Below are 43004 nucleotides of genomic sequence, written 5' to 3'. Positions count from 1 at the left end.
GCGTCCAGGTGGTCTCCGGAGACGGCGATTTCCAGGCCGTCGTAGCCCCAGCCCGAGGCAAGGCGCGCGACTTCCTCGAAGGGGAGGTCGGCCCACTGGCCGGTGAACAGGGTGTACGGACGGGACATGGTCAGACTCCTTCAATAGTGAGTGATGTGTGCTCGACGTTGGTAATGACGCTTTTGTTCTTGGCGGACGCTTCCACGGCGGCCAAGACGCGTTGGACCTGCAGCCCGTCTTCGAACGACGGCGACGGGGCCTCACCGGCCGCGATGGCGGTGAGGAAGTCGCGGATCTGGTGCGTGAAGGTGCGTTCCCAGCCGATGATGTGGCCCTGCGGCCACCAGGCTTCGAGGTAGGGGTGTTCGGGTTCATTGACCAGGATCCGCCGGAAGCCCTGCTCGCGGACCGGCACGGTAGCGTCCAGGAAGTTCAGTTCGTTCAGATTCTCCAGGTCGAAGGTCAGAGCACCTGCGGTGCCGTATATTTCGAGTTTGAGGGAGTTCTTCTGGCCGGTCGCGACGCGGGATGCTTCGACCGAGGCGCCCATGTCACCGGTAAGCCAGAACGTTGCCCATACCGCGTCGTCCACAGTGACGTTTTCTAGACCGCCCGGACCGGGCCGCTGAGACACGAACGTTTTCAGCACCCCCGATGCCTCGAGGATGGTCTGTCCGGTCAGGTACTGGATTTGGTCGATGGCGTGGGAAGCGATGTCGCCCAGCGCGCCGGAACCGGCAGTTTCCTTGCGGAGGCGCCAAGTCATGGGGGACTCGGCGTCGGAGAGCCAGTCCTGCAGATAGGCGGCACGGACGTGCCTGATAGTCCCGAGGCGTCCTTCCGCAATCAACTCCCGGGCCAGTGCCAGGGCAGGGACGCGGCGGTAGTTGAAGCCGATCATGGACTGGACCCCGTTGGCCCGCGCGGAGGCGGCTGCGGCCACCATCAATTCGGCCTCACACAATGTGTTGGCCAGCGGCTTCTCCACCAACACGTGCTTGCCCGCTTCAAGGGCGGCGATGGCGATTTCGGCGTGCATCCAGCCCGGCGCGCAGATATCGATGATGTGGATGTCGTCGCGTTCAATCACGGAACGCCAGTCGGTGGCGGACTCTGCCCAGCCGTACTTGGCTGCTGCCTCGGCCACCTGGGTGGCGTCGCGGCCCACGAGCACTTTCTGCTCGAAGGCCGGGACATCGAAGAAACTGGCCACGTTCCGCCACGCATTCGAATGGGCCTTCCCCATGAAGGCATAGCCAATGGCAGCAACCCCCAATGGGCTTTCGTGCTGATTTCCTGATGGTTCTGTCTTCATGAATTTCCTTCCTTTGCAGCTACCGGCTGGCAACGTCGATCCGTCCCGTACGACCAGCACCGCAGGCGACTGCCGTGTTCGGCTGCCGACGAACTGTGGCTGGCTTCAGCCGGCAGGGAAGCCCGGACAAATCGATTTGAGAAGGGCCCTGCCGGGATGGTTCGAAGACATTCCGGGGGTTCTTTACTGCGAGCTGGTTGTTCCTAGCTAATGGTTGTGAGGATGCGGACCCTCACGGCTGTGATGTGTTTGTCTGAAAGGATCTCAAGTCGTTCGTCTCCGTTGAGGAATCGTCCTTCCCGTAACCCGGCATCGGTCACCACCAGCTCCCTCACTGAATCCAGCTCAACCTCACAGCCGAGCTTTTGGAAGTCCACCTGGGCTCCTTGGCCCACCACGATGAACTCATGGGGATTGATGGCCAGGACCATTCCAAAGGGACGGGCATCGCCTGGGGTAGGACCATGGGTAGCAGCAACCGTTTCTTCCAGGAGTTCGGGCGCCGGGGGAACACGAACACCTGCGTCCAAGAGCATTCCTTCGAGGAGCTTCCTGGAATTTCGAACAGTAATTGCGGTACCCGTCAGTTCCGTGCTGATGGAATCCTCATTCGGGTCAAGGGCGAAACCAAAAATTCGGCCGTCGCGCTGGGCATCCACTATCTCTTGAGTAAGGGAAGTGATAATGGAGCAGGCGGCGCTGAACTGGTTACCTTCCCTGCCTTCTTCCACACCGAAGACGTTGTAGCCGAATCCTCCAAAACCGCCAATGGCCAAGAACGCATCTCCAGCTCGGAAACGAGCTTCAGGGATGAACAAGGGATTGGAATCGGAGGCGTATTGCCGCATGACTTCGGCCGAGTTGGGAACGTAGATGTCCGGCGCCAGGAAGTCGATGGCGGGCGCCGCGGCACGCCACACCGGGACCATTCGGGCCGTCGGTCCGCCGCTTGGGTACTGGCCGGGCAGGTCTTGCCCCCGTTGCGGGCCGATCCAGGCGTTTGCGTACGTGGGGAGCGGTAAGACTTCCTTTCCGGCAGCCGCCAAACCTCCGACAAAGGATGCAAATCCCCAGGCCATGAACGTCTCCTCAGCAACGGGGTTGTCATCCCCGAAGTGGTCCGCCCAGCTTTTGCTGCGGTCCGGACTCGAGCCAAGGGCCTGCACAAACTCCTGGTCAAAGGATTCCGGAGTGTGGGAAATCGCAGCAATGAGTTTCTCAGGGAGCGGTGCATTCCAAGCGGCCTCGGCCAGGGCGCTGTGGTCCCTTCCTGCACCCAGCAATCCAACCTCGTTTTCAACCTGAACCATGATGACTGTATGGTCGTGATCGATCATGGCCAGATGCCTCAGCAGGGCAGTGTAGGCGGTTCGGTCCGCTTCAAAGAGGTTTTCAGAGAAGACGGACAGGCTCGGGCGCGGCATGGATCCGGGATACGAGAACGGGGTCTTGAACGGTTTGGCGCCCCTGTCCGCGCGCGGGAAACGTTCACGGTCAGCGCGAACCCAACCGGGTGCATACGTGGAGAAAGCGTTCTTGAACGCCCCGAACCAGATCAGTACCAGACGGACTCCGGTGGACCGGGCGTCCTCTACCAACCCGTCCACGATAGAGAAGTCGAGTTGCCCCTCCACCGTTTCTGTTTGCTCCCAGGACACAGGAGCGATCACCGTGTTGACCCCTGACGTTGCCAACTTGTTCCAGATGGGCGACATGTAGCTCCGATGGGACGCACTCGAATTATGCAGTTCACCCCCGATACAAAGAAACGGCGTCTCCTCAACAATGAGACGGACGTGGCCGCCTGTCCGCTCGAGTCGCGGGAGGTTCTGGTGTTGCATGGTATCTGTCCTTAATGCTTGTTTAGCGTGTTTGAAGTGTGCCGGGTTTCCGGTGTCTTATGCAGAAGGATTGTGGATCTGGTGCCTGATGAGGTCCAGTGTGCGCATGACGGCCAGGGAGTCGCTCAGAGGCATCACGGAACTCTGCGGGCTGCCCGACTCGAGCAGCGCGTGGAACTCGAGAATTTCGTATCTGAGCCCGCCGCCAACAATGGGCGCCTGAATCACGTGTGACTGCTGAAGTCCCGGCCCCCAGGGGTTGTAACGTGCAACAGTCAGCTCGTTGGGGCAATGGTGCGGGGCCGGCAGTTCAATGATGCCTTCGGTCCCTAGTATCCGCGCGTTGTTGGGAAGCACTGTGGACATTGACGAGCTGATGTATCCGGTTGCGCCGTCACTAAAGGACAGAAGCGCCGTCGTGTCCAGGTCCACCCCGCTGCTGCTGCGGCCGAACGCGGCCACGGCAGGTTCATCGCCCAAGAGCCAGTGCGACAGTTGCACAGGGTAAACGCCCATCTCCAGCAGGCTTCCGCCGCCCAATGCGGCGTCATACAACTGTGGCCGTGCCCGCGGCCCCGCCTCCGGAATCGGGAAACCGAAGGACGCTTCAACCTTCCGCACCTCTCCGATTGCACCACCGTCCACCAGCCGCTTCAGCTCAACGTAGGCAGGCAGGAACCGGGACCACATGGCCTCCATCAGCACTGTCCCGGATCGCTTGGCGGTTCGGGCCAGATCGAGGGCTTCGGCGCATGGGTGGCGGTAAACGGCTTCTCCACTAGGACGTGTTTGCCCGCCTCCAGGAATTGCCTGGCATGCTCGTGATGCAATCCTGCAGGGGTGGAAACGTACACCGCATCAATGGCGGGGTCATGGGCGAGGTCCTGAAAGGACAGGTGCTGCTTCGGGACGTCGAATTCGGAACAGAACTTCCCTGAGGCCGCGGCAGTTCGGGACGCTGCCGCAGCGAGGATGGCAGAGGGGACTTCAGCAAGGGTCTGCGCGAATTCACGGGCAATGGTTCCGGTGCCGGCGAGCCCCCATCTCACGATGTTGTTCCCGGGCACGTCAATCCTTTCCTTGCAGGGCCAGATTGGCAGGGTCGGCCAGACCGTCAGCCTCGTCCGCGGGGATCGCGGCTTCATCCGAAAGGCGTCCATCGGGCAGCAACAACGCTGCGATGAAGCCGAGAATGTAGACGCCGGCCAGTGCAAGGAACACGGGAGAAAACACGTCGTGGTAGATCGACGCGATCTCTGCCTGCAGCACGGGGTTGGYGGCGTGGACCAAAGCAGGCGTGAGGGTGTGGGAATCAAGCCCGGCTGGCAGGAGGGAGGCGACGCCGAACCCCACCACTCCGCCTACTACGGCAGAGCCTATGGTGGACCCAATCTGGCCGCTCAGCCCGGCAGTGGCGGTTGCGGTGCCGAGTTCACTGCGTGGTGCAGCACTTTGCACGATTGCTATGGCGAGGCTCATGAACGCTCCTGTGCCGAGGCCGACGAACGCCATGATCGACGCCGGAACCCATAGCGGGACGCCCGCCGGGAGCAAGGACATGGCCCCGAGCCCGAGCGCTCCCATTATTGTCCCGACCAGCGGAAAGACGCGGTAGCGGCCCGTCCGCGATGCCAGCCAACCGGTCAGAAGGTTGCCCACCAACATGCCAAGCACGGTGGCGATGGGAACCAACCCTGAAATGGTGGCACTGACGCCATAAGCCATCTGGAAATATGTTGGCAGGTACGCCGTGGCCGAGATGAGCCCGGCACCCATGACAGCCGAGAGACCCACACCCGCACTGAACGTACGGTTGCGGAACAGGCGGACCGGGATGATCGGGTTGCGTTGGCCACGCTCGACGGCGATCAGGCCGGCCAGCGCCGCGGCGCCGGCACCCACGGCGATCCATGCCGAGGAGTTTGACGAGCTGAACCACGCAACTGCCAGAACCACCGCCACAAGGACAGCTGTGAGCAAAAGTGCGCCAACGCCGTCGAACCGTTTTTTGCCTGCCGGTTCGATGTGCGGAACGGCGATGACCGCCAGGACAAGCGCGGCCAACCCCACCGGGACATTGATCCAGAAGACCCAGGGCCACCCCCAGTTGTCCGTGATCAGGCCTCCCAGGAGCGGCCCGATCAGAATTGCCACCGGAAAAGCGGCTCCAATGAGTGAGAGGTACTGCGGGCGTTGCCTCGGCGTGGTGACCTCGGCAACGATCGTCTGCGACATCAGTTGGAGGCCGGCGGCGCTCATGCCTTGGAACACCCGGGCCGCAACCAGCTGCGTCATGTCATGCGCGAAGCCACAAAGGAACGACGCAGCAACAAAGCCGGCCAGCGCAGCCAGGAAGACAAGCCGCGGGCCGACCCGATCGCCCAGCCCTCCGAGCACCGGGAGCAGGACAGTGCTGGCCAGCGTATAGCCCACCACCACCCAGCTCATGTGCTGGAGGGCTCCAAGCTCTCCGGCAACAGTGGCCAATGACGTCGAAACGATGGTGTGATCCAGTGCTCCAAGGAACGACACCGCCAGGAGCGCTGCCATGAGGAGCCGGAGGCGTGTGGCGGAGATCGGGAGCCTTTTGACGCTGGTGCTGGTGCTGTTGCGGACTCCGGTCACGGCGCCCCGGCGATTCCGGCGTCCAATTGGCGGAGAAGGGCATGCTGCCGGCGCACCTGTTCGATGGAACGGTACGGCAGGCGGTCACCTTCATACTCGCTGGACAGGTAGCCCGACCATTCGTTGTCCTTCAAGGTTTGAACGATCTCCTGCCACGGTATCTGGCCGTCAACGAGGTTCTCGTCAATGTCGAAGAATTTCGCCTGGATGAACGACACGTAGGGGAGGACATCCACCAGGTCCGACATCGGGACGGCGAGGGGTTTGCGCCAGCCTTCCTCCTGGGCTTCTTCGCTGAGGCCGTCATGCTTGGCGGTGGTGATTGCCCTTTGGAAGATGCCGGTATCGATCAGCAGGCGGAAGTTCTTGGACCCGGTCCGCTCGATGAAGGCGATGTACTCGTCCACCACCGGGTGCTTGATGGGAGTGGGCGCATGGATTTCCGGGCAAATGATGAGGTCCAGCTCGGCTGCCAGGTCCAGGTTGCGTTCGATCACCTCTTCCCAGATCGGATGGGGGCGCAGGTCCATGGACACCACACCGATCTTGGGGCGGACCGAGGTGAATCCGAGACGATGGGCCAGCCGGAGATCGCGGGCAAGCATCACAGCACCCTCATCAGCTGTGAGGTCGCGGTGGCGCCACATGCTGGAATCGATCCAGGACCCGTAATTGGTAGGCTCCAGCTGGTATTTTTCGAGCAGCCCGAACCATTGGTCAATCCACGCGGTGGACGGTTCCGGATAGTTGGGCACGTGACCTTCGCCCAGGATCTCGATCCCGGTGGCGCCAATGTCAGCTATTTGTGCCATGGCGTCTTCGAGGGTGAGGACGGTGTTCATATCGCCGGTGTAGCTGTAGAGGGAGACGCCGTACTTGAGGTTGCTCATGCGAGGACCGTGACCTTTCGCTGGGACGTGAAAATTGACGGTTGGAATTCAGCTGGAATGTAGGGTGCGTGCAGCGCGATATCAACGCGCACATCGTGGACACCTACGGCCAGGCCGCCTGCGAGCGGCACCATGACGGTGGCCAGTTCATCGAGCTGCCAGCGGACATCGGTGGACCGGCGCAGTTCCTGGATGCTGAAAGTTCGTCCCTGGAGTGTCCAGCGCGGTACTTCCCGGCTCCATTCCTGGCCGTCTACGGTGACAGCCACGCCGTCGATGAGGCTTCCCCAGACGCCCCGGTAATTGGGCATGCGCAGGGCTATTTCGAAGCCCACCGTGTCCGTTCCTTCCTGGACGTTGCGAAAGCCCCGGCTTTGGATCAGTTCTCGTTCGAGGACCATGTTTTCCTCACTTCTCTGTTGACGTGGTGTTGATTGATTCAGCAATATGGCGTGCGCCGGCGACTGCCAGGGCCACACCGGTCAAGGTGGGGTTGCAGGCCGTGGGGGTCGGAATGACACCGTTGCCGGCAACGAACAAGCCCCTGACATCCCAGACCTGCCCGGTGGGATCGCAAACGGCAGTTCCGTCGTTGGTGGTGCCCATGCGCAAGGTGCCTTGGTAATGCAGAGAGGCCCCGGCAGGGAACGTGAGCGGTTCTTCCCCGAGCGGCTCTCCCAGGGACCGCGCGGCGGCAACAACCGAGTCGCGCGCAGCAGACAGCGTCTGCTCATCACGTTCGGTGAAGGTGTAATGGATGTTCATCGCCGGCAGCCCATATGCGTCCGTGGTGTCTTCGGAAAACTCAACGCGATCGGAGGCCTGAAGGTCCTTGGCGCAGAACCATCCAAGCCCCACGATCGAACCAGGGATGACATCACCTGAGATCGGCACCGGCGAGGCATCGAGCTGCATGACCTGCCCATGGAAGGGCCGCTCATCGGTGAAGGGCACCCAGCTGACACCGCTCTGGGCAGTGATGGTGGTGTCGCGTGAGGAGGCCGCGGGAGTATCGTCCCCGACGCCGGTCAGCCGGACAGCGTGGACAATCTGCGGCTGGTCATTGAGGTAACGGCCCAGTGCTTCCGGGCGGATACCGGAGGCGAACAGCAGCTGCGGGCCGCGCAGGGCATCGGCGGCAACCACGATGTACCGGGCCGCAATTTCGTGCTCGTCTCCGGTCTTGTCGTCACGCACCCGTACGCCGCTGACCTCGTTCCCGGCGGTCAGCACCCGGACGACAACGCTTTCGTCGAACAACTGTGCCCGAGGATTGTTTCGCGTTTCGTCGCCGAACACCACGTCCGCTCCGGACCAGATGAACCGGCCGTCATCGGTGCGGCGGACCGCCAGCGGCATGGGCTGGACTTGACGCCCGGGTGCCCGGCCGCCGTCGAGCGCTGCGGACAACCGCGAGCGGACGAGGTCGGCCAGCGGAGCGTCAGCCAAGGCCTCAGCACTCACGGAGAGCAGGCGTTCTGCCTCCGTCAGGAGCTCATCCATGTCCGGGAGGAAGGCGATGCGCTCGCTTCCACCGGGGCGGGGGCATGCTCCGGTCCAGTGCGCTGCCATGCCGCCAACATTGCTGGAGAAGGCAAGGCCTGGCAGTCCGGCCTCGCCCGGCTGCTGCCAACCGTCGTCGAGGAGGAAAGTGCCTGGCCGCACCGGCCGGGCAACATCGCGGGCATACTCAGCGAGGTCCCCTCCTGTTGGCACGGCACTGACTTTTCCTTCCGAACGGCGCTGGGCGGCTTCGCGGTCCTCCACGCTTGCGATGTTCTTCACGTGCGAACCGGGGGGATCGCTGATGGTTGGACCGGCCTCGAAGATGGCAATGGATGCCTCGGGGCTGAGTTCGGAAAGGATGCGTGCATACGTTGCACCGGCGGGGCCGCTTCCGATGATTGCGACGTCGACGCGGGCTGGATAAGGGCGCGCTGAAGGTACTGCTGTGGTGGTCATGCTGTTCTCCGGGAGTTTGTAGAAGGGAGGGCGCCAGGGCCCTTGGGGGATTACTCAGCCGGCATTTGCGGAAAGTGCGGGCTGAGTGTCGAGAAACAGGCGCCGTTCCCGACGACGCTCGGCTTGGCGGGCCGGGTTGGCGATGGGCGAGGCGAGAAGGAGGGCCTTGGTGTAAGCGTGGTCCGGCTGGGCAATAACGTGGTCCGTGGCTCCGGCCTCCACAATTTCTCCGCGTCGCATCACCGCGACGCGCTGGCTGATGTGCCGCACCACGTCGAGGTCGTGCGTGACGAACAGGAGCGAAACACCGGTCTGCTCTTGTATGTCGGCGAACAGTTGGAGGACCCGCGCCTGGGTGGACAGGTCAAGTGCGCTGACGGGCTCATCACACACAATGAGCTTGGGATTTCGGCACAAGGACCGGGCAATTGCGATGCGTTGCCGCTGGCCACCGGAGAACTCCCGGGGGTAGCGGGTGCTGGCGTTTGAGGGCAGATTCACCACATCCAGGAGTTCCCGGACCCGCCGTTGGGCATCAACCCTGGAGGTGCCCGATACCTGCATGGGCTCCGACAAGATGTCGCTGATGGTCATTGAAGGGTTCAGGGAGGTGTAGGGATCCTGGAACACCACCTGGATATCGCTGCTCAGGGCCCGGCGTTCCTTCTTGTTGAGCTTGGTGATGGACCTGCCATCGAAATGGATGTCCCCACCGCTCACGGGAGCCAGGCCCAGCACGGCACGGCCGATTGTTGATTTGCCCGAGCCGGACTCGCCCACCAGCCCCAGGGTTTCGCCGGGCTTGATGTCCAGGCTTACCCCTTGCAGGGCCCGGAATGTGCGTTTGCGGCCGAACCCGCCCACCTTGTAGTCCACTGTCAGGTCAGTGATCCGCAGGAGGGGCTCTGCGAGGGTTGGGGTTTGGTTGACGGAAGTCATCGTGCACCTTCTGTCTCGGCGGTCAGGCCTGGGTCGATGGGGTGGTGGCCCGGAGTGTCCGACGTCGAATCGAGCGCAGAGTCCAGGAGGAGGCGCGTGTACTCTTCCCGGGGGTTCGCGAACAGGTCATTGACTGCGGCTACCTCCACGATTTCTCCGTTGCGCATCACGGCCACTTGGTCGCAGAGATCGGCTACCACACCGAAGTTGTGCGTCACCAGGACCACGCCCATGCCGCGTTCTGCCTGGAGGCTGCGGATGAGGTCCAGCACGTCCGCCTGGACTGTGACATCCAGTGCGGTGGTGGGTTCGTCGGCGATCAGGAGCTCCGGATTGCAGGACACAGCTCCTGCGATGAGCACCCGCTGCGCCATTCCGCCGGAGACTTGATGCGGGTAGGACTTGAAGACGCGCTCGGGATCGGGAATGCCAACGCGGGCGAGGAGCTTGAGGGCTTCGTCCTTGGCGGCCTTCGCCGAAATGCCCAGGTGGTGCTGCATTGGCTCGGTGAGCTGGGACCCTATGCGGAAGGCGGGATCGAGGTTGCTCATCGGTTCCTGGGGAATGTAGCCGATCCGGGCGCCGCGCAGGCGGTTGCGCTCCTTCGGAGTCATCCCCAGCAGGTCCGCTCCGGCGAAACTCAAGGTTCCCGCAGTCATTTCGGCTTGTCCGGGCAGGAGCCCGAGGACCGAGAAGGCAGTTTGCGATTTGCCCGAACCGGACTCTCCCACCAGGCCAAGGATCTGGCCGCGCTCCACCCTCAAGGAAATGCCCTTGACGACGTCGGCCTTCCCACCGTTGGGGCGGGGATAGGAAACCCGGAGGTCGTTGATGACCAGGAGCGTGTCTCCCGGGTCCACGGTTGCCTTTTCCAGCGGCCGTGCCGGTTCCGGAGTGGAAGCGGTGCGTTTGGCGGTCTTTGACGTCTTTGCCGTCTTGGCGCRGCCGGCCGAAGAGCCGTAATTCGCCAGGGCGTCGCGGAAGCCGTTGCCCACCAGGGTGCAGGCCATGACGGTCAACACCAGTGCGACACTTGGCCAGAGCAGCAACCAGGGAGCGTTGAAGATGTTCTGTGATGCGTCATTGAGCATCAGGCCCCAACTGGCTTTGTCGGAGGAGCCAAGGCCAAGGAAGGCAATGCCTGCTTCGATTCCGATGCCGGCACCTGCCAACAGGGCCGCCTGGATGATGGTGGGCGTGATGACCACCGGAAGGATGTGGCGGACCATGATGCGGATGTCGCTCAGCCCGGAGACCCGGGCAGCGTCCACGTACAGCTCTTCCCGTACGGCCCGGACCGAGCCACGGATCAGAAGGAACACAGAGGGGGCGATCAGTATGCCGAACACCACCAGCGCCAGTGAGGTACTGCGTCCAACTCGGGCCAGCACCACCAGGAGCACCACGATGGCCGGCAGGGAGAGGAGCGCGCCACTGATCCACATGCTGACGCCGTCGATCCATCCCTGGCGGTAACCTGCCAGGAGCCCGGTGGGTACGCCGATCAGCAAGCTCACGGCGATGACGATCGCGGCACTCAAAAGGCTGGTCTGGGCGCCGTACACGAGGTTTGCCAGAACGTCGCGGCCCACACCATCAGCGCCCAGCGGATGCTCGGGAGTGAAAGGGGGCGCGAGCACATCAGCGAGGCGCGTGGCGGTGGGGTCGTAGGAGGAGATCAACGGTGCGAGGACCGCAACCACGGCCAGCAGGACCAGGAACACCAGTGAAATCACTGCGGCAGGTTCACGAAGGAACTTCTTGAACAGGTTGTCGGCCTGGGGTGCGGAGCCGACCACTTCCAGCGACTTTCGGGTGCCGGTGACAAGGTTATCGGTCATGAGACACGAACTTTCGGATTGATCCAGCCTTGCGCCAGATCGACGAGAAGATTGACGACGACCACCAGCACCACCGTGAACAGGACGATCCCGAGCACTACGGGAAGGTCGCCGCGGCCGGCAGAGTTGTTGGCCTGGGTGCCGATTCCGGGGATGTTGAAAACTTTCTCAATGATCACCGAACTGGAGATGGCGACGATGAACATCAGGGACACGGTGGTGAGGCTCGGACCCGCTGCGCTGCGCAAGGCATGCTTGACCACGACGCTTCTCTCGGGGAGGCCCCGGCTGCGAAGTGTCCGGACAAAGTCCTGCTGCATGACATCGATCATCGATCCACGGACTTGCAGGGCAATAGAGGCCAGGGAACCCAACGCCAGCGCGATGACCGGGAGCGTGATGGAGGCCAGCCACTTGCCGGGGGAGTCGGTGAAGGCCGTGAACCCCGTGGCCGGCAGCAGGCGAAGTTGAACAGCGAAAACCAAAGCCAGGACCAGTGCTACCAGGAAGCCGGGAATTGCCTGGACCAGGGTGGACGCCACCTGGAGGCCGCGATCCAGGCGGCCCCGGCGCAACGCCGCGGTAACCCCGATCAACGTTCCGAAACAGGCGGCGAGGATCAGTGATCCGATCACCATGGACAGGGTGGGAGGGAGTGTTTGGGAAAGCAATTCCCCTACGGGCTGGTTGGTGAACCATGACCGGCCCAAGTCTCCGCGCACGGCCGATCCGAGCCACTGGAAGTATTGGGTGATCAACGGTTCATCCAGGCCCAGTTGTTGGCGCTTGGCCTCCACTTGTTCGGCCGAAGCAACAGGCCCCAGCACCTGGCGAACAGGGTCCTGCCCCGTGAGGTTCAAGAGGAAGAACGTCGCAGTGGATATAACGAACATGAGCACCAGTCCTGAGGCCAGGCGGCGAAGGATAAACATCAGCACGGCAGCTCCTTGGGCTTAGGGAAGATGAGGGATGGGTAGGGGAGGCCGGCCCGGGATGGTCCGGCCGCCCACCTGCTACTTCTTCGAGGCTGTGAAGCCCCAGAGCGGCGGCAGCGTGGAATAGCGCTGCGGCGTGACAGTGATCTCAGCGTTGCTTGCGAAGACGTTGTCAGACTGGATGTACGGCGCAAACCAGGCCTGGTCCACCAGGTAGGTGTTCAGTTTCCGGAACGTTTCGGTCTGTGCGTCGCCGGTTTCGCCCTGGGCCTTGTTGATCAGGTCAACCACGGTGGGGTCGGAGACGTGGAACGGGTTCCACAATGATTCAGGCGTGAGCGCGATCTGCGCGAAATCCCACGGACGCGGGCTGTTGAGTCCGAAGATTGCGGCGGGGTACTTTCCTGCCAGGAGATCGGAGATGAAGGTCTGGCCGTTCACAGGCTGGTACTGCGGTGTGACGCCGATGGCGGTCAGTGCTTCGGTCACGGCTGCTTGCTGGTCGGGGTAGACGGGGGATACATCCGGCATCGGCAGCGTGAAGCCGTTCGCATAGCCGGCGTCGGCCAGGAGCTTCTTCGCGGCGTTGACGTCAAAGGGGTATTTCTTATCCAGCTCAGGAATGAAGGCATTACTAGTGGAGCTGAAGACCTGGCTGGTGGCCTTGCCCTTACCGCCAAAGACCTTCGCGTGGATGGCGTCGCGATCCAGGGCCATGTTGATCGCCTGGCGGACCTTCGGCTCGGCGAGCGCAGGGACCAGGGAACCCTTGCGGTCGAACAAGTAGAGGCCGCTGGTGGTGTAGGCGGGGCTGGTCTGGATATTCAGGCCTGCGGACTTGAGGCTGTTTGAATCCTTATCCGTCACTACGGCGAAGTCTGCTTCACCGGCGCGCAGCGCGTTGAGGATTGCGTTGTTGTCGTTGAAGACCGTGACTTCGACGGTGTCGAACGGGAAGTCTTTGGCGTTCCAGTAGTCAGCGTTTCGCGTGTAGACGTACTTGATGCCGGTCTGGGATTTTGCTGCGTCCAGGATGTATGGGCCGGAACCGATGGGAGTGGTGTCCAGCGCCGGTGTTCCCAAGGCTTTGGGGCTGGCAAGGACACCGGCGGTTCCGCCCAGGTTCGGTACGAGCGAGGGGTCCGGAGCGGAGAGGGTGACCATGAGGTTGGTGGCGTCGGTGACGGTTACCTCCTGGATGAAGCGCAGCTGGCCGCCGGCTTCGCCCGTCCCCTTGCGGGCCGAGTCCAGGTTGGCTTTGACTGCAGCCGCATCCAGGGGTGTGCCATCGGTGAATTTGACGCCTTCCCTGATGGTGAGTGAGAGCTTGGTCCGGGTGTCATCGTAAGACCATTTGGTCACGATGTTCTCGGCCGGTTCTCCCTCGTTGGTGTTCCGGAAGAGGGAGTCGTAGACGGGCTGGAGGAACTGGGTGGTGGGGCCGGTTCCGAAGTTGCCCGGAGAGAAGGACTCGGGCGGCGCAATGGCTGCAATGTCCAATTCGGTGGGGGCGGCGGAACCGCCAGGTGAAGAGCCGGTGCAGGCGGTAAGCGCCATGACGGCTGTGACGGCGGCAATGCCGACTAATTTGCGCATGTTTCTCCTAGACAAGGCGTCGAAAGCTCAGCTTCGAGGGATTCGACTGGTCTCCGGCAACGACGCAACGGAGATGGATAGGTATGGCGGTAAATGCTGGCTGGAATGCCTCTGGAAGGCGCCTTGCTTCACAGGAAATCCTGCGGATTCCTTGAATGCTGTACTGGCGCAGGGCCACGGGATGCAGGTGGTGTGCTTCATCCCGGTCTCCCTCGCCGTCGAGGTCAATGTTGCTCAGTGGACGCTTTGTGGCGTCTATTACAAAGATAATCCGGTCACCGGAATAAGTCAATGACTTATTCCGATGAGCGGACTTAGGCGGACAGGTCCTCGGTGACCGGGCCCTGGTCCTGATCCTGCTCCTGCTCCAAGGACCGCGTCAGCGGTTCGGTCAGCCGGGCGAGGAGCCTGGGAAGGTTTTGCTTGGAGAAGAGCTCCCCGAGCACCAGCTGGGCTGCTCCGACGACCCCGCCCACCTGTTCGTCGATTGCCGACAACTCCACGATCAGGTCAGGTGCGCCCGTTGACGGCAGTCGCTCCAGGACCGCCTGCTGGATGGGCTTGAGCACGATGTCTTTCGCCCGGGCAATGCCACCGCCCACAACCAGCATGTGCGGTGCGAAGAAGCTGACAAGCGTTGCGAGGCTGCTGCCAAGGAGTGCAGCGGTCCGGCTGAGCAGTTCCGTCGCCGCGGCGTCCCCATGCTCGGCGGCCAGCGTGACGTCGTAGGCGCGAACGCGCCCGGATTCCTTGAACACTTTCGCCAGGTAGGGGCTGCGCCCGGTTTCGGCCAGCATTAGGCCATCCCGTTCGATCGCCCACCCGCTGGTGACTGCTTCAAGGCACCCTGTGCGTCCACACCTGCAGGCAACTACCCCGGCTTCGGGAACGGCGACGTGCCCGATGGAGCCGGCCAGTCCATGCGAGCCCCTGTAGAGCCTGCTGTCGGTGATGAGGGCGGCTCCAACTCCAGCTCCGGCTCCGAAATAAAGCAGGTGCTTTGCCTTGGCGGCCCGCGGATTGCTCTCTATCTCAGCCAGGGCGAGGAGGTTGACGCGGTTGTCGACCCATACTGGAACAGGCCACCGCGCTGCGAACTCTTCCCGCACCGGGTAGTCGTCCCAGCCGGGCAGGACCGGCACGCCAACGGGGGTGCCGGTATCGAAATTGACCGGCCCTGAGAGGCCTACGCCGATTCCGAGCATGTTGTTGTTGCCCTGTTCCCTGACCACTTCCTGGATGATCACGTTGACCTGGTCCAGGATCCGGGCGGGCCCTTCGCCGACGTCGCATAGTTCCCGGTGGCGGGTGCCGAGCAGGGCGCCGGCAAGGTCCGAGGCGCTGACGACCATTTCATTTGATGCGATGTCCACGCCAACCACGTAGCCCGCCTGGGCGTTGAGGGACAGGAGCTTTGCTGTCCGGCCTCCTGTAGAGGGGGCGCGGCCGGGGGAATGGATGAGCCCGATCTGTTCGAGTTCTGCAACCCGCTCGGCAACGACGCTCCGGCCCAGGCCTACCTGGTCGGTCAGGGTGGCTTGGGTTATGCCGTCTTCCCACCGGATGGTTTCCAATACGGATGCCAGTCCGGTGTATCGCTCTATTGCCATCAGATCTCTTCCTGCATGCCGTCGCCCACCGCGTCAGTGCCGTGGTGATGAATCCAGTCCGCAATGCGAAGCCGTTCGGGTACTTCCACGTGCCATCATCCTCCAGCTTCGCCTCGCCAAACAATAAAAGTCTAGCAACTTATACCGGCCATCGGATAAACTATATGAAACCCATCACACAAGGAGGCCGCGTGCGGCGATCTGTTTCAACCACTGAAGACGGCGTCCAGTACCGCGATTTGAACGGCAACGGAGTGCTGGATCCATACGAAGATCCGCGGCTGGATGCAGCAACGCGCGCCGCGGATCTCCTGTCGCGTTTGTCGGTGGAAGAAAAAGTCGGACTGCTGTTCAACACGGTCATGGTCGTCGGTGAGCCGGGGGACCACGATGCCGCCAGCCCCTTCGGGCCCGAGACTCCCCGCGACTTTGTGGTGGGCAGGTCCATCAACCACTTCAACGTTGGCCACTTCCCTTCGGCGGAACACATGGCCAGCTGGCAGAACGCCATGCAGGAACTCGCCGAGCTCACCCCGCACGGGATCCCAATTACCTTTGGCACCGATCCCCGCCATGGTTTCGCACAAAATGACGGAATGGCCTTTGCCGCCGGCTCGTTCTCGCAGTGGCCCGAGCCCATGGGCCTGGCCGCTCTCGGCGAGGCCGCGGTCGTCAGCGACTTCGCACAGACGGCCAGGAGCGAGTACGTCGCGGTCGGACTCCGCGCGGCCCTTCATCCACAGCTTGACCTGGCATCTGATCCCCGCTGGGCCCGTCAACTGCAGAGCTTCAGTTCAATTCCTGCGGTTGCCTCGGAGTACGGTGCGCTGCTCATCGCAGGGCTGCAGGGCCAAAAGCTGTCCTCCACGAGCGTCGCCTGCACTGCCAAGCACTTCCCGGGCGGTGGCGCGCAGGAAGACGGAGAGGACCCGCACTTCCCCTCGGGCAAGGCCCAGGTCTACCCCGGCGGCAACTTCGAAGAGCACCTGGCTCCCTTCCGGGAGGCGATCGCCGCCGGCACCAGCGCGATCATGCCTTACTACTCACTGGCGAAAGACTTGGTTATCGACGGTACCGAAGTGGAGGAGGTGGGCTTTTCGTACAACAAGTATCTGATCACCTCCCTTCTTCGCGGGCAGCTCGGCTTTGAGGGGGTTATCCTCACTGACTGGCAGCTGGTCACGGACCTTGAGGTCTTCGGCCTGCCCTTCCCTGCCAAAGCGTGGGGCGTGGAGCACCTCAGCCCGCTGGAGCGGGTGGAGAAGCTCTTCGACGCCGGTGTGGACCAGCTTGGGGGCGAATCCTGCACGGAGTTGGTGCTTGAGCTGCTGTCCGGCGGCAGGTTGTCCCCGGAGAGAGTGGATGCTTCGGTGCTGAGAATCCTCCGGGTCAAATTTGAGCTGGGGCTCTTCGACAATCCTTACGTTGACGCGGATGCGGTCAACGAGGTGGTGGGATCTGAGCCGTTCCGCAAAGCCGGACACCGCGCCCAGGCGGAATCAGTGACGATCCTCAAGAACGATGGGTTGCTGCCGCTGCGGGCAGATACCCGGGTATTTGTCGAAGGCGTCAACCCGGATGTCGTCGGGGATCGGGTCGCCCTTGTGGATGACGCGAAGGATGCCGACATGGCTCTGGTCCGCCTCACGGTCCCCTACGAACCACGTAACGAGTACTTCCTGGACGCCATGACGCACCAGGGAAGCCTCGACTTCCCGGAGGAGGACATCGCGCGGGTGAGGGCCCTGGCAGAAGAACTCCCTGTCATCCTGGACGTCTACTTGGAACGGGCAGGAATCCTGACCCCCTTCGTGGACATTGCCTCGGCCATCACCGCCAACTTCGGTGCCTCCGACGCTGCCCTGTTCGACGCCTTAACGGGCGCTATCCCGCCCAAAGGCCGGTTGCCGATTGAGCTGCCGCGCTCCATGGCCGCCGTCGAAGCCTCACATCCTGACGTGCCCAACGACACCGCAGACCCGCTCTACCCCTATGGTGCCGGCCTGGCCCTCCCATCACCTTCCCGGAGCGAATCCGGAATGCACACGTGAACGGGATGACCGGAAAACATCAATCGGGCGAAGTTTCCTGGAGTGAGTTCGTCGATGCCCCGGATTCGGCGCGGCCGCGTGCTTGGTGGCACTGGATGGACGGCAACGTAGAACGTGAAGGCATCCGCGCTGACCTCCGCTGGCTCCACGCAGTGGGCGTCCGGGGCGTCCAGGCCTTCGACGGGGCGCTGGGGAACCCGCTCGTGGTGGAGGAAGCCGTGATTCCCGGAAGCAAGCAGTGGCGCGAAGCCATTGACGTTGCCGTCACTACCGCCCACGAGCTCGGCTTGGACTTCACTGTTGCCACATCGGCCGGTTGGAGTGCCTCGGGGGCTCCGTGGGTTGATAAGGCCGATGCCATGCGCAAGCTGGTGTGGTCGCAGACTGTAGTCGAAGGCGGCGAACCGGCCCAGCTCAACGATCTGCCGGACGTCGCGGGGCCGTACCAGGACATCCCGAGATGGGGATCTGGCCCCGGAGTTGAGTCGCATGAAGGCTCGGGAGATGCCAAAGACCTCTTCGCCCTGGCCATCCCTTTCCACAGCGCCCACGATGCTCTGGTGCCCGCGTTTGTCCGCACCTCCGACTCGCCCACTGACGCGGTCGCCGATAACCAGGCAACCGCCGTCGAAGGTTTCCGGTTGGCCCGCGACCCGGACAACCACTCGGTGGCCTGGATTGAACAGTCCTTTTCCACTTCCGCGACCGTGCGCTCCTGCGTCGTAGAGCTGCCCGGCCCTCACGGCTTCGGCGCGGCTCCGCCCGCCGCGGCCACCTTGCAGGTCCTGGGGGACGACGGCGACTACGTCACCGTCTGCACGCTGCCGGCCACACAATGCCCATCGCGGACCATGTCTTTCCCAGCGGTGACCGGGACACACTTCCGATTACTGCTGCAGGCGGAAGGGATATCTGCCGTCCTCGAAGCGTTCGAGAAAGGGGTGGTGCCACCACCGGTATTTAGGCCGCTCAGCGAGTACGCCGTCAGTAGATTCGCCCTTTATGAATCCGGCATGCCCGCGCACCGCGAAGCCAAGAGTGGTTTCGCCACCGCACTCGACTACGACCACCTTGATACAGACCCAGGCGCAGCATTCGCAGCAGTACCGCTGGAAAGCATCCTCAACGTCAGCAGTCAGCTTTCACAGGGAAGGCTCACCAACCCGCTTCCCGAGGGAACCTGGCGAATCATCCGGTTCGGATCTTCCCTTACCGGACAGACCAACGGCCCCGCGCTCCCGGAAGCAACGGGACTCGAAGTAGACAAACTCGATAGCGAAAGAGTCCGCCGCTACATCTCAACCCACCTGGCGCAGTTCGGCGACGCGCCGTTAGACGGCCTGCTCAGCGACAGCATTGAGGCCGGGATGCAGAACATCACGGATCACCTTGACGCCGGCTTCCTCCGGCTCCGTGGGTACGACATGATCCCGTGGATGCTCACCACAGCCGGGTTCCTGGTGGAGGGCGCTTACTCCAGCGATCTCTTCCTGGCCGATTTTCGTCGCACACTCGCTGAAGTCTTCGCAGAGTCCTACTACGGCACCCTGTCCGAGCAAGCACATCAGCGTGGCGCTATCTACTACGCCGAGGCCTTGGAAGACCGCAGACCGCAGCTCGGTGACGATCTGGCCATGCGCTCGCATGCAGACGTGCCCATGGGGGCCATGTGGACTTTCAGCTCCGAGGCGGGGCCCACCCCCACCTACGTCGCGGACCTGAAAGGCGCATCATCGGTGGCACATGTCTACGGGCGCAGCCATACCGGCTCCGAAGCCTTCACCTCAGGACGAAACCCCTGGAGTGATTCGCCGAAGTCCCTGAAGCACGTCGCTGACCTCCAGTTGGCACTCGGTGTCACACGCTTCTGCATCCATACTTCGCCGCACCAACCCACCCAGGTGCCACCACCCGGAATCGCACTCGCACCCTCGCTGGGCCAAACCTTTACCCGCAACGAAACCTTGGCGTCCACTGCCAAGCCGTGGGTGGACTATTTAGCCCGATGCTCGCATCTTCTTTCCCTTGGCCGTCCAGCGGTGGATATCGCCTACTTCATAGGTGAAGAAGCTCCGGTCACCGCCCTTTTCGGCAACGCTCTCAACCACGACGTTCCAGCTGACTACGATTACGACTACATCGGACCAGACGCTTTGAGCGACGTTCTGACCGCTCAGGCGGGGGAGCTGCGCGCAGGCGCCTCCCGATACAAACTGCTCTACCTGGGCGGTGCCAGTCACAGGATGAGCACACGAGCGCTCAAGGCCATCCTGAAACTGGTGCAGGATGGCGGGACCGTAGTGGGGGTTCGTCCTGAGTCAAAGCGCTCCTTGTCTGACGAGGACACCGAGCATGAACGTTTGTGCAACCTCGTTTGGGACAGCCCGAATAGCGGAAGGGTTTTTGCCACCAAAGATCTGGCCTCCGTGCTGCGGGAGCATTTCCCTCCTTCTGTGCTCGTGGGGGACTCCCGAGTACGGCGGATCGCCCGGTGGGTGGACGACGATCAGCCGCTGCTTTTCATTGCCAACCCTGTCAACGACGAGCTGCGCACCTCCGTGGCGTTGCCGGACATGGACGGCGGGTTCGTTGCCTGGGATCCGGTGACACTACAACAACACGCCCTCTCGCCCGCGGATGGAAAAGGAGTCTTCGATGTGCGGCTACCCCCTTACGGTTCCCTCTTCATCCTCAGGGGCGAAGCGGATCCACGTCCCGAAAAGGAGCGGGTTGCCGAAGCGGATGGTGAATGGACACTCACCATTCCCGGCTCTGATCCGGTGCAGCTAACGCACGCCACTTATTGGACCGATTCCCGAATCGGGGCGGAGCACTTCTCCGGAACGGCCACGTACGTGGTTGAGTTCCAGCTTGACGGCCCCGAATTCCCTCACGCAGTCCAATTCGCTGATGTTGCTGACGTCGCAAGGGTCATCGTCAACGGCGAGGAGGCAGGAATTCTCTGGACTGCTCCATACCGGGTGTCCACCGAAGCGCTGAGGCCCGGGACGAACCGGATCGAAATCAGGGTCACAAACCCGTGGCGGAACCGGCTGATTGCAGAAGCCCGCAGTAGCTCCGGGACGCTCTTCCCACCTATGACCAGAGTGTTCAACGATCAAGCCGAAATCCTGCCGGCTGGTTTGCTGGGTCCACTGAGCCTGGTCTACAACCACCGCCCGTAATCTCCACTAGTGAAAAGACTGTATGAATGGCACACCAAACGACACCACCTGCTGTGGGCCTGGAGGGTCACCGCCGGTCCGATCTCGGCGATGGAACGTACCTGAACCCGGTGTTCGCGGGGGACCACCCCGATCCGGCCATCCTGCGTGACGGGGACGACTACTACCTGACCTTCTCGTCGTTTGAGTCCACTCCAGGACTCATCATCTGGCACTCACGGGATCTCTTGAACTGGCAACCGCTCGGCCCTGCCCTTCCCACGCCCATCGGCTGCGTGTTTGCGGTAGACATGTGCAAAGTGGACGGCCGGTACTTCATCTACATACCGATCATTCCCACCGCCATCTCACCGGACCCAACCGCGCCGGTACTGACCTATGTCATCCACGCCGAGAACATGGCGGGACCTTGGAGCGAGCCGATCAACCTGGGAATCGAAGGGCACATCGATCCAGGACACGTGGTGGGAGAGGACGGCAACCGCTACCTGTTCCTCAGTGGAATCAGCCGAGTCCGGCTCACAGACGACGGACTAGCTACAAGCGGACCACTGGAGCACGCTTACGACGGCTGGCGCTACCCTGAGGACTGGGTGGTTGAAGCCTACGCGCTGGAGGGGCCCAAGCTCACCCGCCGGGGCGAATGGTTTTATCTCACGACGGCGGTGGGCGGCACCTCCGGTCCGCCCACCGGGCACATGGTCACCGTCGCCCGCTCCCGTTCCGTTCATGGCCCGTGGGAGGACTGCCCCCGCAATCCCATCATCAGGACATGGGACGCGATTGAGCCTTGGTGGAGCAAGGGCCACGCCACCTTGTTCGAGGGCCCTAACGGTCAATGGTGGAGCATCTATCACGGCTACGAGAACGGGTTCGTCACGCTCGGCCGACAAACGCTCTTGGAACCCATCGAATGGGACGAAGACGGATGGCCGAGGGCAGGCGGGGGAGACCTTTCCGTGCCGCTCCCGGCCCCCCTGCCCGGCGCCTCGCTGGCAGTCGATCAGCCCCATGGATCGCCGTTATCCGATGATTTTTCCACCGAGCGCTGGGGGACTCAATGGTCGTTTCAGGCACCGTCCAAAGACGAGTATCTTCGGGCGTCCTTTGACGCCGGGCTGGTTCTGCAAGCCCGTGGATCGGGCCCTTCGGACAGCTCGGCGTTAACGTGTATCGTCGGCGATCGGCGTTACGAGGTCACGGTGGAGATGGAAGTCAGCGACGGCGCCCAGGGCGGGCTGCTGCTGTATTACAGCGACCGCCTGTTCTGCGGCATGGGCCACGACGGCGGTCATATGACCAGCTACCGCGCCGGCAGGGCCATTCCATACTGGCGTGAGCCCGCGCCCGCCTCCGTGAAAATGTACCTGCGAATTGTCAACGACAACCACATTGTCACCCAGTACTACAGCCTGAACGGAAGCGACTGGACCAGACATGGACTCCGTTTCAACGTGGAGGGCTACAACACGAATACCGCCGACGAGCTCCTCAGCCTGCGCCCGGCACTGTTTGCCGCCGGTGAGGGCGAGGTGCGGTTCAGGAACTTCACGTATCGTGCCTTTATGGACTCAACATCCTCCATCGCTCGGGACGGATCAAAGATGCCCAGCGCCGAAGAATCTGTTCGACCGGGTTCTTCCGCAAACTGCGATGAGTGATTCCCTAAAACGTGCACCCTTGGCGGGCCGATAATCCGGCCGGCCAAGGGTGGCATTAGCCGCGCCGGCCCATGTTCCCCCGCTTCACACCAGCGTTTCCGAAGCAAGCTGCGCTAAGCGGCCTCCCGTGCTCGAGGAGTACATGACGTTTACGCAGGGCCCGACAACTTCGTGATCAGTTCCTGACTGATCACGAATGACAGCCGTCACTCCTGGCGGGAGATCGTAGGACATTCTAAGTTCGTCGTCTGTCGGGTCCCACCGCAGCGCGATGCGACCTTGCGGGGCCCCTACGCCCTCCGGCGGGTCAGCACCCCCCACACTGAAATCGCCGACGGTACCCGACTACTCGCACCTCGACGTCGTAAGGGGTTGTCCTAGCCATGGCGGCCAATTCGTCACGGCCGAACCGCCCGCTTCGACTCAGCTCGGGCCGCCGTGAGTTGACCATCGCCGCGATGAAAGATCCGCGGACCGGCTGTCACGACAACAGCGACGGCGGTTGGTCCTCCGTGTTGCCAGCTAACGCATGGCGTCGGAGACCGACTTCGCACCGCTGTGGCCCGACTGCCCGCCGTCCACGGGAATCTCGGCACCCGTTACGTAGGACGACAGTGGGCTGAGTAGGAACAGCACGACGCCGGCTACTTCGTCCACGGTGCCTGTGCGACCTAACGGGGTTTCGGCCAGCGTGGCCGTTCGAAATTCCGGTTTGGCCCCCGCTGTCATGGGAGTCTCGATAAAGCCTGGGTGTACCGTGTTGACACGGATACCACGTGGACCAAGTTCCATGGCCGCCACGTGCGATAGTCCCCGAAGGGCCCATTTGCTGGCGGTGTATGCCACCGGATAGTGTGCCGTTACGCCCGCCACGGAGCCTACGTTGACAATGGCTGAGCCATGGCCCATGAGCGGAGAGAGAGCTTGGATGCCAAGCAGGGCTCCGGCAACATTTACTTCGTAAACGCGCTGAAGGTCAGCCACCGAGACATCCAGCAGCCTGCTGCGCTGGGTGATACCCGCATTGTTCACCATTCCGTGTACCGACCACCCTTCGGACCGGATCCATGCAGCGAGACTTGACCAGCCCAGGGGATCACTGACGTCCAACTGCCGGTAGATGAGAGCGTGGGTCACAGTCTCCGCGACGTCGGCCAGCTGAGACGGTATTTCTGCCGCCAAATCGGTAGCGATGACACGGGCTCCTGCCTGCGCCAGGAACGTTGCCTCGGCGGCGCCCTGCCCTTGGCCAGCGCCGGTGACCACAACTGTCCGGCCCTCGAGCTGAAGGGACATCACCTCTAGCTCCCAGAGCTGTAGGCAGCGGCAACCCGGTTGCGAGGACGGTCTTTCGCAGCTATCCGGGTCACGGCATGCCGTCGATTGCCTACGGTATTTTCGATACTTCCGATTCCTTCCACGGTCATCCGGACAACGTCTCCGGTTTTCAGCGGCTGGGGAGTCTTGGACCCGTTACGTCCCCAGAGTTCAGCGAGGCAGCCGCTGCCGCAGGTTCCGGACCCGAGAACGTCGCCGGGCCGCACCACTGAGTCCTGTGATGCATAAGCGACGAGCTCTGCAAACGGCCAGCCCATGTTGGACAGCAAATCCTGGCCAATCTGTTCGCCATTGACCTCAACGGCCATGGAGATCGGCAGGAAGCCTTCGTCGTCATGGAGGTGTTCGAACTCGTCGGCAGTGACGATCCAGGGTCCGAGGGTATTTGCGAAGTCCTTGCCTTTGCAGGGGCCCAGGCTGACCTTCATTTCACGACGCTGGAGATCCCTCGCCGACCAATCGTTGAGGACCGTGTAACCGAAGATGTGCCGGTGGGCATCTGCCGCTGACAGGTTGCTGCCGTCGCTGCCCGGTACATGTCCGACGACGGCGGCTACTTCGGTTTCGAAGTCCAGTTCGCTGCAACCCGCCGGAATGCCGATCACCTCGCCTGTGCCTGTCACCGTGTGGGGGTTGGTGAAGTAGAACGTGGGTGCCTCGTACCATTCGGCCACCACGCCCGCTACGCCGTCGATGCTTTTCCGGACCCCCTCCACGTGTTCCTCGAAGGCCACGAAGTCCCGGATGGTGGCCGGTTCCAGCGGTGCCAGCAACTGTACGTCCACGAGGGCGACGGAAGGTGCGCCGCGAAGAGTTTCCGCGGCGATCTCCAGCGTTCTTGCCAAACCGGCACCTAACAAGTCGTTAACGGTTTGTCCCTCCGGCAACCCGAAGCAACTGCCGTCATCCACGAACCCAGCGTGAGTGCCGCCGTCGTAAGTCCAACGGGCGATCTTGACCATGTGTTCTTCCTTAGGCTGTGGGGCGGGCGGCGAGAGCTGCGGAGGCAGTGATGCCGAGGGCCACGGCATTGCCGGCAAGAACTCTGGCGGCGTCGGCCGTGGGGAGCCCGGCTGCGTGGACTTCCTCAACAGGATCCCCGGCGCCCATGTCGAATGGGTAATCCGAGCCGAGCAGTACTTGCCCGGGCCCTGCCACCTCAACGAGGGCGCGCAGCTCGCGGGGGCTATGCACCAGGGAATCGAAGAAGATCCTCTGAAGATACGTCGACGGCGGTTCGGCGCACCGCTGCGCCTCGGGGCGGACCTTCCAAGCGTGGTCCGATCGGCCAATGGTGGTGGGCAGGTAACCACCTCCGTGCGCGGCGAGGATCTTGAGGTCCGGGTGCCTGTCCAGGACTCCGCTGAAAATCACGTGGGACAGCGCGACGGCGTTCTCTGCGGGCTGGGAGACGGTGTTGGCCAGGTAGAAGCGGTCCAGTCGTTCGTCCAGGGAGCAGCCGAACGGGTGCAGGAATACGATCGCGCCCAGCTCCACAGCCCGGCTCCAGAAAGCTTCCAGCCGTGGATCGGAGAGTTCAACGGTGCTGTGTTCAGGGTCTGCCGGCGTGGCAGCAAAGGAGCCGATCTCCACGCCTAGGAGTCCACACTCGAGTACGRCATGTTCCAGGGCTTCGACCATGTGCTGCGGGTGCTGGAGGGGGACGAGGCCGAGGCCGTTGAGTCGCTCGGGTGCGCGGTCCACGAAACTGCGAACCGCCTCATTGGCTTGCTTGGCGAGCTCCAAGGACAGCCTTTCGCCGGCAAAGTAATAGAAGTGCGACGGCGAGGGCGAGACCAGCTGCACGTCCACTCCTTGGGCGTCCATGTCCGCCAGGCGACGCTTCAGGTCGGTGAGCTGTGGCCAGCGTTCTTTGATCATGCGGCCGGACTTGGCCATGGATTCCGGGCCGTTTCGCTTAACTTCCAGTGCCTGGAGGTCGCTGAATCCTTTCGGGTCTTCCTCGGCTACCAACTGCTGGAGAGCAGGTATCAGGACGTGCGCGTGGACATCCACTGTGGGGTGTTGATTGCTGGCGGAGTTGTTCATGCGGGTTCCTTGAGCATGGTGGAGAGCGAGTYCATGAGGCCGGGGACGTCTGCATCGCGGACGCCGTCCAGCATCCACTGGCCTAGCTGGACGGACGCTGTCACCACCGCAGTTGCCCTGTCCAGGCGACGGTCCTCGAATTCCTTCCAGAGTGTCTCGGTGACGTGGTCTGCGGCGATCAACAGCTCCGCAAGTACCGAGGCGTCTTCCAACGCCATGGCTGCACCCTGGGCGACAGTGGGCGGACAACTGTGTGCTGCATCGCCGATGATCACAGTGCGTCCACGGTTCCAAGGACCCTCCACGAGGTGCGAGGTGAACCACGTGTAGTTGATTCGGGCGCCATGGTCCAGGCTTGAGCGGATCTCGTTCCACGGGCCGCCGTAGGCGGCGGCGAGTTCGGCCATCACCTTGGGACCGTCTTCCTGCTTGCGTTCCTGGGCCTTCTCCACGAGGTAGGCGTAGATGGTGTCAGGTCCGGTGGGGCAGTAGCCGGCGATGAAACACGGCCCCCCGTAGGTGAGGTCGGTCCGGACCACTTCCTCAGGCCGTTCGACGAAGGCCCGCCAGATGCCCATGCCGGTTGGTTTGGGTTCGACGTCGATGCCGATAGCCTTGCGGACAGCGGAGTGGAGTCCATCGGCGCCGATCAGGAGGTCATAGTCCGAGGTACTGCTATCGTTGGTGCGGACGGTGACGCGGCCGCCGTCGTCCGTTATATCGGTGACTGTTTTGCCATAACTGATCCGGGCGCCGGCTTGCAGAGTCCGGTCCCGGAGGATGGCGGTCAAGTCCGGCCGGTACATTCCGAGTGTTGCCGGAAGGTCGTCGCCACCGGTTTTGATGTCCTCGAGGACAGCCAAGACGGTCCCATCGGGATTGGGAGCCCGAAGTCCGAGCGTGCTGAAGCCGTAGCCCTTTGCTTTCACCTGCTCCCAGACGCCGAGTTCGCGCAGAATCCTCAGGGCATTGCCCTGCAAGGTGATGCCCGAACCCAGCGTCTGCGGCTCGGCGGCCTTCTCCAGAATCTCGACGTCGACTCCCGCGTCGGCGAGGAGGATGGCGGCGGTCAGTCCCGCAGCTCCCGCTCCGACGATTCCGACCTTTTGTACTGCTGCCATCTTTGACTCCTTTGTGGTGACGGCGTTACTGCCTATTGTGCTGTGTTTTGCAGGGACTGCTATCGAACAGCGATGGGATTGACCGGTGAGCCGACAGCCCCGGTGATGGGGAGTGGCGCTGCCGTGAGCATGAAGTCGTACTTGCCGTCGGCAGCACATGCTGCGGCCAATGCATCCGGATCCCACATTTCACCCAGGAACAATCCGAGGTTGGGAATGGCGATCTGGTGCAGCGGCTGGAAAGCACCTTCAAACTCGTTGGGTCGGACTTCGAATCCCCAGGTGTCCGTGGCGATCCCCGCAATCTCCGAGGCGTGTAACCAGGCCGCAGTGCTGAAGGACAACCCGGGAGCGGACCCTCCAGCATAGTCACCCCAGCCTTCACGGCGGACCCGGGTGTACTGCCCGGTTCGGATTACCAGAATGTCTCCGCGGCGAACAGCGGAGCTGGTGCCCTGACGTTCGATCGTGCTCTCCAAGTGCTCCGGGGTGATCGCGAAGCCATCGGGTAGTTCCCCATCTACGCCTAGGGCCCGGCCAACGTCCAGCAGCACGCCGCGGGTGACGATCTTCGACGCGGCGGTTTCAATCCCGGTGACAAGGTCGCCCTCGGAGGTGACGACATCGCCTGCGGCTCTGCCGTTCCATGCCTTACCCCGATCGAAGATATGCCCAAGCCCATCCCACTGCGTAGAGCACTGCAGCGGCATGGCGATCACGTCATCAGCCCCGCCGAAACCATGCGGGAACCCCTGGTTGCCCCGCTCCGCATCAACGCCGGTGTCGGTCATGGTGTGGACGGGGTTGGTGCGGCGGCGCCATCCCTTTTGTGGGCCGTTGGTATCGAAGGGCTGGGACAAGGAGAAGGCCTCCCCGGTGGTGACCAGCGCTGCGGCTTCGACGCGTTTCGCGGCATCGATGAAGTTGAGCGTTCCGAGAACGTCGTCTTCGCCCCAGCGGCCCCAGTTGTTGAACTGCCCCGCAGCCGCAGCAATGCTGGCCAGCGGGTCGGAGCGCTGGATCAGGGAAGCTTTAGCTGCTTCAGTGGTCACTGTTCGTCCTTGCAGTGGATGAGTTGGCTGCCCAATCCGGTGATGGTGCCTTCCATGACATCGCCATCCTGGAGGAGCCGTCCCCAGTGCTGGCCGTTCCCTGCGGGGCTGCCGGTCAGGACCAGGTCTCCGGGTCGCAAGGGCATGATCTGCGATGCTTCACTGACAAGCTTGGCGACACCGAAGATCATGTCCTGAGTCGATTCGTCCTGCATGGCCTTGCCATTGAGCTTCAGCGTGACCTGGACATCCTGCGGGTCACCGAAGAACTTGGCCGGCACCAGCAGGGGACCGGTGGGCAGGAAGCCCGGCGCGTTCTTGGCGCGGTACCAGTCCGAACCGATGGCGGGCATGTCCTTGCGGAAGACGTACTCGCGCGTGGTGATGTCGTTGACCATGGTGTAGCCGAAGACGTACTCGAGGGCTTCTTCCGGGGTTACCCGGAACGCTTCCTTACCGATCACAGCAGCGAGTTCCAGTTCCCAGTCGTGGGACTTGGAGTACCCCGGCAGGATGAGGTCGTCCGTGGCTGAAGCAATCGCCGTCGGGAGGCCGATGAAGAAGTACGGCGTTCCCTGGCCAGCGCGCTCATCCATCATGGCGGCTGTCTTGGCGCGCACCTCTTCGGCATCCTGGCCGGCTTCCCGGTGGGCCACGGCCAGATCGATCACGTGCTTGCGGTAGTTGGCGCCGGTCTGCAGGACCTGCGCCGGTTCAACCGGGGCAAGGACCTCGACGGTGGACAGCGCCAGTCCGGCTTCCGTACCGGCCGAGGATGCAAGCTGGTCAAGCTCGCCTTCAGTGGTTGCCCAGTGCTGGATCAAGGAATTGATGTCCCCGTCCAGGGGCAGGACCCGTTCGCCCACCAGCAGGCCGACCTTCGCTTTAGTGTCACCGGGTTCCTGAAAGCGGATCAGCGAATAGTTCTGCTGCGTCATTAGCCCCGGCCCTGCTTCGCGTAGGGGTTCAGGAGGGCTTCCTTCATTTCAGCGGAGGCGCCTTCTTCCGTGGCGGTGAAGCCCTCGGCCGGAGGGAAGGATTCTGTCATGGAGTGCGGCATCGCACCATTCTTGTAGAAGTTGTTGGAACCTTCCGAGGGCTTCCAGGTGTTGGCGTCCCAGTCCGGGACGTAGTTGCGGTAGCCGCCGGAGTTGAGCTCGACGCGGAGACCGGAGGGGTCGCGGAAGTAAAGGAAGTTCTGTTCGCCGACGCCGTGGATGGAGGGGCCGTATTCCATGGGGGTGCCGTTTTCCATCATGACGTCGGCGGTGCGGAGCAGGTCTTCGGTGGCGTCCACCCAGAAGGCGATGTGGTTGACGCGGCCGGCGCGCTTGGAGGTGTCCAGGACGACGCCGAGGTCGTGGGACTTCTCGTTGGTGGTCAGTACTGAGAAGACGGTGATGGGTGCTTCGTCCAGGTCGACGAAGGCCATGACACGGAAGCCCAGGGCCTCGTTGTACCACTTGGCAAAGCCGCGGACGTCTGAGGAAGCGACCGTGACGTGGTCCAGGAAGCGCGGCGCGGCCGCGTGGCTGCTACGGCGTTCGGGACGATCGGGGTACGTGGATTCGAAGCCGGGCCCGGCGACGAACTTCTCCACGTCATAGAACAGGCGCATATGGTGGCCGTAAGGGCCGGTGAACTCGTAGGCCTTGCCGAAGCCGTGACCTCCCGCCGTCCAGGTCCCCTGCACGCCGGTCGCTTCAACACGGGCGGCCGCGGCTTCCAGCGCGGACTGGGAGTTGGTGCGCCACGCCATCCGCCCCAAGGATGCCTCGGGTCCTTCCGTGATGACCAGGCTGTAGCGGTAGTAGTCGCCCCAGCACCGCAAATACACGTTGCCATCCACGCGGTCAATGATGCGCATGCCGAACTTTTCCTCGTAGAACCGTGCCGAGGCTTCGACGTCCGGAGCGGTGATCTCGAGGTGGGCAAGATGGGAGAGGGGAGTTTCCACGATGAATTCCTTCTAAGTGCTGATGTCTCGGACAGATCTCTGCAGGTCCTGTAATAACCATGAGTCACGTCACGTATTTGGGGAAGAAACGATTTTTGATAGAGCATATTCATTGGATGAATACCCCATCGTCACTGGAGCGGTGACGTCACAGCCTTGGAGGTTTCGGGACCGCCTTAGTAAATTCGGCCTTGATGTCCCGTGAGTCTCCAGCTGTTCAACCACCACACCCCTAACACGCCTCGCAAAGTGATTTCTGACAGAGCAACTGCGTACCCGACGCCCACATTAATTTCGCTGGAGCATGTTTTGGCGGGTTTTGTACACGGTGTCTTTGTGGTGTTCCAGCCTGCGATGGGTCAGTCTGGCGAAGCGGTAGCCGAGGTCGGTTATCGAGTGCGAGTTTGAGGTAACGGTGTGCTTTGGATCCTCGGCCCTCCCGCCAGTTGATGTGGCCGATCGTGGTGAGGATGGCCGCTGCGTGTTGTGGGCTGGTTCTGGTGTATGCGTGGAGGAGGAGCTGATGGGCCCATTCGACGCGTGACCACTTCGGCCCAGACTCGGTTAGGGCGAAGAGTATGTGTTGGGGTGGTTCCTCGATGCCGGGGATGTCGGGGATGAGTTGGTCACGGATATGGGGGAATTGGAAGTTCGCGATGAGGGCGATGGTGTCCTCGTCGGTGGGATAGTTGTTGTTGGCCAGCATGGCAGTCCAAAGCTGATGTGCTTGTCGAAGTGCTTTCTCGGGGTTGAGCGCCGTGATGGTGGACATATGGCTTGCGACGGCGACCGCGGCCTCTGTTTGCTGCCTCCGCGGTGGCAGGGTGATCTGGCTGCTGGGGGCGATCATGCTGCCGCGGTAGATGAATTCGGCGTTGACTTGGCTGTTATTCGGTGGAGCTGAGGCAGGGTGATGTCTCGGCCGGGATCGGTGTCGTAAGGGGAGTAGGTCTGCTCGCCTACGAAGATGCCGTCGCGTATGGTGACCGCATTCTCAGCCAGAACGGCGGTGTGCGCGGCGATCGTGGCCGCGTGGGGCTTTGGTTGCCCCGGATCGCGGCGTTCCGTTGCATAGAGGGCGAAGTCGTTGGTCAGGTAGCTGGCGACAGTCCGTGCGAACAGGATTTCGTGGCCCGGATGACGGGGAAGATCGACGCGGAGTGTGGCTCCAACTTGGTTGTTGTCGAGGGTGATGCAGACGAGGCTTTCCTCTGGCCAGAAGCCGAGAGTGTGGCCGATGAAGCTGAGCAGGTCTGCGGGATTTTTGATGGTTAGCGCGTTCATGGTTCCGTTCCTTTGCTCTTGTCCGTTCTTCTTGTGCTCGCTGGGCTTCTGGGTCGTTTTGGGGCCTGTGCGCGGGGTTAGGGACTGGAGTGCAACTAGGGGACCGAGGCTGGGCGGTTTCTAACCAACGTCGCAACAGGTGTTATTTGAACCTAGCAGTCCAGTTGGTGGTTCGAAGGCCAGTTCGACTCAAGGGAAGCTAATCTTCGAAATGCAGGGGCGTCCTGGCCCGGCCGCCGAAGCTGCCCAGGATGCCCTCGGCGATGGTGCGGACTTTTTCGTTTCTGTGGCTGGAAGCTTCTCTCAGAAGCTTGAAGGCTTCCTCATGGGTGCAGCGGTTCTGCGCCATGATCACCCCGCAGGCCAGGTCGATGGTGGTCCTGGATGCCATGGCGGCTCTGAGGTCCGCGTTTAGTAGTTCCACAGCCTCGATTCGGATGGCCAGCCGCAGCGTGCTGCCGGCAACGTCCGCGAAGCCAGCGGCGACCTCAATAACGTCCTCGGTAAATAGTCCGGGGACCGGGGCGAAAAAGTTCAGCACCGCCTCTGATGTCTCTCCCAAATCCATGGGCACGCCGAGTGCGCTGCGGCACCCGTGTGCGAGGAGCGCGGAGCTGTACCTTGGCCATGATGTATCCGTTGCAACGTCATCCAGAAGCACAGGACGCCCCACCTCCAATGCCTCCAGGCATGGCCCCTGCCCCAGGGCCTGTTCCACCTTGTCCAGCAGCACGGCTTTGTCACTGCTTCCGGCGATGGTCTCGGTTCGCTTGCGCCGGCGCAACGTCAGCGCACAATCAATGTCCGTCCCGGCCGCTTGCCCCACGGCGTTCGAAGCGAAAACCGTCACACCCTGCAGTATCCCGCTGATGTCCGCTGTGTTCGTCACCAGCTCGTGCAGGCCAAGGATGTGCTCGGCTTGTACTAGAGGTTCCATACATTGATTTTAGGAACCCGCGGGGCCTTTCGCATTAGCTTTTTACGCGACCTTGTCGAGGAAAAAAGGTGTAGTAAGTAAACTGATCAGTGAGCCGCTCACGTCCGTCAACAATACTGGGGATACGGCCATGGAAGACCCACGGCAGACAGCCCGTCAGCTCATAGCCCACCATGAAATCACGCTTGAGCGCCTATGGCTTAGGTACTGGGCGGAAGGCGGAGACGCGTCGGTGTCCGAATTCGAGGCCTACCTCTATGGGGCACTGCGCCTGCCCCCATTTGATCTCCGGGTCCTCACGTGGGCAATGGAAGACCCCGGCACAAGCCGAGCCCGCTGACGACTGCTCCCGCCTGGTCTTAGCCCTGTTGATGCGTGCTGCCACGCAGGAGATCCTCCAGTTCAGCATCGCAGGCGTCATTGAAAGGGGCGATATGAATCTGAGATCGAGCCGGTATGAGCTGCAGGAACGGCAGAACAACTTCCTCCTGACCGCAGAAAGAAGGAGTTGTTCCCCACGGCCCCTCAACCGAAAGTCTGCTCTGAAGCATGCCCTATTTTCTCATCACCCCACACGCCACGGAAGGGATCGGGACGACATTCCCTCTCTCGATTCGCTGCTTCCGGGCGTCATGAGGACCCCCACCGCGCGGCAAAGCCGTCTTAGCATCGCGGGTTCCGCTAATGTTCAGTCGCAGCACCAACATGACGCCCGAAACATGCCCTCGCCGTTCCCCCATCGAGGACAGCCCGTGGCCTGCTGTTGATCTCATCGGCGACGAGAAAAACCTCCCCGGCTTCTAACAGGCTCAGGTCGGCTCCCTTCAGGAAGTACTGGCGCAGCAGTCCGTTCGCGTTCGAGGCCCGCTGCCATGGACTCGCGGGATCACGGAAATATACAAGTATGCCCAACACTGCAGTGACGTCTGCTTTGCCATCTTCGAGCCCCGGTCCCAAGTCAACGTCCTACGCATGGTGGCCGGTAACACCCCGAGAGCTTCGATGAGCTGGTCCCGCATATTCTCTGAACGATTCCCGACCGGAGCGGAAACGCAATCAGGAAGCGCGACGTCCGCTCTACCAGGGTGACAATGGCAGATCGATTCGCCCTGCCCATGATGTGATCACCCTCCTTACGGTGTTGTTGTGGGCGATTTCGGAGCTGTCGTAGTGCTTGGAGCGATGGCATTGGGCCAGGAGAGGGCGATTTTGGCCGGCCAGGGGAAACGGAAATCATCACTCGATACGAAGGGACTGGAAAGAAGTTTAAGGGCCCTTCCCGGTTGAGAAGGGCCCTTAATGCGCACAGCTGCTAGCTTTCTCGTTGGTGCGGAACTGTGCTACTTGGCTGCGGCCAGGTGTGAGGGTAATCCCGGAGATTTGTTGTTCTGGCTGTTGGACCTTACCGTCACTCGCGGGTCGAAGGCGATAGCTCCTGGTTCAACAGCTACTAGTCCGCCGTCGACGGGGATCGTGGCGGCGTTGATGTATGACGCTTGGTCCGATAGCAGCCAGGAGATGAGGGCGGCGACTTCGGACGAGGAGCCGGGGCGTCGGCTGGGAACGAAGGCCGTTGCTAGCTCATAGGCGTCTTCGCGGCTGACGCCGAGTTCGGAACCGAACTCGCTCATTTCCATGTCTGCCATTTCGGTCCGTGTCCACCCTGGGCATACGGAGTTCGCGCGGATGCCGTCCGGCCCGTAATCAATGGCGACGGACTGGATCAGCATTGTCAGGGCTGCTTTGGTGGCGTCGTAGCCAGCGATACCGGCTGTGGCCCGCAGTGCAGCGGCGGAGGCGACGCCGACAATGGATCCTCTGGCGTCCAGAAGGTGCGGCAGGGCAGCCCGGATCAGATAGAACGGCCCTGCCAGATTCGTACTGAGCATGGCATGCCAGTCCTCATCGCTCAGGTCCCCGGCCGCACCTGGGCGGACGATTCCGGCGTTGAGCACTAAACCGTTGAGGGCCCCGAATTTGTCGACGGTCTCGGTGACGAGTCGTTTCATGTCTGCATCCGAGGAAACATCGGCAATTATCGGATGTGATCCTGTGCTGCGGGCTACCTCATTCAGGACATCGGGGCGTCGGCCGCAGATGACTACTTCCCATCCTTGGTCTCGAAGCGTTGCTGCGGTGGCGGCGCCAATGCCCGTACCCCCGCCGCTGACAATAGCTACTGAAGAGTTGTTCATGTGTAATCCTCAAGTGAGGGGCGGCCGTGGGTAGGCCCACTGCCTGCCCACTTAGGCGAAATGGGTGATTCTGGGATTGTCGAGGGCACGGTGACGGTCAGCGTTCATCGTGCCCTCGACGTGTGCAGATCATTGCCTGTGGAACACCGTTTCGCCTTCGAAGACGGTGCGTATCACTTTGGTGGCCCCTATTTTATCGACCGGCACATCAAAGAGATTCCGATCCAGGACGATGAAATCGGCTGTTCTTCCTACTTCAAGGGAACCCTGGTGTTTTTGCTGGTTACCGGCCCGGGCGCCGCTGATGGTCATCGCCTTCCAATGCGACCGGGAGATCGATGGATTCGCTGGCGTGCTGCAGCATGCCTTGAAGTGCCGGGAAGGGGTTGGGATCTGAGGTGATGATCCAGTCCGATCCGACGATCATGTGTACGTCATTCTTGAGCACGGAGTTGAAGTGGTAGTAAATCGGTTAGTCCGTAATCGGGCACGTGCCAGATGGCCGGGGGCTCAGTGTCCTCAGTATTTCTGGGCCTGATGTCGTCTTCAATACCGATGGCCACTATGACCCCGTCTTCGATCAGTAGGGCTCAGCCCAGGGCTGGGCAGGGTTGACCGTGCAAATTTTCCGTTCGTGTACGCAGTACTCACTCTGTGGTCCTTCCAAGCAAATGTGGATCTCTGCCCGCTTGGCGGCTGTCACAGGCAGGAGTTAGACGTTCTCTTTGGCGTAGTCGATGCTGCGTTTGGCCTTACCGAATGCCAGGCCGGCAACGATCAGGATCGGAATGAGGATGAGCAGCCACTTTGCGGCGGCGTTGTCAGGGCCGATGAGTGAGTCGTAGTTCTCGATGGTCACGTATCCGATGTAGGACAGGATCAGGGTGGAGAGCACAGGGGCGATTTTGGTCGCCCAGATGTTGGATGAGTCTTTGGTCCGGACGAAGAACACGACAATTGATATGGACGTCACAATCAGGATGGTGATGAACGCCGCTGTTGCCAGGGCGCTGAACCAAGCGAATACGACGGTGATGGGGTCGGCGCCGAAGAACAGGAAGGCGACAACGACGATGCCTACTGCGATGCCGTTGGTGAGGGCTGCGGGGGCGGGGCTTCCGGCCTTGGTGACTGCGGCGAGTCGGGTGGGCAGGACGCCGGCGCGGCTCAGGGCGAAGAGGTAGCGGGCGAACATGTTCATCAGGCCCAGGAGCATGGCCAGGTAGCTGGTGACGACCAGGACCTGCATGGACATGCTCAGGGCGTCGCCGCCGCTGGCGCTGGCCAGGTTGAAGATGAACCCTGCCGGGTCCTCCGTGGCGGTCTGCTGGATGTTGTCGACGCCGATGGCGCCACCTATAACCCAGATGGAGAGGGTGTAGAAGATGCCAACGAAGGCGATCACGGCGTAGAGGGCCCGCGGGATGGTTTTGCGGGGGTTGACTGCTTCTTCGGAAAACACGACTGTGGCTTCAAAGCTGGTGAAGCACAGGAACGCGAACAGCAAAGCGATGCCAAGGCCCGGGCTGAAGAGGTTTTCCGCAGTGAAACCGGAAACCGAGAAGACCTCGGGGCCTTTGCTGGCTACGAGTGCGATGACCAGGGCTGCGACGACGAGGGTTTCGCCGATGATGAGGACAGCAAGGAGCCGGATGCTTGCGTCGATGCCTCGCATGGTCAGTGCCGTGGTGATGACAAGCAGCACGATGATCCACACGACGGGGGGAACGGCGAGTACTGTGAGGCTCTCAAGCAGTTGCCCGGCGAACACGCCGAACTGTGACCATAGCCCTACTTGCAGGCTCAGGTACATGAGCACTGCTAGTCCGGCACCTGCTGTGGCCCAGGGCGTGCCGAGGCCTTTGGCGATGTAGGCCACGAAGCCGCCCGCGTTGATGACGAATCGGCTCATCCGCAGGTACCCGACCGAGAACAGAGCGATGAGCAGAGCCGCGATGGCGTAAATGAGTGGGGCGGCGCCTCCTACAGAGGCGAAGACAACAGGCCCGGTTCCGACCACGGCCGCCATTGGGGCCGCGGCGGCGATGACGAAGAAGGCGATGGCGAAGACGCCGAGTTTATTGGTGCGAAGGTGACCTGGTTGCGGTGCAGGAGTGTTGGACGGCGTCGTTGCCGGCAACTCGCTGACGTTATCAATCATGGGTTTTCTCTTTCACAAAAGGGCGGCCGTAGCCGTGGCCGGGGGCCTCAGACGAGGAGCCTGGCCTGGAGTTTTTGGCTGAGTGCCGGGGTGATCCCGAGGCCGTCTTCGAGGTAGGAACGGCGTGATCCCCAGGTGTTTTCGACGCTGCGCCAAGCGGCTTCGAGGTAGCTGGGTCGGGCTTCCAGCAGGGGTGTGATGACGGTGCGCAGGTGCTTGTCAATGGGTGGGACATCGCCTGCGGTGTTGCGGATAAGGTACTGGTTTTCCGGCAAGGAGCTCTGGGTGTAGTCATCGCGGATTACGGATTCGGGGACACCCAGTGCGGTCAGGAGAACGGCTATGGCCCAGCCGGTCCTGTCTTTGCCTGCCGAGCAGTGGACGACCACGGGCAGGTCGCCGGTGGCCAGGGAGTTGAGGAAAGTGGCAAATACTGAAGGGTTGCCGGCGATGTCATGCGCGTAGAGGCGGTGCATTGCTTCTTCGGCTTCTTCGGCGGTGAGAGTGTCGGCGAGTTCGGTGAGCCGGCCTTCCCGTACCGCCGACCAGAGAACGGCATCCCTGCCGTCCTTGGATTGAAGGGGCGTCTGGACGCCCTTCCAGGCAGGAACACTGCGGTCTTCGGCGTGCGATTCCCACGGGTTACGCAGATCAATGAAGTGCAGGCCCGCAGCCCGCAGCAGCGCACGGTCCTGGCTCGTCGCGGAACCGAAATGTCCGCTCCTGTACACAAGTCCTTCAGCGAGACGGGATCCTCCGCGGACATGCAGACCACCGATGCTCCGGAAGTTCCGGACGCTCTGCAGGGTCAAGTGTGCACCCGACCCAACTGTGACCTGTTTCATACAGCAAAGCTAAACCCTGAATGTGTCGTTCGGCAATAGAACATGTTAATTCGATGTTAAGCATCTAGTCCAAAGTCTGTGCATACTGTTCAATGTTTCTGGGGGACGAGGTGGGCGCGGTAGGTTTCCGTTAAAGTCTGTACGGACTGTTCACTTTTAGGATTGAGTGTGCAATGATGTGAAGCAGATCACGTTATTACCCAAACTAAGGACAACAAATGAGCGCCGCTGACAAGCCCCTTTCGCTCCGGGAACGGAACCGCATGCGTACCCGTGGAGACATCCTGGACACCGCCGCGRAGCTTCTGGGTTCTGAGGGATACGGCGCTACTGCCCTTGAAGTCCTCAGCCAGAGGGCGGGTATTTCGCGGGGAACCATCTACGCCCACTTCCCAGGTGGGCGCGATGAGATCGTCCGGGAGGTCTATCTCCGGATCGCCGATGGAGTCTATGTGCGGGGTATCAGCCTGCGTGATGCTCTGAGCGATCCCGCGGAGAGGATCACGGCCCTGGCCTTCGCTCTGGTGGAGGCAACGAAGGAGCCGGCAGGCCGGTTCTACGGGGTTATGGGACCGGACCTGGTGTCGGCCCTCTCAGGCGTCCTGGGTTCGACGTCGCGCTCTTTTGAGGAACTGATTGCACGGGATTTGAAGCACGCGCAAGAGGAAGGGACCTTGGACCAGAACGCACCAACCGAGGCCCTGGCCGCAACGATCACCGGGGCAATCCGTGCCGCCGGGGCGACTGCAGCCGGTAAACCGGAGAACGCCGAGCAGGCCGTCGAGGCTGTCCGGCTGCTCATGGATGGACTTCTCGTACGAGCTATTGTCTGACCCGCCACCGGGTCAAAAACACCAACGGAGGAACTTGTGTCTGAACAACATTACGATGTCATCGTCATCGGATTGGGCCCCTGGGGCTCATCGGCGGCATGGCATCTGGCGGCCCGCGGCAAGACCGTGCTCGGCCTGGATCGATTTGCGCCTCCGCACATGCACGGCTCCCACGGTGGAGCTACAAGGCTGGCACGTCAGTCCAGCAGCGCAGGAGCCCAATACACGACCTTCACCAAGCGGACCTTTGAACTGTGGGATGAGCTGGCCGCGAAGACCGGGACCCGGCTGCTGGAGCGCTCGGGAACCGTGTTCGTCGGCGAACCCGGATCAATGTGGTTCGACAAGACCGTCGCTTCACTGGGCTCTTCTGACTTCGAATACGACGTCCTTGACGGCAAGACAGCACGTGAGCGTTTCCCCTGGGCCCGCATCGCCGACGAAGAAGTCGCCGTGTGGGAACCGAACGGTACGGTCGCTCTCGTCCACCCTGCCATTGAGGCACTCCAATCCGAAGCGCGACGACTCGGAGCAACCCTGCGGACAGGGGAGTCCGTTCTGGGGTGGGACGAGACAGCGTTAGGCATCGTTGTGGACACCGAGCGGGGAAAGTACACCGCCGATAAAATTGTCGTGACCGTGGGCGCCCGCGCCAACCACCTGATGCAGCTGGAGCTGCCCTACAAGGTGGACCGTCAGGTGCTGGCCAACTTCCGCCAGGACGGACCGCCGAAGCCGGCCATTTACTTCGCCAAGCCGCCTGGATCGGATGAAGCACCGTCCTACGGTTGCTCGGAACCCAACGGCGAGTGGAAGTTCTCCGTCCCGGGAAAGGGAAACTGGATCGACCCCGAGGATCTCAGTCAGGACCTCCGTCCCGGAGACATCGAACGGATCCAGGACATTCTCCGCGACAGGCTTCCGGAAATTGACCCCAACCCGGTGTCCACCACAGTGTGCATGTGGTCCGAAGTCGAGGACGGCCACTGGGTCATTGGCGAGCACCCACAGTCATCGAATGTGGTTATTGGTACCGGCGACATGGGCCGGGGATTCCGTTATGCAGCGGCTGTCGGTGAAATGTTGGCCGACCATGTTGACGGCGTCTCCCGACCAGAAACCAGCCTGTTCCTGCCTTCGCGGTTCGTCACAGCAAAGGCATGAGAAATGTCATCCGTTGATGTCCTGACCGCACCGTTACAGAGCTTGTGGGAGCTCGTAGAACAGTGCGAACAGTGCAGCCAGGACGGTCCCCGACAACAACACAGTGCACCTGCATTCCAAATTCGAAGGACATCCAACTCTAATGACCATCGTCCCTGATACCGAAATCACCAGCATTGAGGCGGCGCTTTCATCCTCCCCGGAGTGGGGCGGCTGTCATATCACAGCGCGTTCCCTCTCGGGCGGCCAAGCACACAAGAACTACCTGGTGGAAGACGGGCAGCGCCGCTGCGTCGTCAAGCTCTGGAACAACTACTGGGAAACAGTAGGAGTTCTGCCAGCAGCGCAGGTCGTGCTGGAGAACACGAAGATCGCCGCTGACATAGGCGTCGGCGCGCCGGTGATCACCGTCTCCACCGAACCTCTGGCGTTGGCCCTGGACTTCGTCGCCGGCAACCACCCCCAGCTCAACGCTGACGAGGACTCCATCGCCCGGCTCGTCCCCGCGTTGCACCGGCTGCACCATTCAGGCCGCCGCTTCCTCAACGACATCAATCCCTTCGACCAGTCCAAACAAAGGATGGCCGCGGCGGGAAAGCACGGCATCGAACTTCCCCCGGGAGCGACGGCCGTACAAGCGCTGATGGACCGCATCGAGACGGCCCTGGCACTGAATCCAGCCCAGTTCGTACCCTGCCACCTAGATATTTGGGACGCGAACATCATCAAGCAGACCTCCTCGATGACGTACAACATCATCGACTGGGACCTCGCCGGCAACTCAGACCCCTGCTACGAAGTCGGCTTTGTTGCCGCCCAAAACGGGTTCGGACAAGAAAAAGCCCACGCCCTCTTCCAGGCTTACTTCGGCAACGAGGACCCCGTGAAAATCGCCCGCGCACGGCTTTTCATGGCAGTGGCCCACTGGTCCAACAGCGGACTGTGGATCACCGCATTGGGCAACGCCCGACCCAACGACGACGCCGACTACGCAGGGGAACTACGAACCAGCTGGGAAGGGCTGATCACCGAAATCACCTCCCCTGACTTCCCGGAACTGATAAAGACCGCCGCGACACCGGCAGCACTCGTCTAGACAACCAAACACCACCACCCGACGGGCCAATCAGACCGGCTGACTAACCATCAGCCATGACAAGTACGCCCAAAAACCGGAAACATCCAACAGGAGCACCACATGAACGACATCACCGAACAACAAGCACAACAGGTACTCGAAACAGCGCGCGAAGCAGCCCGCTCCTCCGACACCCTGATGAACATCGCCGTCGTGGACGCTGGCGGAAATCTCAAAGCCTTCGCCCGCATGGACGGAGCCTGGCTGGGCAGCATCGACATCGCCATCAAAAAGGCACGCACAGCGCGGTACTTCGACATGCCCACCGGAGACATCGGTGCCATCTCCCAGCCCGGCGGTTCGCTGTTCAACATCGAAGTCTCCAACGGTGGCCTGATCACTTTCCCCGGAGGCATCCCGTTGACCAAGGGCGGTGTCATCATCGGTGCGATCGGCGTCAGCGGCAGCACCGTGGAAAACGACCACCTGGTTGCCACAGCCGGCGTCAACGCCCTCTAGACCGTTGCCGGGTCAGGCCATCGACCGTCCGGCCCGGCAACGCCCCACGTTTCCCGATTCGAATCCGCACCAACGGCCAAGGACAGCAATGACACTCGAAACAGCCACAGAACCGGCCCCCGAGGCCATCCTCCAGGAAAGCCTCATGGAACGCCGCGAACGCACCATCGGGCCTCACTCGCCGTTGTTCTATGCCACGCCCTTGGAAATTGTGGCCGGTGAAGGAGTGTGGGTCGAAGACGCCGCCGGCAAGCGGTACCTGGACGTCTACAACAACGTCCCCCACGTCGGACACTCCAACCCGGACGTCAGGGATGCGATCACCAACCAGCTCCAGAGAATCAATCTTCACACCCGGTACCTCAACTCCGGAGTGGTGGAGTACGCCGAAAAGCTCCTCTCACTTTTCGATCAGCCACTGGAAAGAGTGTTCTTCACCAACAGCGGCTCGGAAGCGAACGAATTGGCCTTGAGGATTGCAAGACAGCACACCGGCAACACAGGCGTCCTTATTTCCGACCACAGCTACCACGGCAACACAACGACCCTGGCCGAGCTGACCACTGGTCTTCACGTCAAGGAACCCCTCGGCGCCAACGTCCGAGCCATCCGCATTCCGGACGCCGCCGGACTCACAGCTGCCAAGCGAAAGCGTGTCCTGACGGAGGCGCTGCGCGAAGTCGACGCAGCAATAGCCTCACTCCAAGCAGAAGGCTACGGCCTCTCCGCCATCCTCTACGACCCGCTGTTCTCCACCGAAGGGCTGCTGAAAACCCCCCAGGRCTATGTTGAAGCGGTCGCCGACCGTGTCCATGCCGCTGGTGGCCTGGTCATCGCCGACGAGGTCCAATCCGGCTTCGGACGCATCGGCACCCACATGTGGGGACACCAAGCTTTCGCGACCACCCCCGACCTGGTCACACTAGGCAAGCCTATGGGCAACGGCTATCCCGTAGGTGGCGTCGTCACCACCTCAGCCCTCCTGGAGGAATTCGGGGAAAACAACACCTACTTCAACACCTTCGCGGGAAGTCCGGTGTCCTCCGCAGCAGGCCTTGCCGTCCTGCGCGTCATGGAAGAACGGGGTCTGCTGGAGAACGCCCACCAGCTGGGTAAATACATCGCTGACGAACTCGCCGCCCTGGCCAAAGGCAACCCCCGGATCAAGAACGTCCGCGGCAGCGGACTCTTCTTCGGTCTGGAGCTGGTGAATCCTGAGGACTCGACACCGGACCCTGTCATCACCAAGGCACTCACTGAAGAACTGCGCACACGCGGGGTTCTTATCGGAAAAATCGGCCGTCACGAAAACGTCCTCAAAATGCGTCCGCCGATGGTCTTCGACCGTGAAAATGCCGAGTACATGATCGAACAGCTTCGCCTGGCCCTGGAAACACTCGAAGGTCGTACCGCATGAGTAGATTCCCCACACCAACGACGTAGCCCGGACCGTTCCGGTCCAGTCCCGCACGTCCTGCCATCGAACAGCAACCACCGAATCAGCTCCACAAATTTTCCAACCAGGAGGAACCATGAACACCAACAGCCTGCTCACCTCGACATCCACACCGACCCGGACCATCCTTGACCCGGCAACCGGTGAAGCTGTCGGTGAAGCACCGGTCCACACCGTCGAGGACCTCGAAGCCGCCATCACCGCCGCCACCGAAGCGCAACCTGCCTGGGCCGCCCTGGGCCACGACGCCAGGTCAGCTGCGCTCATGAAGGCAGCCGACGCCGTCGAAGCCAACGCCGAGGAACTCGCCCAGCTGCTCTCCCGCGAGCAGGGCAAGCCGCTGAACGGCCCGAATGCCCGCTTCGAAGTGGGTGCGTGTGCCGCTTGGCTGCGCGCCACGGCCGCGACGCCGCTGGATCCCGAGACAGTAGTGGACGACGGCGAGACCCGCGCCGAGCTGCACTACCGTCCCATCGGCGTCGTGGGTGCCATTGGCCCGTGGAACTGGCCCATGATGATCACCGTGTGGCAGATCTGGCCCATGATGATCACCGTGTGGCAGAT

General features: G+C 62.0%; 38 protein-coding genes and 1 pseudogene. 10 read left to right on the top strand and 29 right to left on the bottom strand.

Annotated elements, in window-relative coordinates; genetic code table 11:
- From AB4Y81_RS19340 to AB4Y81_RS19280, 13 genes and pseudogenes are all read right to left on the bottom strand, one after another.
- A pseudogene (locus AB4Y81_RS19340) lies at positions 1-128 on the bottom strand (sugar phosphate isomerase/epimerase); the annotation flags it as partial.
- 2 nt (positions 129-130) lie between these two features.
- The gene (locus AB4Y81_RS19335) at positions 131-1315 is read right to left on the bottom strand and encodes a Gfo/Idh/MocA family protein (RefSeq protein WP_434326576.1); all 1185 of its coding nucleotides are present in this window, start codon (positions 1313-1315) and stop codon (positions 131-133) included.
- 203 nt (positions 1316-1518) lie between these two features.
- The gene (locus tag AB4Y81_RS19330; RefSeq protein WP_434326577.1) at positions 1519-3030 is read right to left on the bottom strand and encodes a DUF5597 domain-containing protein; all 1512 of its coding nucleotides are present in this window, start codon (positions 3028-3030) and stop codon (positions 1519-1521) included.
- Between the two features lie 183 nt (positions 3031-3213).
- Positions 3214-3855, bottom strand: a complete 642-nt coding sequence (locus tag AB4Y81_RS19325; RefSeq protein ID WP_434326578.1) for a Gfo/Idh/MocA family protein — start codon at positions 3853-3855, stop codon at positions 3214-3216.
- The gene (locus AB4Y81_RS19320) at positions 3855-4223 is read right to left on the bottom strand and encodes a Gfo/Idh/MocA family protein (RefSeq protein WP_434326579.1); all 369 of its coding nucleotides are present in this window, start codon (positions 4221-4223) and stop codon (positions 3855-3857) included. The genes AB4Y81_RS19325 and AB4Y81_RS19320 overlap by 1 nt, the downstream gene beginning before the upstream one ends.
- A gap of 1 nt (position 4224) precedes the next feature.
- Positions 4225-5781 carry an MDR family MFS transporter gene (locus AB4Y81_RS19315; protein ID WP_441996576.1) on the bottom strand — a complete coding sequence of 519 codons (1557 nt, stop codon included), beginning with the start codon at positions 5779-5781 and terminating at the stop codon, positions 4225-4227.
- Positions 5778-6671, bottom strand: a complete 894-nt coding sequence (locus AB4Y81_RS19310) for a sugar phosphate isomerase/epimerase family protein (protein WP_434326581.1) — start codon at positions 6669-6671, stop codon at positions 5778-5780. Before AB4Y81_RS19310 ends, AB4Y81_RS19315 begins: the two co-directional genes overlap by 4 nt.
- The gene (locus AB4Y81_RS19305) at positions 6668-7072 is read right to left on the bottom strand and encodes a C-glycoside deglycosidase beta subunit domain-containing protein (protein WP_026547425.1); all 405 of its coding nucleotides are present in this window, start codon (positions 7070-7072) and stop codon (positions 6668-6670) included. The genes AB4Y81_RS19310 and AB4Y81_RS19305 overlap by 4 nt, the downstream gene beginning before the upstream one ends.
- 7 nt (positions 7073-7079) lie before the next feature.
- Entirely contained in the window at positions 7080-8633 is a 1554-nt protein-coding gene (locus AB4Y81_RS19300) for a GMC oxidoreductase (protein ID WP_434326582.1), read from the bottom strand.
- Positions 8634-8687: 54 nt separating this feature from the next.
- Positions 8688-9572, bottom strand: coding sequence for an ATP-binding cassette domain-containing protein (locus AB4Y81_RS19295; RefSeq protein WP_434326583.1), 885 nt, complete (start codon positions 9570-9572; stop codon positions 8688-8690).
- The gene (locus AB4Y81_RS19290; protein WP_441996574.1) at positions 9569-11413 is read right to left on the bottom strand and encodes a dipeptide/oligopeptide/nickel ABC transporter permease/ATP-binding protein; all 1845 of its coding nucleotides are present in this window, start codon (positions 11411-11413) and stop codon (positions 9569-9571) included. The genes AB4Y81_RS19295 and AB4Y81_RS19290 overlap by 4 nt, the downstream gene beginning before the upstream one ends.
- A complete protein-coding gene (locus AB4Y81_RS19285) occupies positions 11410-12345 on the bottom strand; it encodes an ABC transporter permease (protein WP_434328299.1) in 936 nt (311 codons plus the stop codon). Before AB4Y81_RS19285 ends, AB4Y81_RS19290 begins: the two co-directional genes overlap by 4 nt.
- 81 nt (positions 12346-12426) lie before the next feature.
- Positions 12427-13944 carry an ABC transporter substrate-binding protein gene (locus AB4Y81_RS19280; RefSeq protein WP_434326585.1) on the bottom strand — a complete coding sequence of 506 codons (1518 nt, stop codon included), beginning with the start codon at positions 13942-13944 and terminating at the stop codon, positions 12427-12429.
- Between AB4Y81_RS19280 and AB4Y81_RS19275 the strand changes: the two genes are divergently transcribed.
- Positions 13943-14239, top strand: a complete 297-nt coding sequence (locus AB4Y81_RS19275; protein ID WP_026542122.1) for a hypothetical protein — start codon at positions 13943-13945, stop codon at positions 14237-14239. The genes AB4Y81_RS19280 and AB4Y81_RS19275 overlap by 2 nt on opposite strands.
- A gap of 19 nt (positions 14240-14258) precedes the next feature.
- Here AB4Y81_RS19275 and AB4Y81_RS19270 read toward each other — a convergent pair whose 3' ends face one another.
- The gene (locus AB4Y81_RS19270) at positions 14259-15554 is read right to left on the bottom strand and encodes an ROK family transcriptional regulator (protein ID WP_434326587.1); all 1296 of its coding nucleotides are present in this window, start codon (positions 15552-15554) and stop codon (positions 14259-14261) included.
- Positions 15555-15745: 191 nt separating this feature from the next.
- Between AB4Y81_RS19270 and AB4Y81_RS19265 the strand changes: the two genes are divergently transcribed.
- From AB4Y81_RS19265 to AB4Y81_RS19255, 3 genes are read left to right on the top strand one after another with little or no spacing between them, the layout of a single operon-like run.
- On the top strand, positions 15746-17605 hold the full coding sequence (locus tag AB4Y81_RS19265) for a glycoside hydrolase family 3 protein (protein ID WP_434326588.1): 1860 nt from the start codon (positions 15746-15748) through the stop codon (positions 17603-17605).
- Positions 17606-17610: 5 nt separating this feature from the next.
- A complete protein-coding gene (locus AB4Y81_RS19260; RefSeq protein ID WP_434328300.1) occupies positions 17611-20790 on the top strand; it encodes a glycosyl hydrolase in 3180 nt (1059 codons plus the stop codon).
- A gap of 26 nt (positions 20791-20816) precedes the next feature.
- Positions 20817-22451 carry a family 43 glycosylhydrolase gene (locus AB4Y81_RS19255; protein WP_441996570.1) on the top strand — a complete coding sequence of 545 codons (1635 nt, stop codon included), beginning with the start codon at positions 20817-20819 and terminating at the stop codon, positions 22449-22451.
- A gap of 522 nt (positions 22452-22973) precedes the next feature.
- On the opposite strand, the gene AB4Y81_RS19250 is transcribed toward AB4Y81_RS19255, so the two are convergent.
- The 15 genes from AB4Y81_RS19250 to AB4Y81_RS19180 all read right to left on the bottom strand — a co-directional run bounded on the left by AB4Y81_RS19250 (position 22974) and on the right by AB4Y81_RS19180 (position 37390).
- The gene (locus tag AB4Y81_RS19250; RefSeq protein ID WP_434326590.1) at positions 22974-23750 is read right to left on the bottom strand and encodes an SDR family NAD(P)-dependent oxidoreductase; all 777 of its coding nucleotides are present in this window, start codon (positions 23748-23750) and stop codon (positions 22974-22976) included.
- Positions 23751-23752: 2 nt separating this feature from the next.
- Positions 23753-24751, bottom strand: coding sequence for a fumarylacetoacetate hydrolase family protein (locus AB4Y81_RS19245; RefSeq protein WP_434326591.1), 999 nt, complete (start codon positions 24749-24751; stop codon positions 23753-23755).
- A 10-nt stretch (positions 24752-24761) separates the two neighbouring features.
- The gene (locus tag AB4Y81_RS19240; RefSeq protein WP_441996568.1) at positions 24762-25838 is read right to left on the bottom strand and encodes an amidohydrolase family protein; all 1077 of its coding nucleotides are present in this window, start codon (positions 25836-25838) and stop codon (positions 24762-24764) included.
- Positions 25835-26959: an FAD-dependent monooxygenase gene (locus AB4Y81_RS19235; protein ID WP_441996566.1), complete on the bottom strand. Its 1125-nt coding sequence runs from the start codon at positions 26957-26959 to the stop codon at positions 25835-25837. Before AB4Y81_RS19235 ends, AB4Y81_RS19240 begins: the two co-directional genes overlap by 4 nt.
- Positions 26960-27018: 59 nt before the next feature.
- Positions 27019-28011, bottom strand: a complete 993-nt coding sequence (locus AB4Y81_RS19230; RefSeq protein WP_441996564.1) for a cyclase family protein — start codon at positions 28009-28011, stop codon at positions 27019-27021.
- Positions 28008-28949 carry a fumarylacetoacetate hydrolase family protein gene (locus tag AB4Y81_RS19225; RefSeq protein WP_441996562.1) on the bottom strand — a complete coding sequence of 314 codons (942 nt, stop codon included), beginning with the start codon at positions 28947-28949 and terminating at the stop codon, positions 28008-28010. The genes AB4Y81_RS19230 and AB4Y81_RS19225 overlap by 4 nt, the downstream gene beginning before the upstream one ends.
- Complete coding sequence (locus tag AB4Y81_RS19220) at positions 28949-29968, bottom strand: VOC family protein (protein WP_441996560.1); 1020 nt, start codon at positions 29966-29968, stop codon at positions 28949-28951. Before AB4Y81_RS19220 ends, AB4Y81_RS19225 begins: the two co-directional genes overlap by 1 nt.
- A gap of 232 nt (positions 29969-30200) precedes the next feature.
- The gene (locus tag AB4Y81_RS19215) at positions 30201-30818 is read right to left on the bottom strand and encodes a hypothetical protein (RefSeq protein WP_441996558.1); all 618 of its coding nucleotides are present in this window, start codon (positions 30816-30818) and stop codon (positions 30201-30203) included.
- On the bottom strand, positions 30815-31252 hold the full coding sequence (locus AB4Y81_RS19210; RefSeq protein ID WP_441996556.1) for a DUF4192 family protein: 438 nt from the start codon (positions 31250-31252) through the stop codon (positions 30815-30817). The genes AB4Y81_RS19215 and AB4Y81_RS19210 overlap by 4 nt, the downstream gene beginning before the upstream one ends.
- 199 nt (positions 31253-31451) lie before the next feature.
- Positions 31452-32189 (bottom strand): GAF and ANTAR domain-containing protein, encoded by a 738-nt coding sequence (locus AB4Y81_RS19205; protein ID WP_441996554.1) that lies wholly within the window; start codon positions 32187-32189, stop codon positions 31452-31454.
- Between the two features lie 1340 nt (positions 32190-33529).
- Entirely contained in the window at positions 33530-34384 is an 855-nt protein-coding gene (locus tag AB4Y81_RS19200; RefSeq protein ID WP_441996553.1) for an SDR family NAD(P)-dependent oxidoreductase, read from the bottom strand.
- A 129-nt stretch (positions 34385-34513) separates the two neighbouring features.
- Positions 34514-34696, bottom strand: coding sequence for an amidohydrolase family protein (locus tag AB4Y81_RS19195; RefSeq protein WP_434326644.1), 183 nt, complete (start codon positions 34694-34696; stop codon positions 34514-34516).
- On the bottom strand, positions 34668-34811 hold the full coding sequence (locus AB4Y81_RS19190; protein WP_441996551.1) for a hypothetical protein: 144 nt from the start codon (positions 34809-34811) through the stop codon (positions 34668-34670). Before AB4Y81_RS19190 ends, AB4Y81_RS19195 begins: the two co-directional genes overlap by 29 nt.
- A gap of 285 nt (positions 34812-35096) precedes the next feature.
- Positions 35097-36545, bottom strand: coding sequence for an APC family permease (locus tag AB4Y81_RS19185; protein WP_441996549.1), 1449 nt, complete (start codon positions 36543-36545; stop codon positions 35097-35099).
- Between the two features lie 47 nt (positions 36546-36592).
- Complete coding sequence (locus AB4Y81_RS19180) at positions 36593-37390, bottom strand: tyrosine-protein phosphatase (RefSeq protein ID WP_434326647.1); 798 nt, start codon at positions 37388-37390, stop codon at positions 36593-36595.
- Positions 37391-37608: 218 nt separating this feature from the next.
- Here AB4Y81_RS19180 and AB4Y81_RS19175 point away from each other — a divergent pair, with 218 nt between their 5' ends.
- From AB4Y81_RS19175 to AB4Y81_RS19150, 6 genes are all read left to right on the top strand, one after another.
- Positions 37609-38223 (top strand): TetR/AcrR family transcriptional regulator, encoded by a 615-nt coding sequence (locus tag AB4Y81_RS19175; protein ID WP_441996547.1) that lies wholly within the window; start codon positions 37609-37611, stop codon positions 38221-38223.
- A gap of 36 nt (positions 38224-38259) precedes the next feature.
- A complete protein-coding gene (gene solA, locus AB4Y81_RS19170; protein ID WP_434326649.1) occupies positions 38260-39387 on the top strand; it encodes an N-methyl-L-tryptophan oxidase in 1128 nt (375 codons plus the stop codon).
- Between the two features lie 142 nt (positions 39388-39529).
- Positions 39530-40483, top strand: a complete 954-nt coding sequence (locus tag AB4Y81_RS19165) for a phosphotransferase (protein WP_434326650.1) — start codon at positions 39530-39532, stop codon at positions 40481-40483.
- Positions 40484-40585: 102 nt separating this feature from the next.
- Positions 40586-40984 (top strand): GlcG/HbpS family heme-binding protein, encoded by a 399-nt coding sequence (locus tag AB4Y81_RS19160; protein WP_434326651.1) that lies wholly within the window; start codon positions 40586-40588, stop codon positions 40982-40984.
- An 88-nt stretch (positions 40985-41072) separates the two neighbouring features.
- Entirely contained in the window at positions 41073-42401 is a 1329-nt protein-coding gene (locus AB4Y81_RS19155) for an aspartate aminotransferase family protein (protein WP_441996544.1), read from the top strand.
- 115 nt (positions 42402-42516) lie between these two features.
- Positions 42517-43004, top strand: a 488-nt coding sequence (locus AB4Y81_RS19150) for an aldehyde dehydrogenase family protein (RefSeq protein ID WP_441996543.1), incomplete at its 3' end; no start/stop codon positions are given.

This window comes from Paenarthrobacter sp. TAF1, assembly GCF_052113825.1.
Lineage (GTDB): Bacteria > Actinomycetota > Actinomycetes > Actinomycetales > Micrococcaceae > Arthrobacter > Arthrobacter nicotinovorans.
This window is presented reverse-complemented; position numbering and strand designations above follow the sequence as displayed.

Bases quoted from the DNA above. Each gene is read 5' to 3' on its own strand.
- AB4Y81_RS19195 (WP_434326644.1), bottom strand. From the start codon at position 34,696: ATGACCATCAGCGGCGCCCGGGCCGGTAACCAGCAAAAACACCAGGGT.
- AB4Y81_RS19300 (WP_434326582.1), bottom strand. From the start codon at position 8,633: ATGACCACCACAGCAGTACCTTCAGCGCGCCCTTATCCAGCCCGCGTC.
- AB4Y81_RS19160 (WP_434326651.1), top strand. From the start codon at position 40,586: ATGAACGACATCACCGAACAACAAGCACAACAGGTACTCGAAACAGCG.
- AB4Y81_RS19225 (WP_441996562.1), bottom strand. From the start codon at position 28,949: ATGACGCAGCAGAACTATTCGCTGATCCGCTTTCAGGAACCCGGTGAC.
- AB4Y81_RS19180 (WP_434326647.1), bottom strand. From the start codon at position 37,390: ATGAAACAGGTCACAGTTGGGTCGGGTGCACACTTGACCCTGCAGAGC.
- AB4Y81_RS19205 (WP_441996554.1), bottom strand. From the start codon at position 32,189: ATGGAACCTCTAGTACAAGCCGAGCACATCCTTGGCCTGCACGAGCTG.
- AB4Y81_RS19200 (WP_441996553.1), bottom strand. From the start codon at position 34,384: ATGAACAACTCTTCAGTAGCTATTGTCAGCGGCGGGGGTACGGGCATT.
- AB4Y81_RS19280 (WP_434326585.1), bottom strand. From the start codon at position 13,944: ATGCGCAAATTAGTCGGCATTGCCGCCGTCACAGCCGTCATGGCGCTT.
- AB4Y81_RS19255 (WP_441996570.1), top strand. From the start codon at position 20,817: ATGGCACACCAAACGACACCACCTGCTGTGGGCCTGGAGGGTCACCGC.
- AB4Y81_RS19330 (WP_434326577.1), bottom strand. From the start codon at position 3,030: ATGTCGCCCATCTGGAACAAGTTGGCAACGTCAGGGGTCAACACGGTG.
- AB4Y81_RS19325 (WP_434326578.1), bottom strand. From the start codon at position 3,855: ATGGAGGCCATGTGGTCCCGGTTCCTGCCTGCCTACGTTGAGCTGAAG.
- AB4Y81_RS19285 (WP_434328299.1), bottom strand. From the start codon at position 12,345: ATGTTTATCCTTCGCCGCCTGGCCTCAGGACTGGTGCTCATGTTCGTT.
- AB4Y81_RS19270 (WP_434326587.1), bottom strand. From the start codon at position 15,554: ATGGCAATAGAGCGATACACCGGACTGGCATCCGTATTGGAAACCATC.
- AB4Y81_RS19190 (WP_441996551.1), bottom strand. From the start codon at position 34,811: ATGATCGTCGGATCGGACTGGATCATCACCTCAGATCCCAACCCCTTC.
- AB4Y81_RS19215 (WP_441996558.1), bottom strand. From the start codon at position 30,818: ATGATCGCCCCCAGCAGCCAGATCACCCTGCCACCGCGGAGGCAGCAA.
- AB4Y81_RS19210 (WP_441996556.1), bottom strand. From the start codon at position 31,252: ATGAACGCGCTAACCATCAAAAATCCCGCAGACCTGCTCAGCTTCATC.
- AB4Y81_RS19260 (WP_434328300.1), top strand. From the start codon at position 17,611: ATGACCGGAAAACATCAATCGGGCGAAGTTTCCTGGAGTGAGTTCGTC.
- AB4Y81_RS19295 (WP_434326583.1), bottom strand. From the start codon at position 9,572: ATGACTTCCGTCAACCAAACCCCAACCCTCGCAGAGCCCCTCCTGCGG.
- AB4Y81_RS19310 (WP_434326581.1), bottom strand. From the start codon at position 6,671: ATGAGCAACCTCAAGTACGGCGTCTCCCTCTACAGCTACACCGGCGAT.
- AB4Y81_RS19335 (WP_434326576.1), bottom strand. From the start codon at position 1,315: ATGAAGACAGAACCATCAGGAAATCAGCACGAAAGCCCATTGGGGGTT.
- AB4Y81_RS19305 (WP_026547425.1), bottom strand. From the start codon at position 7,072: ATGGTCCTCGAACGAGAACTGATCCAAAGCCGGGGCTTTCGCAACGTC.
- AB4Y81_RS19165 (WP_434326650.1), top strand. From the start codon at position 39,530: ATGACCATCGTCCCTGATACCGAAATCACCAGCATTGAGGCGGCGCTT.
- AB4Y81_RS19275 (WP_026542122.1), top strand. From the start codon at position 13,943: ATGTTTCTCCTAGACAAGGCGTCGAAAGCTCAGCTTCGAGGGATTCGA.
- AB4Y81_RS19245 (WP_434326591.1), bottom strand. From the start codon at position 24,751: ATGGTCAAGATCGCCCGTTGGACTTACGACGGCGGCACTCACGCTGGG.
- AB4Y81_RS19185 (WP_441996549.1), bottom strand. From the start codon at position 36,545: ATGATTGATAACGTCAGCGAGTTGCCGGCAACGACGCCGTCCAACACT.